We start from the raw sequence: 57370 nt of genomic DNA, 5'->3' as shown, positions 1-57370 counted from the left end.
GAGCATGGTTATCATGTAGTAAAGGGGGTGGATAAAATCATACCAGTCAATGTATATGTTCCGGGTTGCCCACCTCGGCCTGAAGCGCTCATTGGCGGAATAATCAAACTTCGAGAAAAAATTGAAAATGAAACTTTAGTTGCTCCGGAAGGCTTCAAAGAAATCTTAGACAAACAGAGTGCATCATGAGTGTAGAGGAACTGAAAGAATTAATCGATTCGAAAATGGCTACTGGAACCGTTTTAGCTATTGATGAAAATTCCACACCAAAAGCAATTGTAATTACTTCCGCTCAAATTGCCCCTGCTTGTGAGTTGCTTAGAGATAATGAGCAAAGCTACTTTGACTTGCTTTCCTGCCTGACCGCTATCGATAATGGACCAGACGTCAATACAATGGAAGTAATTTATAATCTTTATTCCATTCCTCTGGAGCATTCTCTAATGTTGAAAACCACAATTTCACGGGAAAAACCAGAATTGGAAACAGTGAGCCATATTTGGAAAACAGCCGATTGGCACGAACGAGAAGCTTATGATCTATTTGGTATTCACTTCAATAGCCATCCCGATTTAAGAAGAATTTTGATGCCAGCCGACTGGGAAGGACATCCTATGCGCAAAGATTACGAAGAACCACCAACCTATCGCGGAATGAAAACCATAAGAGAGGAGGAGGATCCGATATGAGCCAGTCCATAGAATATAAATATCGTTCCGAAAATCTTAACGAGTCTGCACCCAATGTGCATAGCGAAGATAATCTCTCTCGTGAAGAAATGGTCATCAACATTGGGCCGCAACATCCATCTACCCATGGTGTATTAAGGCTGGAAGTAGTAACGGATGGTGAAATCGTAGTTGATGTAGTACCGCATTTGGGATACCTACATCGGTGCTTCGAAAAGCATGCAGAGTCAGTAGCTATGAATGGCGTAATTCCCTTCGTCGACAGGATGGACTATGTGGGGGCCATGAACTCTGAACACGCTTATGCAATGGGGGTGGAACGCATGCTGGGTATCGAAGATAAAATCCCAAAGAGAGTAGAATACATACGAGTATTGGTAGCTGAACTCAATAGGATTGCGTCTCATTTTGTGGCAATTGGTACCTATGGGTTAGATATAGGTGCATTTACTCCTTTCTTGTGGGTAATGCGCGATCGCGAACATATTCTTCGTTTGCTTGAATGGGTCAGTGGTGCCCGTATGCTATACAATTATATTTGGATCGGTGGATTATTTTATGACCTACCGGTAGGCTTCGAGGAAAAATGTCTTGAATTTATCAATTACCTTAAACCCAAGCTGCAAGAACTCGACGATGTTCTTGTCAACAATAAGATTTTTATAGAACGGACAGCCAATATTGGTGTAATTCCTAGAAATCTTGCGATTAACTATGGCGTTACCGGACCAATTCTGAGAGGGTCAGGACTCCGGTTAGATTATCGAAAGGTAGATGGTTACTCTGTTTATCCGGAAATAGACTTTGAAGTACCTATAGGCACTGGAGCTATGGGGCAAACTGGAGACTGCTGGGATCGTACTTGGGTAAGGGTTGAGGAGGTGAAGCAATCAGTTAGAATTGTTGAACAATGTCTAACAAAATTGACCGGAGAACTTAAAAGAACTCGCGACTTTGATCCAAGAGAAATGGTCCCAAAGAAAATTAGGCCTAAAGCTCAGGATTTGTATGTCAGGGCAGAAAATCCAAAAGGGGAACTTGGCTTCTTCTTTAGAACAGACGGACGCTCAGACATCGCAGTTCGGTGTAAAGCTCGAGGCTGTAGCTTTTCAAATTTGTCAATCTTACCCGCCATATCTAAAGGATATATGGTCGCTGACTTAATCGCTATTGTAGGATCACTAGACTTTGTGATGGGAGAAGTTGATCGATAATAAAAACTTCCAATCCAAAATTCGTTAATTTTAGTAAGACAATGATTTTTGGATATGGATTTCAATTTATGCCTCAAGGTTCTGGATGCAGAACAAATACGCCAGGCTGATCAGTTTACCATTAAGAATGAGCCAATACACTCCATTGATTTGATGGAGAGAGCCTCTGAGGAATTCGTAAGTTGGTTTACCGAATGTTTCGACAGGGAATTTCCTGTGGTTGTTTTTTGTGGGACAGGAAATAACGGAGGCGATGGTTTAGTGATTTGCAGATTGCTAAGTGAAGCAGGATATACAGTCTCATTGTTTTGTATCGGTAATCCAGAGGCGGGTTCAAGAGACTTCAAAATTAACTTTGATTACATTCAGAATTACAATATCCCTCAGACCATAATTAATGAGGGAAATTTCCCTTCTTTGAGCAAAGACTCAGTAATCGTTGATGCCATATTTGGTTCGGGACTGAGCAGGCCAGTAACCGGACGTTACGCCGATTTGATTAATCATCTAAATGCTGAACCTTGTGAACATCGGGTAGCTGTGGATATTGCTTCAGGATTAGGTTGCGATCAAAATTTCGAGAATGGTGCTGTCATGAACGTAACACATACAGTGAGTTTTCAGGTGCCTAAGCTATCTCTTTTGTTGCCAGACAATGAATGTAATAGTGGAGAGCTAATCATACGAAGTATCGGACTGATAGAAGAATATATTCAGTCCTTACCATCCAATTATTACTATTCAACACCTGCTTTTATTCGTTCTTTTCTCAAGTCGAGAGGAAAGTTTATCCATAAAGGCAAGGTTGGAAAAAATCTGTTGGTAGCTGGGGCATTTGGAAAAATGGGAGCGGCTTTATTGGCAGGTAAGGCGTGCGTCAGAGCAGGAGCAGGGCTCCTGACCATTCATGCCCCTGGCTGTGGATCCCACATTTTGCAAACGGGCTTGCCAGAGGCAATAGTTTCAGCAGACCCTGAGAAGCAGTTAATCACTAGAGTAAATGAGTTGGATTCGTATGATGTCGTCGCGGTTGGGCCAGGTATTGGTAAAAATAAGTTGACAGCACAGGCTTTAAAATCTATCCTCCAGGGCTTTTCGAAACCCATGGTAATTGACGCCGATGCGCTAAATATTTTGGCGGAAAATCAAGATTGGCTAACGATGATTCCTGAAGATTCAGTACTGACTCCCCATCCGGGCGAATTCAAAAGATTAGTAGGAAATTGGGAAAACGATTATGAGAGACTGGAAAAGCAAATTGAGTTTTCAAAAAAGTATAAGGTTATAGTATTACTAAAAGGTGCCCACTCCAGCGTTTGCAATTCTCATGGAACAGTGCTGTTTAATTCGACCGGAAATCCCGGCATGGCAACCGGCGGAAGCGGTGACGTTCTTACAGGTGTTATTGCTGCGTTGTTAGGACAAGGGTATGGCGGGTTTGAGAGTGCAATTTTGGGTGCTTACCTACATGGTCTAGCCGGAGATCTTTTTGCAAGAAAAAAAGCAGAAGAATCCTTGATAGCCTCAGACTTAATTGACCGGTTACCAAAGGCTATTAGAAAAGTAATTCAAAATACAAGAGAAAAAAATGAAACGGAAAAAAGTCGGGATTAGACAAATTCGTCGAGAAATTCTCCAGTGCTTGTCGAAAAGTGAAAACATTCTGTCATCCTTAACGAAAAAATAATTATATTCATAGAAACTATAAGTCCGCTATTGGCGTATTTTGTAGAGCAGTGAATTGGGAGACAAAACCATATGCAGATATTAAAAGTCATAGGATCAATGATCTTGCTGCTTGCAGCAACATCAGCATGGGCTCAAGATAGCACCAGCATCTCGACTTTTACTGAAGAGTCTTTGGCTTTTGAAAATGTCTCTCTTGACCTTTCTAATCAAATAGAAGTTTACCCAAACCCATCGATTGATTACATTGTTGTCAACATCAAAAACTCAACATTAAGAGATACTTCTTTTGAATTACACAGTATCATTGGTAACACAATAAAGGTGGAAGCCGAAAATATTGGTAGTGACAAGTACCGTATCAATGTGAAAAGTTTCAATTCAGGCTATTACTTTGTAGTCGTTAAAGATGACTTTTCACAATTTAAAGAGGCTTATAAGTTTTTGAAAAAATAATAATAGAAGCAAGGAGCGAATAAATGAAACGGCTGCCAGATTAAAGTTTTCTAAATCTGACAGCCGCTTTCTTTTGTTGGTTTTACTGAACTATGTCGTAATGCTTCCTGAATAGGTCCTCGTATTTTTTTGCTAATTCAAGATTCTCTGTGCCTCTGAAAGTTCTTGCTAGCTCACTTAGTGAAATTAAGTTCTTTTGCAGTTCGAATCTATCCAAATTTCCAGTCTCGTACAGATAAGTGAGCATTTCATCCGAACGTTGAGAAATGAGTTCGGCCATTTCTTTGGCCTTGTCATCCTCACCTACGAGTATCAGGTATCCAATCTGCTGTACACTAAAATGGTCATAACGGATGACATGGTCTGGCATAAATTCCAAACACTTAAGAATTGCTTCACGCGCCTTTTCTTGCTTTCCTTCCGCCAGCAAGTTTTCAATCAATGTATTGAAACTTGCTCTATGATTGAGGACGAAATTTCTATAATCCTCGGAGTAATAAACTGTAGGATTGTCTAGCTCCCTCCAATGAAAATTGTTGATCATGTTGTTAAACATAATTTCCGTATCCACAAACATCTCACCCGAAGATGGGTTTTTGATCGGAAGCAACCTGAATGCATTCCCTTCTTGCACCATATAATCCTTCAAGTTAAAATTCACACTTGATGCGGACGTATTATTGAAATAAATAGGGCGCTCCCAATTATTATTTACTATCAAATCCAGAATAGCTAAGTCTTTTTTCTCTAAGCCGCGACCTTTCATGCTCCATGTCATTCTATCGGACAATAAACTTCGAAACTGTTCTGGAATGATTTCCATTTCTGCCACTTTAGCAGAATCAACTGGTAGATAGAATTTCTTTGCAGGAACAGAGTTATAACTGCTGATTGATGTTGGGACTGCAAGTGCTGGGTGCTCTTCTTTGATCAACTTGATAAATTGAGCAGCGTTCATTGTTCCTCCTTTTATATTCTGCCTTTCGACAAGTGGAAGGTAATCATTTAGCCCACCTTGCTTGTAATTGTCAAGGGTAAGACCAAAGGGTAATGGTTTGGACTCATAAGCGTCTCGCATCATTTGAGCGATGTACCAATCGGTATTGAAGTAACTCAAAACGATTACCCTTACATCTGTTCTGAAACCTTCTACCTCTTGTACATACCAAAGTGGGAAGGTGTCATTGTCCCCGCCGGTGAAGATTATGGCATTCGGTGCGCATGAGGCAAGAAAGTTCTTAGCCGAGTCCACGGAGAAGTACCTGTTGGAGCGATCATGATCATCCCAACCTTCCGAAGCCATAATGACTGGAGCACTGAGGCAAAGCACCAGTGCAATCGCTGCTGCCGGAATTCCTTTTTTCAATATCGCAAACAAACCGTTGAATATGGCCACAAAGCCAATCCCAATCCAAAACGCAAATGCATAGTAAGAGCCAGCATAAATATAGTCTCGTTCCCTCGGTTCGGTTGGAGGCGAATTGAGGTACAATACTATGGCTGCTCCCGTTAGAAAAAAAAGCATACCCACGAATGCAAAATTTCGAGGGTCTTTGTAATATTGAAAGGTGAGCCCAATGATACCGAGTAAAAGAGGAATCATGTAAAAAATATTTCTGCCTTTATTTTCTTCAAGCATTGGCGGTACTTTGTCGAATGCATCATTCAGTCCTACCCAATCTGCTCCTTGGATGTCAGAAGCACGACCAGCAAAATTCCACATAAAGTATCGGAAGTACATGGTACCAATCTGATGCTTGAACATATATTCAAGGTTGTCACCAAAGCTCGGTTTTTCGCCATTTTTTAATCCTAAAATTTCGCGATAGCGTTGCACATGACCAGGTTGATTACTGTACGCTCTTGGTAGAATGGTCGTATGATCTGGATCGTACACATATTCTAATTTGTAATCAGAGATTTCGTATTCTTCTTCACCCTTGGTATATACTGGAGCTCCTTTTTTTTGATCCACTATATCTGCGGTGAATAGCTGTCCATGTAAGAGAGGTCGACTACCATATTGCTCTCTTTTCAAATAGGAAACATAGCTCAATACATCTTCCGGATTATTTTCATCAATTGGAGGATTATAATTTGATCTAATCAATACAATAGAGTATGACGAATAGCCAATTACTATAAAAGCAAAACTTACCAATATGGTGTTCAGTGTCGCATTGCTTGTACGGATCGAGTAGTAAATGCCATAGATTAAACTGCCTAAAAACAGAGCTATAAAAAATACTATTCCAGAACCAAAAGGTAAACCAAGATTGTTGACAAAGAAAATTTCCATTTTTCCCGCAAAGCTTGGTAGTCCAGGGATAACCCCTTCCATTATGATCATTACGATTGCACCACTGGCAATCATAGTCGTAATAATTCCTCTAGTACTTACTTTTTCTCTTTTCTTAAAGTAGTAGATCAGAGCTAATGCTGGCACCGTTACTAAATTCAATAAGTGAACTCCGATAGATAAACCTACCATATATGCGATCAGGATCATCCATCTGTTCTCATCAGAAGGGTCCTTAATATTCTCCCATTTTAAGATTGCCCAAACTACAAAGGCTGTGAAAAAAGATGACATGCCGTATACCTCGGCTTCCACTGCAGAAAACCAAAATGAATCTGAAAAGGTATAGGCCAACGCACCGATTAGTCCACTTCCAATGACTACAAGGTTAGTATATTCAGTACCTGGAGCTACTAATTTTTTAGCAAGGTGTGTAATAGACCAAAACAGGAATAAAACAGTAAACCCACTACTGACCACACTGAGCATATTGATCCAATAGGCCACTTGCTCCACATCTCCCATCGCCAGAAAGGAGAATAAACGTCCAAGAAGCAGAAAGAAGGGTGCTCCTGGTGGGTGGGGTACTTCAAGTTTATATGATACGGCAATGAATTCACCGCAATCCCAAAAACTCGCAGTTGGCTCTACGGTCAGGGCATAGACTGTGGTGGCCAGAATAAAAATGATCCAACCGGTAATATTGTTTAATTTGTTATAGTCGCTCATGGAAAATGGAAATTTAACTGGCGAAAATAGTCATAATTGAGCAAACCAAAAGACTAATAAAGTTTATCTTGGGGCGCCAAAAATGAAAATATAAATTTGAAATGCTTTTTAATTTTTGGACGAATCGAATGATTAATCGTACAGCATGAATAATATCAAAACTCTTTCTTTAATTCTGGGGCTTCTAGTTTCATCTGGACTATCAGGTCATGCTCAGTCAAATCCTGCAGGAGCAGCGGTGTCCCGCGAATTAATGACCTATAAAGGATCTGAAGCTCGAACCTGGGACTTGTTACATACAGACTTAGCCCTGTCTTTTGATTGGAAAAAAAGATATCTGTATGGTCAGGCTACACTAGACCTCACACCATTCTTCTACGAACAAGAACTGCTGGTTCTGGACGCTAAAGGCATGGAAATCAAATCCATCGTGATAAAAGGTGAAACAGTAATGTACGATTATGACGGCTTGGAAATTAAGATACCATTCGATCAAGTATTTACTAGAAAAGACACCGTTCAGGTAGTGATAGCCTATACGGCTAAACCATACGAAAGAGATGTAAAAGGAAGTGAAGCTATCGAAGAAAACAGAGGTTTGTATTTTATAAACGCTGATGGCTTAGATCCCAATAAGCCACAACAGATTTGGACCCAAGGAGAGACTGAGGCAAGCTCAGGTTGGTTTCCAACTATCGACATACCCAATGAGCGTTCTACCCAGAAGATGAGAATCACGGTACAAAACCATTTTAAAACGCTTTCCAACGGGCTTCTAGTTGAGCAAGTTCAAGAAGCGGACGGTAGGAGAACAGATGTTTGGGTGATGGACCAGCCACACGCACCTTATTTATTTATGATGGCAGTTGGAGAATTTGAAGTTGTAAAGGACCAATGGAACAATGTGCCATTAGCTTATTGGATGGAAAAGGGCTATGGTCAATATGCGAAAAACATTTTTGGTCATACACCCGAAATGATGACTTTCTTTTCTGATTTATTGGATTACCGATACCCATGGAAAAAATACGATCAGATAGTGGTGAGAGACTATGTTTCTGGCGCAATGGAAAATACGTCTGCCTCACTATTCTATGAAGCACTTAATGTTACCGATCGATATTTAATAGATGAAAACTGGGACGATATCATAGCACATGAATTAATGCATCAGTGGTTTGGTGATTTGGTGACCTGTGAGTCTTGGTCAAATTTAACCTTGAATGAGGGCTTTGCGAGTTACTCTGAATATCTATGGAATCAGTATAAGTATGGCCAGGACAAGGCTGATTATGTATTTTTGATCGAACAAGAGGCCTATTTTTCAGAAGCTGCTGAAGAACAAAAAAACCTGATTCGTTACTTCTATAAAGATAAAGACGACATGTTCGATGCACACTCTTACAACAAAGGGGCAGCTGTGCTTCACATGTTACGAAATTATTTGGGTGATGAAGCTTTCTTCTCTGGATTAAGAAAATATTTACAAGATAACGCGTACAACTCAGTTGAGATAGCCCAGCTACGTCTGGCTTTTGAAAGTGTAACAGGAGAGGATCTCAATTGGTTTTTTGATCAGTGGTATTTCTTTGCGGGACATCCTGAATTGGAGGTGAGACACAAGTATGAAAATGACACGCTAACGCTCAATGTATCTCAAATTCAGACAGAGGATGAAGTACCAATCTTTCGCTTACCAGTGTTTATTGATATTTGGAAAGGAGACAAATTATTCAGTTATCCTGTAGTTATCAAAGATGCTTATGAGACCTATCAGTTTCCAATGAATGAAAAGCCAGATGCGGTCATTTTTGATAGCGGCCGACAATTACTAGCCGAAATTGATCACCCAAAATCAGAGCAGGAATATTATGCGCAGTTTGTAAAGGATAGGAGTTTGGTCAGTCGCATTGAAACCATGGATAGCTTGTATGCCTTTAAAGATAAAAAGTTGATCGATCAGGTATTGCTAAAAGCATTTCGGGACCCATTTGACATGGTTCGCCAATATGCGGTGGAGTACTTGATTAACGAAGAAGTTAAGCTAAAGAAATACGAACCCCATGTGATCGATCTATTGAAAGATTCTAGCTCTCATGTCAGAAGTTATGTAATTGCCTATTTGGGTAGGGACGGTTTTGAAAAGTATCGAAGCAATTTCGACAAAGCTCTCAACGACTCATCATACTTGGTAGTTTCTTCTGCCATTGCCCAATTCACGAGGAATGAGGAAGAGCTGCCTAATCAATTTTTGGATGATCAAAAATCTGAAACTGATTTAAACATTATTGTCACATTAGCCAATTACTACAATCAACAAGAAAGTGAAGAGTCGTATCAGTGGTTTAAGGACAGAATTGAAGGATTAGATGGCAATACATTATTCTTCTTCATTCAAGCATATGCAGAAAAACTACTTGAAGCTCCGACCAAATATAAAGTCTCGGCTGTGGGGCAGCTTGAGAATGTTGCCAGAAACCATTCAAATTATATGGCGCGATTCTCAGCATTTCAGGCTTTGGTATTAATGTCCGACTTGGCAGGTGTTGAGGATAAAATTGTCGATATCCGCAAAAATGAAAAAGATCAAAGATTAATAGATTTATACAATCGGATATAAAAAAAAGGCAGGCCAATAATTGACCTGACCGTCTTGATACTTGAGTATTATTTAATCTATTTCCTAGTTACATTTCAAGAAGAGCGTCAATAGAACTACTTGCTACGAAATGATAGTTAGGACGGGCCTTTTCGTAAATGGCTTTAGCCATTTCCTTCCCTTCAGGTGTTTTTACAAATTCCCTGTACAATGGCATAAGGAATTTTCTTCTTCCTGTATTGACAAGGAAAGACTCCAATTGCTCGTAACCTTCTTCGTATTGATTGGCGATAACGTGTATCGCCCAGGCGTCAAAAACTTCGCTGTTTCCAGTGGCGGTAAACCCAAATGCTTCATCTAGGTTACTCATTTGCGCCTTCGACAATGAATCAGGCAAGCCCCTCACAAACCTCAGCCATTCATGCGTGCTCCAGTTGTCACTACCATATGAGGCTGCCAACTCTTCTTTGCTCTGATTCGATATCCAGGTAGCTAAGGCTTTATCAACATTCTCAAATTTGTCGGATACTGGGACAGGACAGTTTTCAGGTAAATCCGGATTGTAAATCCAAGCTTCGTAGAACTCTGGTTTAATATCTAACTGATAAGCATCAAAAAGCTGGCTTTGCAGTATTTCGATAAATCCTTTAGTAGTCATTGTCTTAAAAGAGTTACTGGTAAAGTAGTCCTTTAGAAAGGCATCAAATTTGTCTCGACCCACAGTTTCTTCCAATAAACGTAAGAAGAAATACCCTTTGTCATAAGCGATTGATGTCATACCGTCATCAGGGTTTCTTCCAGCTAAATCCAGTTTCAAACTGGTATCTTTGAAATCACCCGCAGCCTTCATGTCAACAATCTCAGCCTTCAGATCCTGTAGAGACAAAAGTGCGAGCATTTCAGAATAATCTCTTCCATATACTGCTTCCATGATTCGATATTCGAAATAAACCGTAAACCCTTCGTTGAGCCAGAAGTCATTCCAATTGGCATTAGTCACCAGATTGCCAGACCAGGAATGAGCTAATTCATGAGCCACCAATGAAGTTAGAGATTTATCCCCTGCTAAAATTGTGGGCGTCGCAAAAGTCAACCGAGGATTTTCCATACCCCCGAAAGGAAAACTAGATGGCAATACAATGATGTCATATCTGTCCCATCTGTAAGGTCCATAAAGATATTCTGCAGCACCTATCATTTTCTCCAAATCTTCGAATTCAGCAGAAGCTTTTGCCAGAACCGAAGGCTCTGCATATACGCCACTTCGATCTCCCAAAGTGCTGAATTGAATATCGCCAACGGAAAGAGCCATCAAATAAGCAGGAATTGCCTGTTTCATAGCAAACTCATATACACCTGTGTTATTCTTTTCCAAAGGATTAGAAGCACTCATTAGTGCTAGAAGATCAGAAGGAACCTGCACTTTTGCATTATAAGTAAATCGAATCCCCGGTGAATCTTGGATCGGAATCCATGAACGTGCCAGGATAGCCTGGGATTGAGTAAACAAGAATGGATATGCTTTATCTGTCGTTTGACTTGGTTCCAGCCATTGGAGGGCCTCAGCTTTTTCTGAAGTTTCATAGGTAATTACCACATTTTTTGTTTGGGGAGTTATCGATATAGTTAATGGTGACCCTACAAAAGGTAGATCTTCGCCCAAATCGAACTCAAGAACTTCATTATTACCATTCATTACTGATGCTATGGCCAAATCTTTTGTGTCCAATACCAGTTGTTTGGCTTCTGAGGATGTTCGAATCGTAAGTGAGGCAATGGCCTGAATTTTTTTTAATTTAAAATTAACTTTCGCATCCCAATTAAGATGTGTAACAACTGCCTCATCGGGCCGCGCAAATGAATGTTGGTCTTCTTCCTTCATTTTTTCGTCATAAGCTTTAGAAGTTTCCTGATTAGAGGTGCAGTTGAATAATATCACTCCGCTGCACGCAACTAGCAAGAGCTGGTCAATTATCTTTTTCATCATTGGTGTTCTGTTGTTTTTACTTGGTAAATCTAATGATGTTGTGAAGTAATAAAATTTAAGTTTGATTTTCGATGAAAAACGAGGTTTTAACGGCCATAAATGACCACCAATTAAAAAAAAGAAATAATGCCAAAAATAAGTTTGCAAAAATTTGAATAAGAATCAAAAGCATATAATTTTGCACTTCCTTAAGAAAAACGGCGGTGAAAATTGCTTTAATTTCATTGGGGAATGTTCTCAATTTTATTGAACACGGGGGGATACCAAAGCGGCCAACTGGGACGGACTGTAACTCCGTTGACTTATGTCTTCGCAGGTTCGAATCCTGCTCCCCCCACATTGGCCTGATTTAATACGTATTAAATCAGTGAAAGGATTAAGCGGGAGTAGCTCAGTTGGTAGAGCGACAGCCTTCCAAGCTGTAGGTCGCGGGTTCGAGCCTCGTCTCCCGCTCTTAATTTTTCAAGCCGATGTAGCTCAGGGGTAGAGTGCTTCCTTGGTAAGGAAGAGGTCACGGGTTCAAATCCCGTCATTGGCTCATCATCTCTGAAAGCCTTTTTTGTTTAAAAAGGCGAATATTGGTTTGAGTAATTGTGCTATATATTTATGTGTAGCCTTTTTTTATATTTAATTTAATATTTAACTAAAATAGGAATTTTCAGACATGGCTAAAGAAACCTTTGACCGTTCGAAACCTCACGTGAATATTGGTACAATTGGTCACGTGGATCACGGAAAGACAACTTTGACTGCTGCGATCTCTTCAGTTCTTGCGAACAAGGGTCTGGCAGAGCAAAAAGACTTCTCTTCTATTGACAACGCTCCAGAAGAAAAGGAAAGAGGTATTACAATCAATACTTCTCACATCGAATACCAAACAGAAAACAGACACTACGCTCACGTGGATTGTCCTGGTCACGCCGATTATGTGAAAAACATGATTACTGGTGCTGCTCAAATGGACGGCGCCATCATCGTGGTTGCTGCTACTGATGGGCCAATGCCACAAACAAGAGAGCACATCTTGCTTTCTCGTCAGGTAGGTGTTCCTGCTTTGGTTGTATTTATGAACAAAGTAGATTTAGTAGACGATGCTGAATTGCTGGAACTAGTTGAAATGGAAGTAAGAGAGTTGCTTTCTGAGTATGACTTCCCTGGTGATGACATTCCAGTAATCGCTGGTTCTGCACTTGGTGCATTGAATGGTGAAGCTGAATGGGTAGCCAAAGTTGAAGAATTGATGACTGCTGTGGATGAGTATATTCCTCTTCCAGAAAGAGCTGTCGATAAAGATTTCTTAATGCCTGTTGAAGATGTATTCTCTATTACTGGTAGAGGTACTGTTGCAACTGGTAGAATCGAGAGAGGTGTAACCAACACAGGTGACGCTGTTGATATTATCGGTATGGGTGCTGAAGACATGAAGTCTACAGTAACCGGAGTTGAGATGTTTAGAAAAATATTGGACAGAGGTGAAGCTGGCGACAACGTTGGTATATTGCTAAGAGGTATCGAAAAAGCTGATATCAAAAGAGGAATGATTATCTGTAAGCCAGGTTCTGTTACTCCTCACCAAAAATTCAAAGCTGAAGTTTATGTGTTGTCAAAAGAAGAAGGTGGACGTCATACTCCATTCTTTAACAAATACAGACCTCAGTTCTACGTAAGAACAACTGACGTTACTGGTGAAATCATGCTTCCTGATGGAGTAGAAATGGTTATGCCTGGTGATAACGTAACTATCGAAGTAACTTTGATCAACAAAATCGCAATGGAAAAAGGATTGAGATTTGCGATCAGAGAAGGCGGTAGAACAGTTGGATCTGGTCAGGTAACTGAAATCCTAGACTAAAAGTCTAATTCAGATATAATAAGATTATCAAATGCGTTTCATTATTTAATGAAGCGCATTTGTTTATAATCAAAAATAATTCTAATTTTGCAGTCCTTTTGGGCTGAAGGTTTTACGGGTGTAGCTCAATTGGTAGAGTAGCGGTCTCCAAAACCGTTGGCTGGGAGTTCGAGTCTCTCCACCCGTGCAAATGTGTAAAGCAAAGATTTGAGTAATGACAAAATTGATTGACTTTTTTAAAGAATCTTATGATGAGATGGTCCATAAAGTTACATGGTCTAAATACAGTGAGCTTCAGAGTAGTTCAATTTTGGTATTGGTCGCTTCCCTGATTTTTGCAATATTCATTGGAATAATAGATTTCGGTTTCGACAATCTATTGAAATGGTTTTATAATCTATAAATAGTCAAAAAGTCCCGCTATTATGAGTGAGCTTAAGTGGTACGTAGTTCGTGCGGTCAGTGGACAAGAGAAAAAGGTGAAAACCTACTTGGAAACTGAGATAGCAAGAATGGGTCTTGAAGAATACATTCCTCAAGTCATGATACCTGCAGAAAAGGTATATGAAATGAGAAATGGGAAAAAGCGGGTGAGAGAAAGAAATTTCTTTCCTGGCTATATCCTTATTTCTGCAGATCTAAAATACGGCGAAGTACAACACACCATCACTAAAATACCAGGAGTTATTGGCTTTTTAGGTGCCGACGATGGCGGCCCTTCCAAAACACCAGTTCCTTTGAGACAAAATGAGGTTAACCGAATTTTGGGCAAAGTAGAAGAAGTGGACGAGTTCGAAGAAAAACTCGATACACCTTTTATAGTAGGAGAAACAGTGAAAGTAATGGATGGTCCGTTCAGTGGATTTACAGGTACAGTAGAAGAGGTATTCGAAGAAAGAAAGAAGCTAAATGTAATGGTGAAAATCTTCGGACGAAACACGCCTGTAGAACTTAATTATATACAAGTAGAAAAAACAGAGTAAAAATGGCTAAGGAAATTAGTGGTTACTTAAAATTACAGATAAAGGGTGGCGCAGCCAATCCTTCTCCTCCTGTAGGACCTGCACTAGGTAGTAAAGGTCTTAACATTATGGACTTCTGTAAGCAATTTAATGCCAGAACCCAGGAAAAAGCTGGACAGGTATTACCTGTGCTTGTTACGATATATACCGATAAGTCGTTTGATTTTGTTATAAAGACCCCTCCAGCGGCAGTGTTGTTGATGAATGCGGCAAAACTGAAGAAGGCTTCTTCGGAGCCTAACCGTGACAAAGTGGGTAGTGTATCTTGGAATCAAGTGAAAGAAATTGCGGAAACTAAAATGCCGGATTTGAACGCATTTACGATAGAGTCAGCAATGAAACAAGTAGCTGGTACAGCTAGAAGTATGGGTATAAAAGTAAGTGGTCAAGCCCCTTGGGCCTAATTAATTTTAAATTAAAATGGCGAAATTAACGAAAAATCAAAAGCTAGCTGCTGAGAAGTATGACAAGTCTAAGGCGTACAGCATAGGCGAAGCATCGCAGATAGTGAAGGACATCACTACAACTAAATTCGACGCCTCAGTGGACGTCGATATTAGGCTAGGAGTTGATCCAAGAAAGGCAGATCAGATGGTAAGAGGTGTTGCGACACTTCCACATGGTACCGGTAAAGAAGTAAGAGTTCTTGTACTGTGTACTCCAGATAAAGAGCAAGAAGCTAAAGATGCTGGAGCTGACCACGTGGGGTTGGACGATTATATCAAAAAAATCGAAGGCGGTTGGACAGATATAGACGTGATCGTGACTATGCCAACAGTAATGGCTAAAGTAGGTAGAATTGGTAGAGTATTAGGCCCAAGAGGATTGATGCCTAACCCAAAGTCTGGTACTGTGACATTAGATGTGGCTAAAGCCGTACAAGAAGTGAAATCTGGTAAGATTGATTTCAAAGTGGATAAATTTGGTATTATTCATGCAAGTGTTGCGAAAGCTTCGTTCACAGCTGAACAAATCAAAGACAACGCAATGGAATTAATTTCTGTGGTAAACAAATTGAAACCTTCAAGTGCAAAGGGTACATACATGAAAAGCATTAGCCTTTCAAGTACCATGAGTTCGGGAATTTCAATTGATCAAGCCTCAGCTGGAATTTAAAAGATCTTTTATAATCAATGTCGTTTGCGACAAGATTCTAAATAAAGAACAAAATGACTAGAGCAGAAAAAGCCGTTGTTATTCAAGAATTGTCTGAAAAATTTAAAGAAACTAGTAATTTCTATTTTACCGATGCATCTGGATTGACAGTTGCCGAGATAAATGATTTCAGACAGAAATGTTTTGATAATGGCGTAGAGTACAGAGTGGTGAAAAACACACTCATCAGAAAAGCTCTGGAAACAGTCGATGCAGATTTTTCTTCGTTGAACGATGAAGTATTGACTGGGTTTTCAGGGGTGATGTTCACAGGAGAAAATGCTAATCTCCCTGCTAAGATCATCAAAGAATTTAAGAATGCTGACAGTGACGATAGACCTAAATTAAAGGGAGCTTCCATCGAATACGATCTCTTTATTGGTGAGAAACATCTCGGTATGCTTGCTAAACTTAAGTCCAAACAAGAACTTATTGGCGAGGTTATCGGATTGTTGCAATCTCCTGCGAAGAATGTTGTTTCCGCTCTTCAGAGTGGTGGACAAACACTTTCAGGGTTGGTCAAAACGTTGTCAGAACGTTAAAATTGGTTTCAAATTATTAAATATTAAATACTAAAATAAAATGGCAGATTTAAAGGCATTCGCTGATCAGTTGGTTGGACTAACTGTAAAGGAAGTAAATGAATTAGCTGAAATTTTGAAAGAAGAGCATGGCATCGAGCCTGCTGCTGCAGCTGCACCAGTAATGGTAGCTGGAGGTGGCGGAGAAGGCGAAGCTGCTGCTGAAAAAGATTCTTTCGACGTTATCTTGAAAGCTCCAGGAGGAGCTAAATTGGCTATCGTTAAGTTGGTTAAAGAATTGACTGGACTTGGATTGAAAGAAGCTAAAGAACTAGTTGACGGAGCACCTAAAGCTGTAAAAGAAGGTGTTGCCAAAGACGAAGCTGAAGGGCTGAAAAAGCAGCTTGAAGAAGCTGGAGCTGAAGTAGAGCTAAAGTAAAATTTGACTGTTTTTAGTTTTAAAAACGTCTAAAACATTAGGCCTGTCCCGATACTGACTTGTGTCAGTATCGGGATCAGGTCTTTTCCTGTTTCTGTAAAAAAGAAACAATTACTTACATTATTATCACATAAAATTGTACGGCCTTGGCTAGTAAAAATAAATCCGAAAGAATTAATTTTTCTTCGATAAAATCAGTGATTGATTATCCTGATTTTTTGAAAGTTCAATTACAATCTTTTGAAGATTTTTTTCAGTTGGAAACGCCCGCTGAAAAAAGAATTCAGGAAGGACTTTTTAAGGTTTTCTCAGAAAACTTCCCGATTTCTGATTCGAGAGAAAATTTTGTACTTGAATTTATCGATTACTTGGTAGACCCACCTAAATACAACGTGGATGAGTGCATCGATAGAGGGTTGACATATTCTGTTCCTTTGAAGGCAAAGTTGAAATTATCATGTAATGATGAGGACAACGATGATTTTGAAACTATTGAGCAAGAAGTGTTTTTGGGAAATATCCCATACATGACTGGTAAAGGGTCATTTGTGATCAATGGCGCAGAGCGAGTAATTGTTTCTCAGTTACACAGATCTCCCGGTGTATTTTTTGCTCAAAGTAAGCATACAAATGGAACAAAACTATATTCAGCCAGGATCATCCCATTCAAAGGATCATGGATAGAATTTGCTACAGACGTAAACAACGTCATGTACGCGTACATCGACCGGAAGAAAAAATTCCCAGTAACAACCCTATTGAGATCTATTGGATACGGGTCTGATAAGGATATTCTGGATTTGTTTGGGCTGTCCGAAGAGATTCCGGCAAATGCCAAAGAGCTTAAAAAAGTAGTTGGAAGAAAACTAGCTGCCAGAGTGCTAAGAACCTGGACAGAGGACTTCGTAGATGAGGATACGGGAGAAGTAGTATCTATTGACAGAAACGAAGTTGTTCTTGAAAGAGATTCTCTTATCAATGAAGAAGATATTGAGACCATCATGGACTCGGGCTCTAAATCAATTATCCTTCACAAAAAGGATGTAAATATTACGGACTACTCTATTATTTACAATACACTTCAAAAAGATAACTCAAACTCTGAAAAAGAAGCGGTAGAGCAAATCTATAGACAATTAAGAAACACTGAAGCACCTGATGAGCAGACCGCACGGGACATCATCAATAACCTGTTTTTCAGTGACAAGAGATATGACTTAGGAGAGGTTGGTCGTTACAGAATCAACCGTAAACTTCAATTGGACCTAAGTAATGATTCAAGAGTATTAACGACTGAGGACATCATCTTAATCGTAAAATACCTGATTGGTTTGATCAATTCTAAAGCGGTTGTCGATGATATCGATCACTTGAGTAATAGAAGGGTAAGAACAGTAGGAGAGCAATTGTATGCTCAGTTTGGTGTTGGACTTTCGAGAATGGCTCGTACCATTAAAGAAAGGATGAACGTCCGTGACAACGAGGAGTTCAAGCCAATTGATTTGATTAATGCTAGAACGCTCTCTTCAGTGATCAACTCGTTCTTCGGAACAAATCAGCTATCGCAGTTTATGGATCAGACGAATCCATTAGCTGAAGTGACGCACAAAAGAAGAATGTCCGCACTAGGGCCAGGTGGTCTTTCAAGAGAAAGAGCAGGATTTGAGGTTCGAGATGTTCACTATACACATTATGGGCGTCTTTGTACCATCGAGACTCCTGAAGGTCCAAACATTGGTTTGATTTCTTCATTATGCGTGCATGCTAAAGTAAATAGCATGGGCTTCATTGAAACACCATATCGAGAAGTTGAGAATGGTGTAGTAAATATGACGAGCAATGTTAAATATCTTACTGCTGAAGAGGAAGACACATACAACATAGCTCAAGCAAACGCTCCATTAGAAGATAATGGAAATTTTGTCAACGATACGGTAAAGGCAAGATTTGAAGGTGACTTCCCAGTGGTAGGACCTAAGGATCTTAAATATATGGATGTAGCGCCAAATCAGATTGTATCTGTGGCAGCGTCTATGATTCCCTTCTTAGAGCATGATGATGCGAACAGAGCCTTGATGGGATCCAACATGCAGCGCCAAGCGGTGCCATTGTTGAAACCGCAAGCTCCTATCGTAGGAACAGGTTTGGAGAAAAGAGTAGCATTGGATTCTCGTTCATTGATTCTTGCTAGAGGAAAAGGTGAAGTAGTAGAAGTAGATGCTAACAAGATTGTTGTGAAATATGATGTTTCTGATGATGAAAGACTGGTTTCATTTGATGAAGAGCATATTACATACGATCTGATTAAATTCAGAAGAACAAACCAGGATACTTGCATCAATTTGAAGCCTATTGTATTCAAGGGTGACAAGGTTGTAGAAGGTCAGGCACTTTGCGAAGGGTTTGCTACAGAGGATGGAGAGCTGGCACTTGGTAGAAACCTCACAGTGGCTTTTATGCCATGGCAAGGATATAACTTTGAGGATGCTATTGTGATTTCTGAGAATGTGGTAAGAAATGATGTATTTACATCTATTCACATTGATGAATTTGAACTGGAAGTTAGAGATACTAAAAGAGGAGAAGAAGAGTTGACTTCTGAGATTCCTAACGTAAGTGAGGAAGCTGTGAAGAATCTTGATGAAAATGGTATCATCAGAATTGGAGCTGAAATCAAAGAAGGCGATATTCTAATCGGTAAGATTACTCCAAAAGGAGAAACAGATCCTACACCTGAAGAGAAATTGCTTAGAGCGATCTTTGGGGACAAGGCTGGGGATGTTAAAGATGCCTCACTGAAAGCTTCTCCATCTTTGAGAGGAGTTGTAATCGATACCAAATTATTCTCAAGACCTAAGAAAGACAAAGATCTTCGTGCCAAAACCAAAAGGGAGGTAGAGATATTGAAAAACAGCTACTCTCAGGAATTACAAGAATTGAGAGGTGTAATGATTTCAAAACTGGTTGAGCTTCTGGGAGGTAAAACCAGTCAGGGAGTGAGACATAAATTTGGTGATGAAATCATGTCTAAAGGCGTGAAATTCAATGCTAAAAACATAGAAGAAAATCTTTTCCCAGAAAAGAACATATACAGAGATGAAAGCAATTACAATGTTCAAGCTGAAGTGAACCTAATAGGCGATCTACTCTTGGATAATTGGACTTCTGACGAAAAGGTGAATAAGATGGTTTTTGAATTGGTCAAAAACTTCGGAAAGAAAAGACACGACATTGGGGGTATTTTCAAAAGAGAAAAGTTCACTTTAGAAGTCGGAGATGAATTACCTGCAGGCATTGTTCAACTGGCGAAAGTTTATGTAGCAAAGAAACGTAAACTGAAGGTTGGAGATAAGATGGCTGGTCGTCATGGTAACAAAGGGGTTGTAGCCAAAATAGTAAGAGAGGAAGATATGCCTTTCTTAGAAGATGGAACTCCGGTTGATATTTGTCTAAACCCATTGGGGGTACCGTCTAGGATGAACATAGGTCAGATTTATGAAACTGTTCTAGGATGGGCCGGTTTGAAATTGGGAAGAAAATACGCTACTCCGATTTTTGATGGAGCAAGTATGGATCAAGTGGCTTCAGAATTGAAAGAAGCAGGTTTGCCAGAGTATGGTAGGACATATTTATATGATGGCTTATCAGGCAACAGGTTCGATCAGCCGGTTACAGTAGGTGTGATTTATATGCTGAAACTGGGCCACTTGGTAGATGACAAGATGCACGCAAGGTCAATTGGGCCATACTCGCTTATTACTCAGCAACCGCTTGGTGGTAAGGCACAGTTTGGTGGACAACGTTTTGGAGAGATGGAAGTGTGGGCATTGGAGGCATTTGGCGCAGCCAACGTCTTGCAAGAAATCTTGACCATCAAATCTGATGACGTCATCGGAAGAGCGAAAGCATATGAAGCCATTGTAAAAGGCGAAAATATGAACAAACCTAATATTCCAGAGTCGTTTAACGTACTCGTTCACGAATTGAGAGGTTTGGCTCTTGAAATCACTTTAGACTAATTTATTGATCATAAGGCCTTCGGGCCATTAACATATAAGATTGTAATTATGGCATTCAGAAAAAGCAAAAAGCTAAGCAGCAACTTTTCGAGAGTTACGGTAAGTTTGGCTTCTCCCGAATCTATTCTGGAAAGCTCACATGGTGAGGTTACACAGCCTGAAACTATCAATTATAGAACATACAAACCTGAAATGGGTGGATTGTTCTGTGAGAGAATTTTCGGTCCAGTAAAAGATTGGGAATGTCATTGTGGAAAATATAAGAGAATCAGATACAAGGGAATTATCTGTGATCGATGTGGTGTGGAAGTTACTGAGAAAAAGGTAAGACGCGAGCGCATGGGACACATCGAATTGGTAGTTCCTGTAGCACACATTTGGTACTTCAAATCATTGCCAAATAAGATTGGTTACCTCCTGGGAATTCCTACTAAAAAGTTGGATCAAATCATTTACTACGAACGTTACTTGGTTATTCAACCAGGAGCGAAAGAAGAAGATGGTATTGCTCGTCACGACTTCTTGACTGAAGATGAATACCTGGACATCCTGGACAAATTGCCAAGAGAGAACCAATTGTTGGATGATGATGATCCAAACAAATTCATCGCTAAGATGGGAGCTGAGGCATTAGAAATGTCTTTGTCAAGAATAAAACTTGATGAATTATCATATGAACTAAGACACCAGGCAGCTACTGATACTTCTCAGCAGAGAAAAGCAGAAGCTTTGAAAAGGTTGAAAGTAGTCGAAGCTTTTAGAGATGCTAAGACACGAATCGAGAATAAGCCAGAGTGGATGATCATCAAAATGGTACCAGTCATTCCTCCGGAATTGAGGCCATTGGTACCTTTGGATGGTGGCAGATTCGCTACTTCCGATTTGAATGATTTGTATAGAAGAGTCATTATCAGAAATAATCGTCTCAAGAGGTTGATCGATATCAAAGCACCAGAAGTAATTCTTAGAAATGAGAAACGTATGCTTCAGGAAGCGGTTGATTCACTTTTCGATAATTCAAGAAAGGTAAATGCCGTAAGATCTGATGGAAATAGAGCATTGAAATCTTTGAGTGATATGCTTAAAGGTAAGCAAGGTCGATTCCGTCAAAACCTATTGGGTAAGAGAGTTGACTACTCTGGTCGTTCAGTAATTGTGGTAGGACCAGAATTGAAAATGCACGAATGCGGCCTTCCTAAAGGAATGGCGGCCGAACTTTTCAAGCCTTTTATTATTAGAAAATTAATAGAAAGAGGAATAGTTAAGACGGTGAAGTCAGCAAAGAAAATCGTTGACCGTAAGGATCCTGTGATTTGGGACATTTTGGAAAATGTATTGAAAGGACACCCTGTTCTACTAAACAGAGCTCCTACGCTCCACAGATTGGGTATCCAGGCTTTCCAGCCTAAGATGATTGAAGGTAAAGCGATTCAATTACACCCATTAGCATGTACAGCATTCAACGCAGATTTTGATGGAGACCAAATGGCCGTACATGTTCCATTAGGGCATGAGGCGATTTTGGAAGCTTCAGTATTGATGTTAGCTTCACATAATATTCTGAACCCTGCAAACGGAGCACCGATTACGGTGCCTTCTCAGGACATGGTTTTGGGCCTTTATTATGTAACAAAAGGCAAGCGAAGTACTGACAAAGAAGTATTAGCTGGAGAGGGTATGACTTTCTACAGTGCAGAGGAGGTTGAGATTGCTATCAATGAAGAAAGATTGTCTAAGCATGCCTTTATCAAGGTAAGAACTAAGGTTCGTACAGCTGAGGGAGAGTTGGAATCTAAGATTATCGAAACTGTTGCAGGAAGAGTGATCTTCAATCAGCTGGTTCCAGAAGAAGTAGGATTTGTTGATGAATTGCTTTCTAAGAAGAAATTGCAACAAATTATTTCTAATGTATTCAAAATCTCAGGAATGGCTAGAACAGCTCAGTTCCTTGATGATATCAAGCACCTTGGATTCCAATCGGCGTACAAGGGAGGCTTGTCTATGGGATTGGGAGATATCAACATTCCTGCAGAAAAAGATAAATTGGTGACTCAGGCTAAGGAGGAAGTGGATGCTGTGTGGCAAAACTACCAAATGGGTCTAATTACTGATAATGAGCGATACAATCAGGTGATTGACATCTGGACTAGAATCAACTCAATGTTGACTGGTACATTGATGAAACAACTTGAAGAAGAAGACCAGGGATTCAACTCGATCTACATGATGATGCACTCAGGTGCTAGGGGTTCTAGAGAGCAGATTCGTCAGCTTGGTGGAATGAGAGGATTGATGGCTAAGCCGCAAAAGAACCTGCAAGGTTCTGTTGGTGAAATTATTGAAAACCCAATTCTTTCAAACTTTAAAGAAGGACTAGATGTAATCGAGTACTTTATTTCAACTCATGGTGCTCGTAAAGGTTTGGCCGATACGGCATTGAAAACTGCGGATGCGGGTTATTTGACTAGACGTTTGGTGGACGTATCTCAGGATGTGGTAGTGAATGAAGATGATTGTGGTAGTTTGAGGGGTCTGGATGTATCCGCCTTGAAAGATAACGAAGATATTGTTGAACCACTATCGGAAAGAATTTTGGGTAGAGTATCAGTACATGATGTCTATGACCCAATTTCAGAAGAGTTATTGATTCCTGCAGGAATTGAGATAACTGAAGAATTAGCTGATAAAGTTGATGAAACAGCGATTGAGACTGTAGAGATAAGATCAGTATTGACCTGTGAGTCTAAAAAAGGTGTTTGTGCAAAATGTTACGGACGTAACTTGGCAACTGGAGCGATGGCCCAAAGCGGCGAAGCTGTAGGTGTTATTGCCGCACAGTCTATTGGTGAACCGGGTACACAGTTGACCTTGAGAACTTTCCACGTTGGGGGTACCGCATCTAACATTGCTGTTGATGCAACTATTCCTGCCAAATTTGACGGTGTTGTTGAAATGGAAGGTTTGAGGGCCATCAAAACTGACAATGCAGATGGAGATACCGTAGAAGTAGTAATGGGTAGAACTGGAGAGATTAGAATAGTTGATCCTGAATCAGGAAAAACTCTAATCACCAACCATGTTCCTTATGGAGCTTTCTTGGATGTGAAAAACAAGAAGAAAGTGAAGAAAGGAGACAAACTTTGTCATTGGGATCCTTATAACGCTGTGATTCTTTCTGCTGCCGATGGACAAGTTCAATTTGATTCTATTGTTGAGGGTATTACTTACAAAGAAGAGTCTGATGAGCAAACTGGTCACAGAGAGAAAGTTATTATCGATACTAAGGATAAAACTAAGAACCCTGCCATTATCGTTGAAGCAAAGGATGAAGAATACACATTCAACATTCCCGTTGGAGCTCACTTAGCAGTTGAAGAAGGAGATAAAATTAAGGCCGGTCAGATCTTGGTGAAAATCCCAAGAACTATGGGTAAATCTAGAGATATTACCGGGGGTCTGCCGAGAGTAACAGAATTATTTGAAGCAAGAAACCCTTCGAACCCAGCGGTTGTTTCTGAGATAGACGGTGTGGTGACATATGGTGGGATCAAAAGAGGTAACAGAGAAATTTTCATTGAATCAAAAGATGGTGTGAAGAAAAGATACCTGGTGTCACTTTCTAAGCACATCCTGGTTCAGGACAATGACTTTGTTAAAGCTGGATATGCACTTTCTGATGGAGCAATTACTCCTGCCGATATTTTGGCTATTAAAGGCCCTACTGCGGTACAAGAGTATTTGGTGAATGAAATTCAAGAAGTTTACCGTTTGCAGGGTGTGAAAATCAATGATAAACACATTGAGACAATCGTAAGACAAATGATGCAGAAGGTCAATATCCTGGATGCAGGAGATACCACCTTTTTACCAGGTCAGATTGTTGATAAACTAATTTTCATGGAAGAAAATGATTCTATTCTTGATATGAAAGTAGTAATAGACTGTGGAGACTCGGCTAATTTGAAGCAAGGGCAGATCATTACCTCAAGACAGTTGAGAGATGAAAATTCTAGCTTGAAACGTAAGGATATGAAAGTGGTACAGGTAAGAACTGCCGAACCTGCTGTGTCCAAGCCAACTCTTCAAGGTATAACGCAAGCTTCTTTGGGTACGCAAAGTTTCATATCTGCTGCATCGTTCCAGGAAACTACTAAAGTGCTGAGCGAGGCTTCTATTAGAGGAAAGCGCGACACATTGAATGGGTTGAAAGAAAACGTAATTGTTGGACACTTGATACCAGCTGGTACAGGTCAAAGACAATTCCAAGACTTGATAGTTGGATCTCAAGAAGAGTATGATTCTTTAGTTTCTTCTAAAGAGGAATTCGAAAGATCAAAAGAATACCAAACAGATGAGCAGTAAGAAAGACGAAGAAAATCAGGATAAAACTCAGCAAGGCAATCAAATAAACATTGAATTGTCTGAGGAAATAGCAGAAGGTGTTTATGCCAATTTGGCCATGATTGCTCACTCTAATTCCGAGTTTGTGATTGATTTTATTCGATTGATGCCAGGAGTCCCTAAGGCTAAAGTGAAATCCAGAGTTGTAGTAACTCCGGAACATGCGAAAAGGCTTTTTTCAGCACTTCAGGATAATATCAATAAGTATGAACAAACATTTGGACCTATAAAGCACGTAGATGACTCACCGAAATTTCCAATGAATTTTGGAGGAGCTGTAGGCGAGGCTTAGTGGACCGGATTAAATAATAGAATAATTAGGGGTTAGGATATTTTGTTGAGAAATACTTAATCCCTATTTTTGCGTTCCGAAATTTCGGAAGGAATTGAAATATATAAATTTTAAGTAAATGCCTACTATACAACAATTAGTAAGAAAAGGCAGAAAGACATTGGTATCAAAATCAAAGTCTCCTGCATTGGATTCTTGCCCGCAAAGACGAGGTGTATGTACCAGGGTATATACAACCACGCCTAAGAAACCGAACTCTGCGATGAGAAAAGTTGCTAGGGTAAGGTTAACCAATGGCAAGGAAGTGAATGCTTACATTCCAGGTGAAGGTCATAACCTTCAAGAACACTCGATTGTATTGATCAGAGGTGGAAGGGTAAAAGATTTACCAGGTGTAAGATATCACATCATTAGAGGAGCTTTAGACACTGCCGGTGTTAGTGGCCGACTTCAGAGAAGATCTAAGTATGGAGCCAAGAAGCCAAAAGACAAAAAATAATAATTTAAAAGAAAGATGAGAAAATCGAAACCAAAGAAGAGATATATTCTTCCGGATCCGAAATTTCAAGATACGCTAGTATCTAAATTCGTGAACTACTTGATGGTAGACGGAAAGAAGAGTATTGCTTATTCGATCTTTTACGATGCGGTAGCATTAGTAGAAGAAAGAACCAGTGAGAATGGTCTTGAAACTTGGAAAAAAGCGCTTAACAACATCATGCCTTCAGTAGAGGTGAAAAGTAGACGTGTAGGTGGTGCAACTTTTCAGGTTCCTATAGAAGTAAGACCGAACAGGAAAACTTCCCTAGGAATCAAGTGGATGATTTCATACTCAAGAGCCAGAGGCGAAAAGACAATGAAGGAAAGATTGGCTGGTGAAATCATTGCTGCTGCTAAAGGTGAAGGAGCTGCTGTGAAGAAGAAGGATGACGTTCACAGAATGGCTGAAGCGAATAAGGCATTTTCACATTTTAGATTTTAATAGCAGGAAATAATGGCAAGAGATCTTACATTGACTCGTAATATTGGGATTGCAGCACACATTGATGCTGGCAAGACTACTACTACTGAGCGTATCCTGTATTATACAGGTGTGAGTCATAAAATAGGAGAGGTTCATGATGGAGCCGCTACTATGGACTGGATGGAGCAGGAGCAGGAAAGAGGTATTACTATTACTTCGGCTGCTACTACTGTGTTTTGGCCATATAAAGAAAAAGAATATCACATCAATATCATTGATACTCCTGGTCACGTGGATTTCACCGTAGAGGTAAACAGATCATTGAGAGTATTAGATGGTTTGGTTTTCTTATTTAGTGCGGTTGATGGTGTTGAACCTCAGTCCGAAACTAACTGGAGACTAGCTGATAACTATAATGTTGCGCGTTTAGGCTTTGTCAACAAAATGGACAGAGCTGGAGCTGATTTCTTAATGGTATGTAACCAGGTAAAAGAAAGACTTGGAACCAAGTCGGTTCCATTCCAATTGCCAATCGGTGCGGAAGAAGGTTTCAAAGGAGTAGTTGATCTTGTGGAAAGAAAAGCTATGGTTTGGAACGAAGAGGACATGGGAATGACTTTCGAGGAAATCGAAATTCCAGCTGATATGGTTGAGGAAGTTGATCAATACAGAGAAGAGTTGTTGGAAGCAGTAGCTGAATATGATGAAACTTTGATGGAGAAATATTTCGAAGATCCAAATTCAATTACAAAGGACGAAATTATTGCTGCTTCAAGACAAGCAACAATCAACATGGACTTTGTTCCAATGTTTTGTGGTTCTGCCTTTAAGAACAAAGGCGTTCAAACCATGTTGGACTACGTGATGGAGTTACTCCCATCGCCAATGGACAGAGAAGGTATTGAGGGAACTAATCCTGATACTGAAGAGGCTACAGTAAGAAAACCATCGGCAGATGAGCCTTTCGCAGCCTTGGCATTTAAAATTGCAACTGACCCATTCGTAGGTCGTTTGTGCTTTGCTAGATCATATTCAGGTACTTTGGATTCCGGATCCTATGTGTTCAACACAAGAACAATGAAGAAGGAACGAATTTCCAGAATCTTCCAAATGCATGCGAATAAGCAAAATCAAATTGATCAATTCCATGCAGGCGACATAGCTGCGGTAGTTGGATTTAAGGATATCAAAACTGGAGATACGCTTTGTGATGAAAAACACAAAATCGTTCTTGAGTCAATGGATTTTCCTGATCCGGTGATTGGATACGCTATTGAGCCTAAAACTCAAGCTGACGTGGACAAGCTAGGAATGGCAATTGCTAAGTTGGTGGAAGAAGATCCTACATTGGTAGTTAATACTGATCACGAAACTGGTCAGACTATCTTGAGAGGTATGGGTGAGCTTCACTTAGATATCATCATCGATCGTTTGAAGAGAGAATTCAAAGTTGAAATCAACCAGGGTGCTCCGGAAGTAGCTTATAAAGAGGCTATCCAGACATTGGTAGATCATAAAGAAGTATACAAAAAGCAGTCAGGTGGTAAGGGTAAATTTGCCGATATCTTATTTGAATTATCCCCTGTAGATGAGGATTTTGATAAGACTGGATTACAGTTTGTAAACAAAATTGTAGGTGGTGCGATCCCCAAAGAATTCATTCCGGCAATTGAGAAAGGATTTAAAAATGCAATGGACAACGGCCCATTAGCAGGATATCCTTTGGATAGCATGAAAGTAAAACTGTATCACGGTTCCTTTCACGACGTAGATTCGGATGCATTGTCATTTGAATTGGCAGCAAAAATCGGATTCAAAGAAGCTGCTAAAAAAGCAAGTCCAGTATTGTTGGAGCCAGTTATGGGAGTCGAAGTTGTAACTCCAGATGAGTATACAGGTAACGTAACTGGAGATTTGAACAGGCGTAGAGGTCTGATGAAGGGAATGGACGTAAAAGGAAATTCTCAGGTAGTAAAAGCTGATGTCCCATTGTCAGAGTTGTTCGGTTATATTACTGACCTCAGAACAATGACTTCGGGTAGAGCTACTGCATCATTGACATTCTCTCACTACGATCCGGTTCCAAAGAACATCGCAGAAGGAGTTATTAAAAAGGTAAAAGGAGAAGTCGTTTAACGCATATTGATTATGAATCAGAAAATTAGAATTAAACTAAAATCTTACGACCACAATTTGGTAGACAAGTCTTCTGAGAAGATCGTAAGAGCGGTAAAATCTACTGGTGCTGTAGTAAGCGGACCTATCCCACTTCCCACAGTGAAAGAAAAATTTACTGTATTGAAGTCGCCCCACGTAAACAAGAAAGCAAGAGAGCAGTTCCAGCTTTGTACTTACAAGAGATTAGTAGACATTTTCTCTAACAGTGCAAAAACTGTAGATGCACTCATGAAGCTTGAATTGCCAAGTGGTGTAGATGTAGAGATTAAAGTCTAATTATTAGGCTTATAAAATATTAGAACCACGTGTAAGCGTGGTTCTTTTTTTGTGCCTTACGGAATTGTTACTTTTTTGTTTAGGAATTGTTTGACTGCAATTTTATAATTGCTATCTTTGCACTCCTTTTCCGAATAAGTGGACGAAAAGGCGAAAATTATTAAAGAAATTTAATACTGAAATGTCAGGTATAATAGGAAAAAAAATTGGGATGACTAGCATCTTTGGTGCCGATGGACGAAACGTCGCATGCACATTGATAGAAGCTGGTCCTTGCGTTGTAACGCAAGTTAAGAACGAAGACACTGACGGGTATACAGCAGTACAGCTTGGTTACGGAGAGCGTAAAGAAAAGCGTACAACTAAAGCCCTAAAAGGTCATTTTGCGAAAGCGAAAACCACTCCTAAGCAACACTTAGTTGAATTTAGAAATTTCCGTGTGGAGTTTGAAGGAGGTGTAGAATTGGGACAGCAACTAAGCATAGCAGATATTTTCCAAGAGGAGGATTTTGTAGATGTAATTGCCAACTCCAAAGGTAAAGGTTTTCAAGGCGTAGTAAAGAGACACAACTTCGGTGGTGTTGGACAAGCTACTCACGGTCAGCACAACAGACTGAGAGCACCTGGATCTATTGGTGGGGCATCTTATCCAGCAAGAGTATTCAAGGGTATGAGGATGGCTGGACAAACTGGCAACGAGAGAATTAAGGTGACTAACCTTCAAGTATTGAAGATTATCCCTGAAAAGAATCTCATTTTAGTTAGTGGGTCTGTGCCAGGACCTAAAAATGGAACTGTAATTCTAGAGAAATAGTCATGAAAGTATCCGTAGTAAATAAAAACGGTGAGGATACCGGGAGAAAAGTTGATTTGGCTAAGGACATATTTGGCATCGAGCCAAATGATCATGCTATCTATTTAGATGTAAAGCAATTCTTAGCTAATCAGAGGCAAGGTACTCACAAGTCGAAAGAAAGAGCAGAGATTGCTGGATCGACAAGAAAAATAAAGAAACAAAAAGGTACTGGTACCGCACGAGCGGGTAGTATCAAATCGCCTTTGTTCAGAGGTGGGGGAAGAGTATTTGGGCCAGAGCCTAGAGACTATTCTTTCAAGCTTAATAAGAAATTAAAATCTTTGGCTAGAAAATCAGCTTTGTCTTACAAGGCAACTGATAAGAGTATTTCAGTTTTGGAAGATTTTAGCTTTGAGGTACCAAAGACTAAGGAATACAAAAACTTATTGACTAGTCTTGCCCTAAACGGTAAGAAGACACTCCTTATATTAGGAGAAGACAATGAGAACATTGTGTTGTCGTCTAACAACCTTCAGAAAACCAAAGTAACTACTGCAGAGCAGATCAATACTTATGATCTATTGAACGCAGACAACTTGATACTTTGCGAAGGTTCTATTGAAAAGATTCAGAACTTATTAAAGAAATAAGAAGATGAGTATACTAAGAAAACCACTAGTTACCGAGAAAGTATCTGCGCTTAATGAAAGTGGAAAATATGGCTTTATAGTAGATAAAGATGCTAATAAAGTTGAAATCAAAAAAGCAGTAGAGAAAACTTACGGAGTAACGGTTGAGCGAGTAAACACAATGGTTTACCAAGGCAACGCAAAATCTAAGTACACTAAATCGAAAGTTGTGACAGGAAGAACTAGTTCTTTCAAGAAAGCAATCGTGCAAGTGGCCGAAGGAGATATAATTGATTTTTACGGAGGAGTATAAATAGTTAGAAAATGGCTGTAAGAAAATTAAAACCGATGACGCCGGGTACCAGATATAGGGTCGCACCTGTATTTGATGAGATCACTAGCTCTACTCCGGAGAAATCTTTAACCAAAGCAGTTCACAGAAATGGTGGACGAAACAATACTGGTAAGATGACTATCAGAAATGTAGGCGGCGGACATAAAAGAAAATATAGAGAGATAGACTTCAAAAGAAACAAGTTCGGAATTCCGGCTGTTGTGAAAACTATCGAATATGATCCAATGAGAACGGCAAGAATTGCCTTGTTATTCTATGCGGACGGTGAAAAGAGATACATCATTGCTCCTGAAGGAGTAAAAGTCGGACAAACATTATTGTCTGGCCCTGGTGTTGCACCTGAAGTAGGAAACACATTACTGTTATCCGAAATTCCACTAGGCACGATCATCCACAATGTGGAATTAAAGCCTGGAAAAGGAGCTTCAATGGCAAGAAGTGCTGGAGCATATGTGCAATTAATGGCAAGAGAAGGTAAGTACGCAACTGTGAAATTACCTTCAGGCGAAATGAGACTAGTACTTGTTACTTGTTTGGCTACTATAGGAACCGTTTCAAACGGAGACCACATGAATGTAAGATTAGGTAAAGCTGGTCGGAATAGATGGTTGGGCAGAAGGCCGAGAGTAAGAGGTGTAGCAATGAATCCAGTAGATCACCCAATGGGCGGAGGTGAAGGTAAATCTTCAGGTGGCCACCCGAGATCTCGTACCGGTGTATTTGCTAAAGGTCAAAAGACCAGGACGCCTAAGAAATATTCTAACAAGTTGATCATTGGTAAAAAGAAGAAATAAGCAATGGGAAGATCTTTAAAAAAAGGACCTTATATAGATTTCAGACTTGACAATAAAGTCGTTGCTATGAACGATTCAGGCAAGAAATCAGTGATCAAAACTTGGTCAAGAAGGTCGATGATATCTCCGGATTTCGTAGGACACACATTTGCAGTACACAACGGAAACAAGTTTATCCCGGTGTTTGTTACTGAAAATATGGTTGGGCACAAGCTTGGCGAATTCTCTCCTACGAGAAACTTCAGAGGTCATATTAACAAAAAAGATAAAAGAAAATAATTAGCTGAACTATGGAAGCTGTAGCAAAACTAAAAAACGTACCTACCTCTCCTCGAAAGATGAGAGTGGTTGCTGATTTGGTAAGAGGCCAAAGGGTAAACCATGCACTAAACGTACTGAAGTTTGAGGCAAAGCAAGGTGCTGCTAGACTAGATAAATTATTATTATCTGCCATCTCTAATTGGGAAGCTAAGAACGAAGACGTGAAGCTGGAAGAAGCGGATCTATTTGTAAAAGAAATTTTTGTAGATAGTGCAAGAATTTTGAAAAGGCTAAGACCTGCTCCGCAAGGAAGAGCACACAGAATTAGAAAAAGATCTAATCATGTGACTTTAGTTGTGGATAGCCACAACGCAGAGAGTGCAGAAAAGAATACTGAAACTTCAGAAAACAAATAACAATGGGACAGAAGGTAAACCCTACGGGACTAAGATTAGGAATTGTTAAAGGTTGGGATTCCAACTGGTACGGTGGCAAGACCTTTCCTGACAAATTGGTAGAAGACACCAAAATCAGAAAGTATATCAGAGCCAGAATTCCTAAAGGAGGTATTTCTAAAATTGTTGTAGAAAGAACGATTAAAAGAATCACTTTGACCATTCACACTGCCAGACCTGGTGTTGTAATTGGAAAAGGAGGATCTGAAGTTGATAAGATAAAAGAAGAGTTGAAGGCATTTACTGGAAAGGATTTGCAAATCAACATTTTTGAAATAAAAAGGCCTGAATTGGATGCTGCATTAGTTGGTGAGTCTATCGCTCAGCAATTGAAAGCTAGAATCTCTTACAGAAGAGCAATGAAGCAAGCCATCGCTTCTTCAATGCGAGTAGGAGCACAAGGAATCAAAATTAAAGTTGCTGGCCGATTGGGCGGTGCTGAAATGGCGAGAACTGAGCAATACAAAGAGGGTAGAATTCCTTTACATACTTTGAGAGCTGACATCGATTATGCGATTTCTGAAGCGCATACTATCTATGGTAAGATCGGTATCAAAGTGTGGATTTTCAAAGGCGAGGTTTATGGAAAGAGGGATCTTTCTCCAAACATTGGAATGGGCAACCAAGGTGCAGGCGGTGGAAACCGCGGGCCAAGAGGTGGCAATGAAGGTCCTAGAAGAAAAAGAAGACAATAATCCCTCAGTTTAGAGGTACAAAATATTTAAGAGATGTTACAGCCGAAAAGAACAAAGTTCAGGAAAAAACAGAAGGGCAGAGTAAAAGGAATTGCTCAACGAGGTCATACATTGGCCTTCGGTACTTTTGGAATCAAATCCCTAGAGCCAGGTTGGATTACTAGTCGTCAGATAGAGGCTGCCAGGATTGCAATGACCAGAGCTATGAAAAGGGAAGGTCAAGTTTGGATAAGAATATTTCCAGACAAACCAATCACCAAAAAGCCTGCAGAAGTAAGGATGGGTAAGGGTAAAGGTGCTCCAGAATATTGGGTAGCAGTAGTGAGACCAGGTACTATCTTATTCGAAGCAGCTGGAGTGAGCAAAGAGTTAGCTCAGGAAGCTTTGAGATTAGCGCAACAGAAGTTGCCGCAAAGAACGAAGTTCGTTGTTAGAAGAGATTTTCAAGCACAAGGGTAATCCCTTTAAATAGAGGAAATTATGAAAAATTCTGAAATCAAAGGCCTATCGCTTGACGAATTGAAAAGCAAGCTAGTCGCTGAGAAAGAAAATTGTGCAAAATTGAAATTTGCACACGCTATCACGCCTATCGAAAATCCAATGAGATTGAGAGAAGCTAAGAAATTAGTAGCAAGATTAAGTACTGAAATCAGGGCTAAACAAATCGCCCAACAATAAGTTAGTTCGAGATGGAAGCCAGAAATTTAAGAAAAGAACGTATCGGAAAAGTGGTAAGTGACAAAATGTCAAAAACTATCACTGTTGAGGTGTCACGGAAGGTGAAACACCCGATGTACGGAAAGTTCATGAGCAAGACGAAAAAGTTTGCAGCTCACGATGAAAACAATGATTGCGGTGTAGGTGATACAGTAAAAATCATGGAAACAAGACCTTTGTCTAAAAACAAAAGGTGGAGATTGGTTGAAATAATAGAAAGAGCTAAATAAGAGATGGTACAGCAAGAATCAAGACTGAGTGTAGCGGATAACAGTGGTGCTAAAGAAGTACTTTGTATTCGTGTATTGGGAGGTACCGGTAAAAGGTATGCTTCTGTTGGAGACAAAATTGTTGTTAGTGTCAAATCAGCTATTTCTTCTAGTAGTCTAAAAAAAGGTACTGTTTCTAAGGCAGTGGTGGTAAGGACTAAGAAAGAAGTCAGGAGAAAAGATGGTTCATACATTAGATTTGAGGATAACGCTGCTGTGTTGTTATCAGAAAGTGGGGAGCCTAGAGGAACGCGTATCTTCGGACCCGTGGCTAGAGAGCTTAGAGAAAAGCAATTCATGAAAATTGTTTCATTGGCTCCAGAGGTGCTGTAATTTATCATAGCGTAGAAAAAGATTAGATCATGAAATTTCACATCAAAAAAGGAGATACTGTAAAAATTCTTTCGGGCAACTCGAAAGGAAAGACAGGAGCGGTTCTTGAAATATTTCCTAGTAAATATAGAGCGATCGTTGAAGGCCTAAATATGGTAACTAAACACACCAAGCCGTCGGCTGAAAGTCCGGAAGGCGGGATCAAAAAGGTAGAGGCTTCTATTCACATGAGCAATTTGATGCTCGTAGATGCTGCGACTGGTGAGGCTACTCGAGTAGGTAGAAAACTAGACGAAAATGGCAAATTGCAAAGATTTTCAAAGAAAACAGGGGAGGTAATCAAAAATGGCTAATCCAAGACTAAAAGATTTTTATGAGAAGGACGTAGTCCCAGCTCTAAAAGAAAAGTTCCAGTATAAATCAGTAATGATGGTACCGAAAATAGAGAAAATCTCTGTTAATAAAGGTATTGGAGCGGCCGTATCTGATAAGAAATTGGTAGATGCAGGTGTGGAAGAGTTGACTCAAATCACAGGGCAAAAGGCAGTAGCCACTTTGGCTAAAACTTCTATTTCGAATTTTAAATTGAGAGAAGGAATGCCTATTGGAGCAAGAGTAACGCTCAGAGGAGACAAGATGTATGAATTCTTGGATCGTTTGATGACTGTTGCACTTCCCAGGGTCAGAGATTTCAGAGGTATCAAAGACAAGGGATTTGATGGACGCGGAAATTACACACTAGGTGTAAAGGAGCAGATTATCTTTCCTGAAATCAGCATAGATAAAGTCAATAAAATTTCTGGAATGGATATCACCTTTGTGACATCTGCTCAGACCGATGAAGAAAGTTATGAACTACTTAAGGCGTTCGGAATGCCTTTCGTAAAGAAAAATAATAATTGATATGGCAAGAGAAGCAATAAAAGCCAGAGAAAGAAAAAGAGAAAGGTTAGTAGCCAAGTATGCCACTAAGAGAGCTGAATTGAAAGCTGCTGGTGATTACGAAGGTTTAGACAAACTTCCTCGAAACTCTTCAAAAGTTAGACTTCACAATAGATGTAAGCTTACAGGAAGACCAAAAGGATACATGAGAAAATTTGGTATTTCAAGGGTTACATTCAGAGAAATGGCTAGCGATGGAAAAATTCCAGGTGTGACTAAAGCAAGCTGGTAAAAAGAGTTTTTAAAATATAAAATATTAACTAACTTTGCACCCCCGTAAAGAAATGGGGGTTAAAAGTATACTGTAATGACAGATCCGATAGCAGATTATTTAACAAGATTGAGGAATGCCATCAAGGCAAATCATCGAATCGTAGAAGTACCTGCCTCTAACATGAAGAAGGAGCTTACTAAGGTACTGAAAGACAAGGGGTTCATAAAGAATTTCAAGTTTGATGAAGATGGCGTCCAGGGGAAAATCAGAATTGCATTAAAGTACAATCCGGAGACTAAACAGTCTGCGATTGTAAGCTTAGAGCGCATTAGTAAGCCAGGTCTAAGAAAATATGCAAAATCTGACGCATTACCCAGAGTATTGAACGGTCTTGGAGTAGCCATTTTGTCTACTTCAAAGGGTGTAATTACTGACAAAGAAGCCAGACAACACAATGTGGGCGGCGAAGTATTGTGTTACGTTTATTAATTAGAAGAAGATGTCAAGAATAGGAAAAAAGCCCATTACTATACCATCAGGCGTTGAAGTAACTATCAACGGTGGAGCGGTAACAGTAAAAGGAGCAAAAGGAACTTTGGCTAGGGAAATTGATACAGATTTTACTCTTGCTATCGAGGATGGTGTACTGACCGTACAGAGACCAACCGAACAAAAAAGACATAAAGCGCTGCATGGTCTGTATCGTTCTTTATTGAACAATATGGTAGAGGGCGTGAGTGACGGATATAAAAGAGAACTAGAACTTGTAGGAGTTGGATATAAAGCCTCGGTACAGGGTCAGGTTCTTGAGTTGAACTTAGGTTACTCACACAACATCTTTATGGAAATTCCAGGTGAGGTGAAAGCGAGTGCTGAAACACAAAAAGGTAAAAACCCAATCATCTCTTTGGAGTCTTCGGATAAGGAATTGATCGGTGAGGTTTGCGCCAAAATCAGATCCCTGAGAAAAATTGAGCCTTACAAAGGAAAAGGTATCAAGTTTGTTGGTGAAATTATTAGAAGAAAAGCTGGTAAAACTGCTGCTAAATAATACGAGACATGGCAATTACTAAAGAACAAAGAAGGCTGAGAATCAGAAAGGGCATCAGGAATAAAATTACTGGTACGGCCGAAAGACCAAGATTGTCTGTCTTTAAAAGTAACAAGGACATATATGTTCAATTGATTGATGATGTAAATGGGCACACGTTGGCTGCTACTTCATCTGCAGAACTTGGAAAAAAGGCGAATATCAATATCGAAATTTCTAAGGAAGTAGGTAAGAAGTTGGCTGAGAAGGCTACCGGTACTGGCATCTCATCTGTAGTTTTTGATAGAGGTGGATACCCCTATCATGGTAAAGTAAAAGCTTTAGCAGAAGGTGCTAGAGAAGGAGGCCTTAAATTTTAATTGAATTATGTCTAAGCAAAATATAAGAGCAATCAAAGCAAGCGAAATCGAACTTCAAGAGAAAGTAGTTGCTATCAAAAGAGTTGCTAAAGTGGTAAAGGGTGGTAGAAGATTTAGTTTCTCTGCTATCGTAGTTGTGGGTGACGGAAATGGTGTTGTTGGATATGGGTTGGGTAAAGCTAATGAAGTAACCGACTCAATCACTAAAGGAATTGATGATGCCAAGAAGAATTTGGTAAGAGTCCCTGTATTTAAAGGAACTGTACCTCACGATGCTATTGGCAAATTTGGAGGAGGACATGTATTGTTAAAGCCAGCGGCTACCGGTACTGGCGTTATTGCTGGTGGTGCAATGCGTGCAGTATTAGAGAGTGCTGGAGTACACGATGTATTGGCAAAGTCTAAGGGATCTTCAAATCCTCACAACGTGGTAAAGGCAACCTTTGATGCGTTGAGTCAAATGAGAGATCCATACGCTGTTGCTCGCCAAAGAGGTGTTGAATTGTCAAAAGTATTTAACGGATAAGAAGATGGCCAAGGTAGTTATTACACAAAGAAGAAGCGTCATAAACAGACCTAACAATCAGAAGCTTACAATTAAGGCTTTAGGCTTGGGAAGGATCAACAGATCTGTTGAAAAAGAATTGACACCACAGATAGAAGGTATGATCAGAAAGGTCAATCACTTGGTATCTGTTGAGAAAAAATAATTTTAGAACTATTCTGAAATCATAGAAAGATGAAATTAAATACATTACAGCCTGCAGAAGGATCAACTAGATCTGACAAAAGAATTGGTAGAGGTCAGGGATCTGGAAGGGGAGGAACATCTACAAGAGGACACAATGGCGCTAAATCTAGGTCCGGATACTCAAGAAAACAGGGGTTTGAAGGCGGTCAAATGCCGTTGTATAGAAGAGTGCCTAAGTTTGGATTTACTAGCCCTAACAGAGTAGAGACAAAGCCTATCAATTTAGATACTCTTCAGGCACTTGCTGAAAAGACGAAAGCATCTGCTATCACAGTAGACACTTTGATTGAGAATGGATTGGCAGGTAAAAATGATATTGTTAAAGTATTGGGTAGAGGAGAGCTAAAGGCTAAATTGGATGTTACTGTCCATTACTTCTCTAAAACAGCTATCGCTGCAATTGAAAAAGCAGGGGGCAAAGCTACAGCATTGTAATCTATGAAGAAGTTTTTTAGTACCATTCGGAACATATTTACTATTGAAGATCTAAGGGTCAGAATCCTGAACACAGTTGGTTTTTTAATCATCTTTAGACTGGGTTCGTTTGTTGTTCTTCCTGGTATCGATCCTTCTAAATTAGACGACAACGTAGCTGGAATTTTGGGTATATTGGATACTATGCTTGGAGGCGCATTTAGTAATGCGTCTATCTTTGGATTAGGTATCATGCCTTATATTTCTGCTTCTATTGTTATTCAGCTATTAACCATGGCTGTTCCTTATTTCCAAAAATTGCAGAAAGAGGGAGACAGCGGTAGAAAGAAAATAAATCAAATTACAAGGGTACTGACTATCGCCATCACGTTTGCACAAGGAAGTGCTTATTTGGCCGGAGCTATTCCAGCTGATGCGATTGTTTTAGAAAATAAATTTTTGTTTACCCTGTCTTCCTTAACCATTTTGACAGCGGGAACAATATTCTGTATGTGGTTGGGTGAAAGAATAACTGATAAAGGGATTGGAAACGGTATCTCCATGTTGATCATGATTGGTATCATCTCTAGATTTCCTGGTAGTTTGATGCAAGAAGCAGTAACTAGAGGAATGAGCGAAGCTCTTTTCTTCTTATTAGAAATACTGGCCTTGTTCTTTGTGGTAATGGCGGTTGTATTGCTGACACAGGCAGTTAGAAGAATTCCGGTGCAGTACGCCAAACAAGTGGTTGGCAACAAAGTATATGGAGGCCAAAGACAATACATTCCTTTGAAAGTGAATTCGGCTGGTGTAATGCCAATCATCTTTGCGCAATCATTAATGTTCCTTCCGTCCATGGTCGGCGGGTACTTTGCAGAGTCAAGTGATGTAGCACAATATATTGCTACAACGTTTTCGAATTTCCAGTCTTGGGAGTACAACTTGACATTTGCAATTATGATCATGCTGTTTACTTTCTTCTACACGGCTATCTCAGTTAATCCAAATCAGATTGCTGATGACATGAAAAGAAATGGAGGTTTCATACCTGGTGTTAAACCTGGTAAGGCCACGTCCGAATTTATAGATACAGTATTGACTCGCGTCACCTTTCCAGGATCTTTATTCCTAGCATTTGTAGCAATTATGCCTGCATTTGCTCAGATGGCTGGAGTAAATACAAATTTTGCTCAATTTTTTGGAGGTACCTCTTTACTGATTATGGTAGGAGTCATACTAGATACACTTCAGCAAATTGAGAGCTATTTACTTATGAGACACTATGAGGGAATGATGAAGTCTGGCAAGTTGAAAGGTAGGTCTCAAAATATCGCAGTAGCATAATTTTAATTAAGAATGGCAAAACAGGCTTCAATAGAGCAAGATGGTACAATTAAAGAAGCATTGTCTAATGCAATGTTTCGGGTAGAATTGGAAAATGGGCACGAAGTAATTGCGCATATCTCCGGTAAGATGAGAATGCATTACATTAAAATTTTACCAGGGGACAAAGTGAAAATGGAAATGTCACCATACGACTTATCTAAAGGAAGAATAGTTTATCGCTATAAATAAAAATCGCTGATATGTGGAATCGTTGGTAACGGTTCTATGTGTAGGTTTAAAATTAATAAGAAATGAAAGTTAAAGCATCCGTAAAGAAGAGAAGCGCAGACTGTAAGGTCATTCGCCGAAACGGTAAAGTTTACGTAATCAACAAGAAGAACCCTAGGTTCAAGCAAAGACAAGGATAATTATGGCTAGAATTGCAGGAGTAGATATTCCAGGAAACAAAAGAGGTGAGATTGCACTTACCTATATTTTTGGTTTGGGCCGTAGTTCGGCTCAAAAGATATTGTCTGAAGCAGGCATAGATTGGAGCAAGAAAGTTGACGATTGGAGTGATGATGAGGCGGGTGCTGTAAGAACGCTAATCAGTGAAAACTTCAAGGTAGAAGGTGTATTGAAGTCAGAAGTTCAATTGAACATAAAGCGATTGCTTGACATAGGATGCTACAGAGGTTTGAGACATAGGAAAGGTCTTCCCGTTAGAGGTCAGCATACTAAAAACAATGCGAGAACTAGAAAAGGTAAAAGAAAGACTGTTGCCAACAAAAAGAAGGCTACTAAATAATAATTGACGATGGCACAAAAAAGAAAAGATAAAGGAAGAAAAAGAGTAGTTGTAGTTGAGCCAATTGGCCAGGTACACATCAAAGCTTCGTTTAACAACATCATTATTTCCATGACCAATCTTACTGGTCAGGTCGTGTCTTGGGCATCTGCAGGTAAAATGGGATTCAAAGGTTCAAAAAAGAATACCCCATATGCAGCTCAGGTAGCAGCTCAGGATTGTGCGCAAGCCGCTTATGATCAAGGCTTGAGAAAAGTAGAGGTTTTTGTAAAAGGACCTGGTGCGGGTAGAGAGTCTGCCATTAGAACTATCCAAAATGTGGGAATCGAAGTAACAATGATCAAAGATGTTACTCCATTACCTCACAATGGATGTAGACCACCTAAGAGAAGAAGAGTTTAATAATATTTTTGAATTAATATAAAATGGCAAGATATACCGGACCCAAGACGAAAATAGCTAGAAGGTTTAACGACCCTATCTTCGGCCCAGACAAGACTTTGCAGAAAAAGGCATATCCTCCGGGACAGCATGGACGTGGTAGAAGAAGAAAGCCTTCTGAATATGCCATCCAGTTAGCAGAAAAGCAGAAAGCCAAGTATACTTATGGGTTGCTGGAGAAGCAATTCTCTAACTTATTTGTAAAGGCATCTAAGAAAGGTGGTATTACTGGTGAAGTTTTACTTCAGTTATTAGAAGCAAGGTTGGATAATGTGGTGTTTAGATTAGGTTTAGCGCCTACAAGAAGTGCTGCTAGGCAACTTGTGCTGCATAAGCACGTACTGGTCAACGGTGAGTTGGTAAACATACCATCTTACTCTTTGAAAACAGGAGATTTGGTTGCTGTAAGAGAGAAATCAAAATCACTTCAAGTGGTAACTGAAAGTTTGTCAAGAGGAGTAGTAAGCAAATATCCATGGTTGGAATGGGATTCTAGCCAATTGACGGGAAAATTGGCTGTTTTACCATCTAGGGATGAAATTCCTGAGACTATAAAAGAGCAGTTGATCGTTGAATTATACTCTAAATAATAAATTTCCATAAATTTTATATTAAAGAATTAACTATGTCAATACTAGCATTTCAAATGCCTGAAAAGGTGGTGATGGAGAAGGCTGATGACTTTCATGGCTTATTTACTTTCAAACCATTGGAGCAAGGCTACGGAGTTACTGTCGGTAATGCATTGAGAAGAATTTTATTGTCTTCCTTAGAGGGGTATGCCATTACAGGTATCAAAGTCCCAGGAGTATTGCATGAGTTTTCTACAATGGAAGGTATTGTAGAAGATTTGTCAGAGATCATTTTGAACCTCAAAATGGTAAGATTCAAAAAGATTGCTGATGTAGCTGAAAGCAAAATTGTCGTAAGCATATCAGGGCAAAAAGAGTTCAAGGGTAGTGATATTGGTGGAGCTACTTCAGCATTTGAAGTATTGAATCCAGATCATGTAATTGCCAACCTTGATGAAAAGGTGAAGTTTGAAATTGAATTGACAATTGAAAAGGGTAGAGGGTATGTGACCGCTGAGGACAACAAACCGACAGAGCAAATCTTCGGGTTTATTCCGATCGACGCCATCTTTACTCCAATCAAGAACGTAAAATATTCAGTGGAGAATACCAGGGTAGAGCAAAAGACAGACTATGAGCAATTGATATTGGACATAGAAACTGATGGATCTATCCACCCAGAGAATGCTTTGAAAGGTGCAGCTAACATTTTGATACAGCACTTTATGTTGTTCTCAGATCAGACGATGATTCTCGATACCCATGATGCGGGCGAGCCAGAGGCTGTAGATGAAGAACTACTACATATGAGGAAATTGCTTAAGACTAATCTTAATGATCTGGATTTGTCGGTACGAGCGTACAACTGCTTGAAAGCTGCTGATGTAAGATCACTGGGAGACTTGGTGAGATTGGAGATTTCAGACATGATGAAGTTTAGAAACTTTGGCAAGAAGTCCTTGGCGGAATTGGAGCAATTAGTAGCAGATAAGAACCTTACTTTTGGCATGGATTTGTCAAAGTATAAATTAGACGAAGAGTAAAAATGAGACACGGGAAGAAATTTAATCATTTGAGCAGAACAGCATCGCATAGAAGTGCAATGTTGTCCAATATGGCTTCTTCTTTGATTTTGCACAAAAGAATTACTACTACTGTAGCTAAAGCAAAAGCGTTGAGAAAATATGTTGAACCTTTGATTACTAGAGCAAAGGACGATACAACACACTCAAGAAGAGTAGCTTTCTCTTATTTGCAAAACAAAGATTCTGTAACTACACTTTTCGGTGAAGTAGCGGAAAAAGTAGCTAACAGACCTGGAGGATATACTAGAATACTGAAAACTGGTGCAAGATTAGGTGACAATGCCGAAATGTGCATCATGGAATTGGTAGACTATAACGAATTGATGTTGAAGGATGCTGCTCCGGCTAAAGCCAAGACCAGAAGAAGTAGAAGAGGTAAGGGCGGAAGCGGTGCTGAAGCCGCTCCAGCAGTAGAAGCTACTGAGGCAGTTGTTGAAGCAGAGGTAGTGGAAGAAGCTCCTGCGGCAGAGGAAACTCCTGTAGCTGAAGAAGCTGTAGAGGAAGTGAAAGCTGAAGCAGCAGAAGAGGCTCCTGAGGCAGATGCAAATGAAGAATCTGCAGAAGATTCAGACAAAGAAGAGAAGGAATAAGTTGATAACGATTCCTAAGAAATATGAGCCATCTCGATTAGTATCGAGATGGCTTTTTTTATGTCTAAAAATTCATAAAATTTGCGCTGATTTTAGCCCAGAGTTTGTACCAGACAAAATATGAAAATACAAGAAAAGAAGAAAGCTTATTTACTGCTGGAAGATGGTCAGTGGTTCGAAGGTATATCAATTGGTAGTGAGGGCACAAGTGGTGGAGAAATATGCTTCAACACGGGTATGACTGGTTATCAGGAAATTTATACCGATCCGTCATATTTTGGTCAGATAGTTGTTAACACTAATTCTCACATTGGCAATTATGGAACACTAGATGCTGACCAAGAGTCTGATAGTCCTAAAATCAAAGGTCTTGTTATCAATGACTTTTCAGAAATGCATAGCAGGTTTGGAGCTGACAGCTCGTTAGATGATTATTTGAAGAAACACAAAATTGTCGGTATAGCTGATCTGGATACTCGAAAGCTGGTGAAAAGTATAAGAAGCCAGGGAGCGATGAATGCTATTATTTCTTCTGAGATTTCAGAAGTTGAGAAGCTCAAGAACGAATTAGGCCTTGTTCCAAACATGGACCATTTGGAATTGGCTACGAAGGTGACTACTAAGAAACCATATGTGCTCGCAACTCAGAATGCCAAATATAAAGTGGCTGTTCTTGATATTGGAGTAAAAAAGTCTATCCTGACCAATTTCACCTCAAGAGGATGTGAATGCAAGGTTTTCCCCGCGGAAACACCGTTTGAGGAACTGAAGGCCTACAATCCTGATGGGTACTTTTTGTCTAACGGCCCTGGAGACCCATCTGAGATGGGTTATGCAATCGAGACGGTAAAACAAATAATGAAAGAAGATACCCCGCTTTTTGGAATTTGTTTAGGACATCAGGTCATAGCCCTTGCCAATGGAGCCACCACTTTTAAAATGCATCACGGGCATAGAGGATTAAACCATCCTGTAAAGAACCTGGTTACCGGTTTGAGTGAAGTAACCTCACAAAACCATGGATTTGCAGTAGACAGAGATTCTGTTGAGCAGTCTGAAACTTTAGAATTGACACACATTAACTTGAATGATAATACAGTAGCTGGAATACGCATTAAAGGCAAACCGGCCTTTTCTGTACAGCATCATCCGGAGGCTTCTCCGGGGCCGCATGATTCCAGGTACCTGTTCGATGACTTCATTCAATTAATTAATAAACACAAGAAAAAATGAGTTTGATAGAAAGTGTATTTGCTAGACAAATACTTGATTCAAGAGGAAACCCAACCATTGAGGTAGATGTAGTTACTGAAAGTGGCGTATTGGGTAGAGCGGCGGTTCCATCAGGAGCTTCTACTGGTGTAAACGAAGCTGTAGAATTAAGAGACGGCGACAAAGGCAAATACTTAGGGAAAGGAGTATTAAAAGCGGTAGACAACGTAAACGACATCATTCAGGAAGAATTGATCGGGTTGTCTGTTTTTGATCAAAAATACATTGATCAGTTGATGATTCAATTAGACGGGACGGAGACCAAATCAAAATTAGGTGCTAATGCTATCCTTGGTGTCTCTTTGGCAGTGGCAAGAGCAGCAGCGGAAGAGCTAGGGTTACCATTATTCAGATATATCGGAGGTACAAACGCACATACATTACCTGTACCTATGATGAATATCATCAACGGTGGATCTCACTCTGATGCTACTATTGCGTTCCAGGAATTTATGATTCGTCCGGTCGGCGCTGAGACTTTCTCTGAGGCTATGAGAATGGGAGCGGAGACTTTCCACGCGTTGAAGAAAATTTTACATGACAAAGGTTTGAGTACTGCGGTAGGTGATGAAGGAGGATTTGCTCCTGCATTTACAGGCGGTACCGAAGAGGCTTTGGAGAGTGTATTGAGTGCGGTGAAAGCTGCAGGATACGAGCCAGGTAAAGATATCACCATTGCTTTGGATTGTGCTTCTTCTGAGTTCTTTGTAGACGGCAAGTACGACTACTCTAAATTCGAAGGACCTAACGGTAAGAAGAGAAATGCTGAAGAGCAAGTGGCCTACTTAGCTGAGTTGGTGGACAAATATCCAATCGATTCTATCGAGGATGGTTGTGCTGAAGAGGATTGGTCTACTTGGGCGCTGTTAACAGAGAAGATCGGTGACAAGTGTCAGCTGGTAGGTGATGACCTTTTCGTGACTAACGTGAAGTTCTTGCAAAGAGGGATCAATGAAAAATCAGCAAATTCTATCCTGATCAAAGTAAACCAAATCGGTACTTTGTCTGAGACTTTGGATGCGATCGAATTGGCGCACAAAGCAGGTTTCACTGCAGTAATATCTCACAGATCGGGTGAGACTGAAGATGCAACTATCGCAGACATTGCAGTGGCTACTAACGCTGGACAGATCAAAACTGGATCATTGTCTAGATCAGATAGAATGGCGAAGTACAATCAGCTATTGAGAATTGAAGAGGAGTTAGGAGAGACTGCTAAGTTTCCAAAGGCTTAAAAAGCAAAAGAATAACTCGATCTGATCTAGCGATCTTGTTAGGAATTAAAACCGCTTGGATTATCCTTGCGGTTTTTTTGTGCCCCTACCTTTCCGTTTAAACAGCTGCTTTCCCTTCACGAATAAGGATGACCTGCCGGCCGAAAGAAAATCACTGACAACCTGAGCGACTTCTCTGGTTCTCAGGTAACCAAATGATTTGTGTGCATTTTCAGTTTGCCAGTATTTGTAATTGTTTTCAACCAGCTTACCAATGGGCTTCACACCTAACGTATTTGGTTGGTAAAAGTCAGCAAGATTATAAAATGCTCCTATATTATCATCTCTATCACTATAACTGTACCAGCTTTCAAGTCCTTCTGGTGTAGGAGGTGATGGCTCATCATCAAATGGAAGTGCATGATCTTTCATTATGTTTTCTCGAATAAGTGGCAATCCCATCGGGGATCCCATGGCAATAAAACCCTTAATTTCTATTTCTTTTTGAAGTTGAAGAAGTACATCATAAGCAATAATAGAACCCATCGAATGCGCTATGATAAGAATATCCTTTTTCCTATTTTTCCTGAGTATTTTGGTTACTTTCTTTCTAACCTGTTCCTTAAAAGTGGCATGAAACATTTGCTCATTTTTAGGAATCTCTTCATTGTAATAAGTGTCCAGATCCTTGAAACCAATTTTCACAATCATATTGAACGGTCTTCGGAATTTGTTTAGACCCAGACGGCTAAGAAATATGATCTCCTTAAGATATTGGAGTAGGTTTTTTACTTTTTGTAGGAATCCCTTATAGACTGTTTTTTTTAGATTCTTCTCAGAAATGTAAGGCTCATCAATGTATAATGGATGATCTGGGTCGGTCATATCTTGCCTTAGGGGTTCTTTGTATAGCAAATCAGCCCAATACACCATTTTAAAATCAAACTTCGTAGGACTTCGATCGATCTTGGCCAAGCCTTCCTCTAAGGAACGGCGCCACCAGCTGGTGAGCAACTTTTTTGGGGGTTTGTTACTAAGCCCATGAATACCCAAAATGAGCGTTCTGTTTTTTCGAAAATTGAATAGTTTTTTGAGCAGGGCCATTCTGGCGGGCTTGTTTATTTTTTGCTGTTGCTAAATGAAACGTTTATAATAAACGCTAAAATAAAATTTCTATTGATCATTCTTAGTAAGTTTTTTTCAATAAAAAAAGCCAGTCACTCACTTGGTACTGGCTTCTATATTTTTGATCAAAATTATTAACTAACCTGCGCTTTCAATCCACCCTTGAACGTCTTCTAGCGCTGGGTTCTTAACATCCTTCAATTTTAACTTCTTACGGGTTCCACATACATCGTTGAATAGTTTACTATCCTTAGCATCTGCAAATTGTTCTTTAGTGACCATGCCAAGTTTTTGAAGAATAGGAATTAACTCTCGAGCGACTCCGATTTCTTCATACTGAGCTTCCGTAAGTGCCTGGATTTTTTTCTCAGGCTTCATTTGTGGGAAGAACAATACATCCTGGATTGAATTAGAATTAGTCATCATCATGGATAGACGGTCTATCCCAACACCCAGTCCTGCCGTAGGGGGCATGCCATACTCCAGTGCTCTTAGGAAGTCTTCATCCAAAACCATGGCCTCGTCGTCTCCTCTTTTGCCTAATTCAAGCTGCTCCTCAAATCTTTTTCTTTGATCTATCGGGTCGTTTAATTCTGAGAAGGCATTGCAAATTTCTTTACCGTTGGCGATCGCTTCAAATCTTTCTACCAGTCCTGGCTTACTTTTATGTTTTTTAGCCAGAGGAGACATTTCTACCGGATAGTCAGTTATAAATGTAGGTTGGATCAGCTGCCCTTCACATTTTTCTCCGAATATCTCGTCAATCAGTTTGCCTTTACCCATCGAATCGTCCGTTTCGATATTCAATTTTTTTGCTGTGACTCTTAGTTCAGCTTCATTCATTTCAGAGATATCGATACCCGTGAAGTGCTCAATAGCTTCAAACATCGTATATCTTTTCCACGGGCGCTGGAAGTTTATCACATTTTCACCTACCTGAACCTCAGTTGCACCATGTAGATCCATAGCTACTTTCTCGACCATGGCTTCGGTCAACTCCATCATCCATTCGTAGTCTTTGTACGCTACATAAAGCTCCACTTGCGTAAATTCAGGATTGTGGAAACGAGACATACCTTCGTTTCTAAAATCCTTAGAGAATTCAAAAACACCATCATACCCACCTACTATTAGTCTTTTTAGATAGAGCTCATTTGCAATACGTAGATAGAGAGTCATATCCAGTGTATTGTGATGTGTTTTGAACGGTCTTGCTGCAGCTCCACCGTACAAAGGTTGTAGGATAGGTGTTTCTACTTCCAAATAACCTTTTTCAGCCAGGAAGTTCCTCATAGAGTTGACCAACTGTGTACGTTTAGCGAAAGTGTCACGTACTTCAGGGTTAACGATCAAGTCTACATATCGCTGACGATATCTCAATTCAGGATCGGTGAAAGCATCATAAATTTTCATGTTGCCTTCTTCGTCCTTAGCTTCCTTCACAATTGGTAGCGGTTTCAAAGATTTGGTTAACAACTTTAACTCAGTAACATGTATTGAAATTTCTCCTACTTCGGTGGTGAAAACATAGCCTTTGAGTCCAATGATATCACCAATATCCATCATCTTCTTGAAGACGGTATTGTAATGACTTTTATCTTCTCCAGGGCAAATGTCATCTCGTCTTAAATAGATTTGAATTCTACCTGTCGAATCTTGTATTTCCGCAAAAGATGCTGATCCCATGATTCTTCTACTCATTAGTCGGCCAGCAATAGAAATCGCCTTATAGTCCGTCTTTCGTTTTTCGTAATTTTCGTGAATGCCTTTGGCAGTCACGTTCACCTCGAAAGTGTCAGATGGATAAGGGTCGATGCCAGTTTTGATCAATTCTTCTCTGATCTGGCGTCTGATAATTTCCTGTTCGCTTAGAATCATTTTGTATTTTTTTAGAAGCCGCAAAATTAAGGCAAAATCCACGATTGGTGAAAGATTGAGCAGGGATGTTTTATTTGGTCAAACAATAGTTGAGAAATGTGTTGACATTCTCAGGATTTTGCTATTTAAGAATAAACTATTTTAGCGACCTTCTATTCAAGAATAATTATTTTGAACGGGAGATTTTAGTTCTCCAAAAATTATAATATCAAAATATCACCACAATGAAATCTATTAATCAATCTAAAAAGCTATTCCAAGTAATGGCAATCCTGATTTATATACTCACTGTCCCTGTCGTTGTTGCTCAAGAAGTGCCCTGTGGAGAAAGGCGGCTGTTTAAAGATGGCACTGAGTTGACTTCAATTTATGATGCTACTTATCATTATTTGGAGACAGGCTCAGTTTCTCTAAAACCCGGCTTTGTGGGCAAAGATGGCTTCAGTCTCAAACCAAGCTTGAATTGTAGCCAGACCCGCCCCGCCTTGGAAGAATTGGCTACGAAGTATGCTCCTAAAATTTATCATAGTACAAGGGAAAATTACCACATGAGTTCTGTAGAGTGGTACTTAGATAGATCCCAAATTGGGACATTGATAGAAGAAGAAAAGTGGTGTTATGATTGTACATTTGGAACACTAATCACCGATGAGTATTGTTGGGATATTAAGCTAACACCTGAAATACAGGCATCGTCGGACTGTGAAAATGAGAGATTTACGCAGACTTTTTATCCAGAGACTTATTGGCATGCTCCATTACCTGCTGAATATGTCGCAAGTCAGCTTCATTTGCCTTACTACAATGGCACGCCTTACTCTTTGTTTCGAATAGATCAGGCTGATCGTGCTGGTAACCTGGATGGTGCAAAAGCCTATATACATATAAGAAGAACTCATTTTCAGGATGCTCCTTATTTGAATGATGACATAGAAATTCAGTACCATTATTTTTATCCATGGAATGGTGATCAAGGAGGAGGAAGGCTCTCGGCGCACGAAGGAGATTGGGAGACGGTTAGAGTAATGCTGGACAGTAATGGAGAATTTCTTCGAATTTTTGCCTCTACGCATGGAGATTGGAATGAATACACGTATGAGGATTTAGCTTGGGAAGAGGGCCACCCTGTGATTTATTCAGCGAATGAATCGCATGCTATGTATAATGACGGAGGTTATAACCATCCCGTACTTCCAGTTTTGGACTATTGCGACCGAGGCCCAATCTTCAGGACGTGGGAAGATGGTAAATATGAAATAGTAGAAGTAAGTCCTGAATTCAAAAACACGGCATTAGAAGCAACTAACCCAAGTTGGTTGGGATTTACAGGACGATGGGGAACTAACCCCGAAGGCCCCGTAGGACCTAAGACAAACTGGAATGTGTGGAATGCTCAAGCGTCCAGACCTGGGCCTAACAATTCCAGATATACAATAGGTTCTCCTCTGCCTCAGTTAATTTCCGGAGCGGCCAACGTTTGTGATGAAGAAACTACCTATCAAATAACCACTGTCAGACCCAAAGAGGTTACCTGGAATACTCAAGGTTCCTTTACTGCTTCAATTGCGGCAAATGGTTCCTTAACTGTAGATAGAAACTCAAATACAGGTGCAGCGACTATTGCTGCTACGGTGAGAGTACAATATCCAGGTTATGATATTGATTATAGTATACCTTTAAAAAATATTTGGCTGGGTTCTCCAAATGCAAATGTTGCAACTCTTACTTTTAACAGAGAAGGGCAATGTCGCGGAAAGGCCGAACTGGACTTTGACCCCTCTTTTCTGCAATCTTTGACTTCTGTAGATTGGAGTGTTACAGGTAATTCAATAACTATTGAATATGGCTCAACACCTTATGCTAATCTTGTAGGAACAGAAGGGGGAGGTGGAGGCCATCTCACAGCTAAAATTAATAATAGTTGTGGATTTTTTGATAAAACGAGATTTGTTAGCATTCCTTGTGAACCAGTTAACGCAAGATCTTTACCTGATTCTTTAAGCACAAAAGAAGTTCCAGAACCCATTCTTCTCACCGATTACCAACTCTATCCTAACCCGACCACCGGAGAAGTAAAAATAGGGTTGGTTGCCAACGAGAAGAGCAGCAGCTTTACTAACATACGAGCAGAAGTCTTTAACTATTCCGGACGAATAATTGAAAATTTCCGGATCGAACAAATGGATGGACCTTATTTTGACCTCGACCTTTCCAGACACGAAAAAGGGCTCTATCTGATTCGAGTATTTCAGGGAGGCGTTCCGGTCTTTGAAAGTAAAGTCTTGAAACAATAATATTAACCTAAATCAGAAATCGTGAAAACTTCAATTATTCTTTCATTTCTCTTTGTCTTTCCTTTCACATTTGCATTTGCTCAATGGAGTACAAATTCAAATGGTGCCATGCACTACGATGGAGGAGACGTGGCCATTGGTCTAACCAACCCTTCGGCTTTGCTACATGTTGGTGTGGGTATAGAGTCAGTTATCAGGTTGGGCTCTAATCCTCAATTGATGATAGCTAAAAATGACGATAAATTCAGATTCCAGATTGCAGGTTCAGGATACTCGGGTATTCCCATGCAACTGGGGCGAGATGATGGGAAAAATGCCATTTACATTCCCGGCAAGCTCGGAATTGGTGTACAGAATCCGTTAGAAAAATTGGAAATTGATGGCAATGCCGTGATATCAGGATACGGTCGATTCCGACAAATCGGAGGTACGGACAATGTGACCTCAGAGCATTTGATTACTGGTCATGGCAAAGGGGCAGGATGGATGATCAACGCACAATATACGGGGAGCGGAGACCCTCAGGGTAATGCAGTATATTCTGCAAACAATACTTCAACTTATATTCCCGGAGCAGGATATTTGGACTTTGACGGCAACGGAAAGCGGTGGACTATATTCATATCGAGTCCTTCGACTGGAGTTGGTAATCCTGTAAGTTTTACTGCAAGAGGTCTAATCGCAACGGATAGAATTTGGTTTAGCCCTTCAGGGGATGATGCACATTTCAATATCAAATCGAATGGGAAAGTGGGTATAGGAACCAATAACCCCGACTCCAAACTCACTGTAGCTGGTACAATCCATTCACAGGAAGTAAAAGTTACTGTTGATGCAGGAGCGGATTTTGTATTCGAAGAAGATTATGATCTCACTTCTCTCGAAGAACTGGATCAATATGTAAAAGAAAACAAGCACCTCCCTGAAATTGCTCCTGCCAAAGAAATGGAATCAGATGGAATCCATCTGGCCGAAATGAACATTAAGCTGTTGCAGAAGATCGAAGAGTTGACTTTGCACATGATTGACCAGAATCGAAGAATTGAAGATCAAAATGTAAGAATGCTTTCACAGCAGCAGCGTATAGAAGCTTTAGAAAAGGACGTCTCAAACAAATAATAAAATGAAAAAAAAAGTATCAATTCTAATCTTGTCAATATTTACATATCTGACCGTTTACTCCCAGCATGTTCTGGATGAAACGGGAAATGCGCTCTTGAGGAACACTTCTGTCACAAGTGGATGGTCGGGAACCACATCATTGACCTTTTCAGCAACTGCTGCTCAAAACTCTGGATTTAGATTGTCATATGAAGCTGATTCCAATCCTCGAGTAGGTCGACTTAGCCTAAATAACAACTGGGCAGGCGTACATGGTGATTTTGCAATAAGTCTAAGGAACGCCTCAGGTACATTTGAAAGGTTCAGAATAAAACATGATGGCAATGTCGGTATTGGAACCGGTAACCCAAGTCAAAAGTTACATATCAATGCGGGATACAATGGCCTGTTGGTAAATGGAGTTCAAGGAGGAAATAACTTTACCGATCATCAGGTAGAGTTTACATTTACAGACGCAGGTGTGTCAGAAAGCGGAGTGAAGTTCAATAAAAAGAATGACGGACTCAATTTCGATTTAATGAATGCTTATTATAATGGGAATGAACTTTTTGTGATTCACAACTCGGGCAATCTCGGAGTAGGTGTTTCAAACCCAAGCCAGAAGTTGCACATCAACGCCGGTTACAATGGCTTGCTGGTTAGCGGGCCACAGTCTGGAAATAACTTTACTGATCATCAGGTGGAGTTTACGTTTACAGACGCAGGTGTGTCAGAAAGTGGTGTTAAGTTTAATCAGAAGAATGGTGGGCACAACTTTGATTTAATGAATGCCTACTACAATGGGAATGAACTTTTCGTAATTAGGAATAGCGGAAACGTAGGTATCGGTACTACCACTCCAGACTCCAAACTCACCGTAGCTGGTACAATCCACTCGCAAGAAGTAAAAGTGACCGTAAATGCCGGAGCGGATTTTGTATTCGAAGAAGATTATGATCTCACTTCTCTCGAGGAACTGGATCAATATGTAAAAGAAAATAAACACCTGCCGGAAATTGCCTCAGCAAAAGAAATGAAATCTGAAGGTATTCACCTGGCTGAGATGAATATCAAGCTGTTGCAAAAGATTGAAGAGTTGACGCTGCATATGATTGATATGAAAAAGGAAATAGAAAAACTAAAATCAAAAATAAAATGAGTTTTAAATACCTAACCGGATGCATCATATTCCTCTGGAGTACAAATGCTTTAGCACAGTCGTTCAATCCATCACCCGCTGGAAATGGCGCTATTTATTATGATGGAGGTAATGTTGGCATTGGTTCCAGTGGGCCGGGTTACAGGCTTGATGTGCATCAAGTTATGAATTCGGATAATGGTTATGAATCTGTTTTAAGAATCGTCGGAAAAAGAGGAGGTAGCAATCATCAACATCCCATGTTGACTTTCGGAACTGAGAAAGCGAGCAATGGTGTCTTAGAACTGGGAGCGATTACGTCATTTTATCAATGGGGAGGAGAAGGAGGGCTTCAATTTCTGACTAAACAGGCTGACCAGGATTTGATGCCTCGTATGACCATTGATAGGTATGGTAATGTTGGAATTGGGACCAACGAACCAGGCAACCAGCTTGAGGTGCATCAGGTTCTGAATTCGGATAATGGTTATGAATCTGTTTTAAGAATCGTCGGAAAAAGAGGAGGCAGCAACCATCAACATCCCATGTTGACTTTTGGAACTGAGAAAGCAAGCAATGGTGTCTTAGAACTGGGAGCGATTACGTCATTTTATCAATGGGGAGGAGAAGGAGGACTTCAATTTCTGACTAAACAGGCTGACCATGATCTGACACCCCGTATGACCATTGATAGGTACGGCAACGTAGGTATCGGTACCACCACCCCAGACTCCAAACTCACTGTAGCTGGCAAAATCCATTCGCAAGAAGTACAAGTTACGGTGAATGCCGGAGCGGATTTTGTATTCGAAGAAGATTATGATCTCACCTCTCTTGAGGAATTGGATCAATATGTAAAAGAAAACAAACATCTTCCTGAAATTGCCTCGGCCAAAGAGATGGAGTCTGAAGGTATTCATTTGGCAGAGTTGAATATTAAGTTGTTGCAGAAGATTGAAGAGTTGACGTTGCACCTAATTGAACAGAATCGAAGAATTGAAGAATTAGAGAAAAAAGTAACTAATTAAAACAATGAGAAAACTCATCATTTGCCTAATAATTGTTCTAATATGCGTTGAGGTAAAGGCGCAAACTATGAATAAAGTACCATCTTACACTTCTCAGGCCAATTTTGAGAGAGGTAATGGCTGGGACGGAGCCGCCAGCATTGGTTTCTACGGAGTCACTACAGGCTCTGAAGAAAATAAGAACTTCGCACAAATAGTTAATTCTGGTGGAGGGTACTTTACTTTTCACACAAATAATAACGGAAGTGTCGAAGAAAGACTAAAGTTAGCGAATAATGGGTTTGTCGGAATAGGCATCTCTGCTCCAGCTTACCAACTAGACGTAAATGGAAATTTGGCAATTGGTCGACAAGGGAACGCTGGAGTAATTAATTTCAGAAGAGGTACTGATGGTTGGGTAGAGGCTGCCAAAATTGGATTCAATGGGGCTGACGAAGGTCATGATTTTGCTTTCAAACTATCAAGTGGTTCGGGAGCGTTCACATTTCATACAAACAATAATGGAAGTGTAGATGAAAGACTGCGAATTACTTCGTTTGGTAATATTGGTATTGGAACCACCACCCCAGACTCCAAACTTACTGTCGCTGGAAAAATCCATTCGCGGGAAGTACAAGTATCTGTTGATGCAGGAGCCGATTTCGTGTTTGAAGAGGACTATGAGTTGACCTCATTGGAAGAGCTTGATCAATACGTAAAAGAAAACAAGCACCTGCCGGAAATTGCCTCAGCAAAAGAAATGGAATCTGAAGGCATTCACCTGGCTGAGATGAATATCAAGCTGTTGCAAAAGATTGAAGAGTTGACACTACATATGATTGAGCAAAATAATCAGCTACATGAACAAAAAAGTGAAATAAGCAAGATGAAAGCTCAGATCAAAACCTTGATGCAAGAATAAAACTGATGTCATTTCGAATCGTGTGGTTTAGCTCTATTCGAAATGATAAAACACATTTATCTTTCTTATGGAGTCAAATGATCAGGTAAAAAATAGTTAATATTATAGGCTAAATAAACATTAGACCTATGAGAAAAATAGACCAGCTCCTTTCAGAATACGGTGAAAGTCATCAAAATCCGACCAACAAATTGATTCACTGGATATGTGTCCCACTGATTTTTTGGAGTATAGTCGGACTATTTTGGTCAATTCCGACGGATATTCTAATCTCTGCTTTTCCGAATGTGGTGAACCCATTTCTCAACTGGGCTACTATTATTCTTGTGGTTGTACTTCTTTACTATTTTACTTTGTCTTTCTGGTTGTTTGCTGGTATGGCAGTTGCAGTGCTGGGTTTTTTATATCTCACATTATTCATAGATCAGTTGGGATTTGCACCAGTATGGCTAGTAAGTATAGTCGTATTTGTCGTGGCTTGGATTGGCCAGTTTTACGGACACAACGTAGAAGGTAAGAAGCCGTCATTCTTAAAAGACGTTCAGTTTTTGCTGATAGGACCTGCCTGGTTGATGCACTTCATTTATAAGAAATTAGGAATACCCTATTAATAAAAAACCCTTGAATATCTAGTATTCAAGGATTTTGGTTTTATCTGCTGATTCGTTCCATTAGTTACTACCGCTCCAGGGAGGGGTAATGCCATTCACTCGCGTGTAGGCGATTAACTGCCCCTTGTGTTCATAGCTATGCGTAGCGATGATCATAATCAAAGAGCGCTTAGTGAAGGTGCCGAAAGGTAACTCGACCATATCGTTCATTTGCTCGTCTTTGACATCAGCTACTGCCGCAGTAGCAAAGGCATAAGCATCATTGACATATTTCAAAATTTCATCCTTGTTAGTAGTGGATTTTTCTAATGTTTGAGGATTTAGTCCATCAGGCAGAGCTTTGCCCAATGAACTTGCCAATCCATAGGTAGAACCAGCTATGTGCAAGATCACCTCAGATACGCTTCTGACGCTGTCGCCAGGTCTCCAAGTAAATTTCTCCTGAGGAATAGCACCTATGAGTTTAACGATTTGACCCTGACTGTAGCTCATACTACCTGCAAATTCTTGCTGGTAGGTGGTCACTTGGGCGGTTTCCTGTGCGGTAGCCAGGAAAGGCATAATTAGTAAAATGTAAAGTAAGTTTTTCATAAGTTTATTTGTTTGTTGATTGTTGAATGGAAACCTCATAACAAAATTATCCTCACGAATACAGAATAAGATGGCAAGTTGGTTTCACGGTTTGTTTTTTAGTTCAGCTCTTGAAACGGTTGAAAAAGTCTAGAGTTAGTAATCTACGATATTTTTTCACATTTTATTAATGGCAGAATAAGTACGCCTGTAGCTAATCATTTGTCTGAACGGCTGAAGGCTATTGTGAAGTATGAAATATCTAAGCTGTGTTAAGTGAGTCGCCGAAGCGTAAGACAATTAGGGTGATGACTATTTGCTAAACCCAACTGACCAAAGCAATCTCTGCATGAATTCCCCATTCATCAAATCTTTCAAGCCAAAACAACTGTTTTTCCGAAAGGTGGTCATTAGGAGATTTTACTTCGTAAAAAGAATATTCCTTTTCCTTCCAGACGAATAAATCTGGAAACCCAGTTGATCTGTTTTTTGGATCAATGGCCATCTCCGCAAGCAAGGACTTGATTTGTTTAAGTTTGACGTAGGATAAAAACTTCCACATGCCCTCTATCATATCATCATCCCAATGAACGAAAGGATTGGAAATATTTGTGAAGGATTGGACACTCTTTTTCAATACATTCACCAATTGATTTTTGTTTTTTGTAAGCTCTAGTTTTTGCTTGATGGCCTCCTTACGCTTTTTATAGAAGTCTTTCTCATAGATGTCCGATGGGCTGCGTTGCAAGGGTTGATGCAGGCTATTGTGTTTTGGATCAAATATTTCATCCCAAAAGAAAAGACCAAATACATTTCGGCATATTGAGTTTTCAGAATGATAGCCTCGAAAACCTAAAGATTCAAAGTAAGCCAGGGCTCCATCTTCAACTTGATGTAAATAGGAGTGTTTTACTGGAATTACCATTCCTTCCTTCTGGCGGATTGTGGTGGTTTTTAACTTCTTGTCAAGCTTGTTGATAACGTCCTGAGCGATATAATATTCTTTGTTGTCATTAGGACTATCCAGGATATGATGAGCGAGTTCCAGAGACTTCTTGAATTCTTTTTGCTTATTGTATATCCTAATTCTTCGTTCTCTTAATGGTGAAGAGGAGGAAAGATGGTACACTTCAAGGGCTTCATCATAGTGCTTATTCCTTTCCAAATGGTAGCCTACCTTATAAAGCAATTTTTCGGCTCTGCTTTTTGCTTTATCCAGACTAAGAAAATAGCCAATTTCAATCTGACTGAACCAATCGTAGATACTTAATGGAGATAAGGTTTCTTCTAAGAGATAGTATTCCTTATTGAGTTGTGATAGCTGCATAACGGCTTCGGCTTCCTCTCTGGATTCGAACGATGTACCCAGCTGAGATTCATCAATTTCCATAAACCGTGCATGTCCGATGTCGCGAATTACAAAATCTGACATGTCTCCGTGATTATGGCCAAAGAAAAATAACTTTACCATGTTCAGTTCCTCCTTTACCGCTTGGGTAATAATGGATTCATTGTAAAACGTTTCCAGTAGGTCAATGGAATCTACAGTTTCCAATAAGCTCAAAATCAGCTCATCCTTTTTTAAGGATTTATCTACTTCATA

General features: G+C 39.9%; 62 protein-coding genes and 4 tRNA genes (2 of these 66 only partly in view). 60 read left to right on the top strand and 6 right to left on the bottom strand.

Annotation, left to right across the window (positions count from 1 at the left end; genetic code table 11):
* The 5 genes from nuoB to ABJD64_RS24150 all read left to right on the top strand — a co-directional run.
* Nucleotides 1-189 carry the end of an NADH-quinone oxidoreductase subunit NuoB gene (gene nuoB, locus ABJD64_RS24170; RefSeq protein WP_348181423.1) on the top strand. The gene continues 339 nt to the left of window position 1, outside the view, so only the last 189 of its 528 coding nucleotides appear in the window; the start codon falls outside the window, past its left edge; the stop codon is at nt 187-189.
* Nucleotides 186-689 carry an NADH-quinone oxidoreductase subunit C gene (locus ABJD64_RS24165; RefSeq protein ID WP_348181422.1) on the top strand — a complete coding sequence of 168 codons (504 nt, stop codon included), beginning with the start codon at nt 186-188 and terminating at the stop codon, nt 687-689. The genes nuoB and ABJD64_RS24165 overlap by 4 nt, the downstream gene beginning before the upstream one ends.
* Complete coding sequence (locus ABJD64_RS24160) at nt 686-1903, top strand: NADH-quinone oxidoreductase subunit D (protein WP_348181421.1); 1218 nt, start codon at nt 686-688, stop codon at nt 1901-1903. Before ABJD64_RS24165 ends, ABJD64_RS24160 begins: the two co-directional genes overlap by 4 nt.
* 54 nt (nt 1904-1957) lie before the next feature.
* Complete coding sequence (locus tag ABJD64_RS24155; RefSeq protein WP_348181420.1) at nt 1958-3517, top strand: NAD(P)H-hydrate dehydratase; 1560 nt, start codon at nt 1958-1960, stop codon at nt 3515-3517.
* 144 nt (nt 3518-3661) lie between these two features.
* The gene (locus ABJD64_RS24150; RefSeq protein WP_348181419.1) at nt 3662-4045 is read left to right on the top strand and encodes a T9SS type A sorting domain-containing protein; all 384 of its coding nucleotides are present in this window, start codon (nt 3662-3664) and stop codon (nt 4043-4045) included.
* 82 nt (nt 4046-4127) lie between these two features.
* Here ABJD64_RS24150 and ABJD64_RS24145 read toward each other — a convergent pair whose 3' ends face one another.
* The gene (locus ABJD64_RS24145) at nt 4128-7073 is read right to left on the bottom strand and encodes a DUF2723 domain-containing protein (RefSeq protein ID WP_348181418.1); all 2946 of its coding nucleotides are present in this window, start codon (nt 7071-7073) and stop codon (nt 4128-4130) included.
* Between the two features lie 145 nt (nt 7074-7218).
* Between ABJD64_RS24145 and ABJD64_RS24140 the strand changes: the two genes are divergently transcribed.
* Nucleotides 7219-9693, top strand: coding sequence for a M1 family metallopeptidase (locus ABJD64_RS24140; protein ID WP_348181417.1), 2475 nt, complete (start codon nt 7219-7221; stop codon nt 9691-9693).
* Nucleotides 9694-9760: 67 nt separating this feature from the next.
* Here ABJD64_RS24140 and ABJD64_RS24135 read toward each other — a convergent pair whose 3' ends face one another.
* Nucleotides 9761-11659 (bottom strand): M1 family metallopeptidase, encoded by a 1899-nt coding sequence (locus ABJD64_RS24135; protein ID WP_348181416.1) that lies wholly within the window; start codon nt 11657-11659, stop codon nt 9761-9763.
* 254 nt (nt 11660-11913) lie between these two features.
* Between ABJD64_RS24135 and ABJD64_RS24130 the strand changes: the two genes are divergently transcribed.
* The 48 genes from ABJD64_RS24130 to eno all read left to right on the top strand — a co-directional run bounded on the left by ABJD64_RS24130 (nt 11914) and on the right by eno (nt 45142).
* Nucleotides 11914-11996, top strand: a tRNA-Tyr gene (locus ABJD64_RS24130).
* Nucleotides 11997-12039: 43 nt separating this feature from the next.
* Nucleotides 12040-12112, top strand: a tRNA-Gly gene (locus tag ABJD64_RS24125).
* 13 nt (nt 12113-12125) lie between these two features.
* Nucleotides 12126-12197: transfer RNA gene (locus tag ABJD64_RS24120), tRNA-Thr, on the top strand.
* A gap of 126 nt (nt 12198-12323) precedes the next feature.
* Nucleotides 12324-13511 (top strand): elongation factor Tu, encoded by a 1188-nt coding sequence (gene tuf / locus ABJD64_RS24115; protein ID WP_348181415.1) that lies wholly within the window; start codon nt 12324-12326, stop codon nt 13509-13511.
* Between the two features lie 114 nt (nt 13512-13625).
* A tRNA-Trp gene (locus tag ABJD64_RS24110) sits at nt 13626-13698 on the top strand.
* Nucleotides 13699-13725: 27 nt separating this feature from the next.
* Nucleotides 13726-13914 carry a preprotein translocase subunit SecE gene (gene secE, locus ABJD64_RS24105; protein WP_348181414.1) on the top strand — a complete coding sequence of 63 codons (189 nt, stop codon included), beginning with the start codon at nt 13726-13728 and terminating at the stop codon, nt 13912-13914.
* A 22-nt stretch (nt 13915-13936) separates the two neighbouring features.
* Nucleotides 13937-14494, top strand: coding sequence for a transcription termination/antitermination protein NusG (gene nusG / locus ABJD64_RS24100; RefSeq protein WP_348121451.1), 558 nt, complete (start codon nt 13937-13939; stop codon nt 14492-14494).
* A 2-nt stretch (nt 14495-14496) separates the two neighbouring features.
* Nucleotides 14497-14937, top strand: a complete 441-nt coding sequence (gene rplK, locus ABJD64_RS24095; RefSeq protein WP_348181413.1) for a 50S ribosomal protein L11 — start codon at nt 14497-14499, stop codon at nt 14935-14937.
* A 16-nt stretch (nt 14938-14953) separates the two neighbouring features.
* Nucleotides 14954-15649 (top strand): 50S ribosomal protein L1, encoded by a 696-nt coding sequence (rplA, locus tag ABJD64_RS24090; protein WP_348181412.1) that lies wholly within the window; start codon nt 14954-14956, stop codon nt 15647-15649.
* Nucleotides 15650-15702: 53 nt separating this feature from the next.
* On the top strand, nt 15703-16230 hold the full coding sequence (gene rplJ / locus ABJD64_RS24085) for a 50S ribosomal protein L10 (RefSeq protein ID WP_348181411.1): 528 nt from the start codon (nt 15703-15705) through the stop codon (nt 16228-16230).
* Between the two features lie 40 nt (nt 16231-16270).
* A complete protein-coding gene (rplL, locus tag ABJD64_RS24080) occupies nt 16271-16648 on the top strand; it encodes a 50S ribosomal protein L7/L12 (RefSeq protein ID WP_348181410.1) in 378 nt (125 codons plus the stop codon).
* Between the two features lie 146 nt (nt 16649-16794).
* Nucleotides 16795-20667 (top strand): DNA-directed RNA polymerase subunit beta, encoded by a 3873-nt coding sequence (rpoB, locus tag ABJD64_RS24075; protein WP_348181409.1) that lies wholly within the window; start codon nt 16795-16797, stop codon nt 20665-20667.
* Nucleotides 20668-20715: 48 nt separating this feature from the next.
* The gene (gene rpoC, locus ABJD64_RS24070) at nt 20716-25029 is read left to right on the top strand and encodes a DNA-directed RNA polymerase subunit beta' (RefSeq protein WP_348181408.1); all 4314 of its coding nucleotides are present in this window, start codon (nt 20716-20718) and stop codon (nt 25027-25029) included.
* Entirely contained in the window at nt 25019-25360 is a 342-nt protein-coding gene (locus tag ABJD64_RS24065; RefSeq protein WP_348181407.1) for a DUF3467 domain-containing protein, read from the top strand. The genes rpoC and ABJD64_RS24065 overlap by 11 nt, the downstream gene beginning before the upstream one ends.
* Nucleotides 25361-25478: 118 nt before the next feature.
* A complete protein-coding gene (rpsL, locus tag ABJD64_RS24060; RefSeq protein ID WP_084373612.1) occupies nt 25479-25859 on the top strand; it encodes a 30S ribosomal protein S12 in 381 nt (126 codons plus the stop codon).
* A 15-nt stretch (nt 25860-25874) separates the two neighbouring features.
* Nucleotides 25875-26342, top strand: a complete 468-nt coding sequence (gene rpsG / locus ABJD64_RS24055) for a 30S ribosomal protein S7 (RefSeq protein ID WP_348181406.1) — start codon at nt 25875-25877, stop codon at nt 26340-26342.
* 12 nt (nt 26343-26354) lie between these two features.
* Entirely contained in the window at nt 26355-28460 is a 2106-nt protein-coding gene (fusA, locus tag ABJD64_RS24050; RefSeq protein ID WP_348181405.1) for an elongation factor G, read from the top strand.
* A 12-nt stretch (nt 28461-28472) separates the two neighbouring features.
* Nucleotides 28473-28778 (top strand): 30S ribosomal protein S10, encoded by a 306-nt coding sequence (gene rpsJ, locus ABJD64_RS24045; protein WP_084373615.1) that lies wholly within the window; start codon nt 28473-28475, stop codon nt 28776-28778.
* Between the two features lie 181 nt (nt 28779-28959).
* On the top strand, nt 28960-29592 hold the full coding sequence (gene rplC / locus ABJD64_RS24040) for a 50S ribosomal protein L3 (RefSeq protein ID WP_348181404.1): 633 nt from the start codon (nt 28960-28962) through the stop codon (nt 29590-29592).
* A gap of 2 nt (nt 29593-29594) precedes the next feature.
* Nucleotides 29595-30224, top strand: coding sequence for a 50S ribosomal protein L4 (rplD, locus tag ABJD64_RS24035; RefSeq protein WP_348181403.1), 630 nt, complete (start codon nt 29595-29597; stop codon nt 30222-30224).
* Between the two features lie 4 nt (nt 30225-30228).
* Nucleotides 30229-30516, top strand: a complete 288-nt coding sequence (rplW, locus tag ABJD64_RS24030) for a 50S ribosomal protein L23 (RefSeq protein ID WP_348181402.1) — start codon at nt 30229-30231, stop codon at nt 30514-30516.
* An 11-nt stretch (nt 30517-30527) separates the two neighbouring features.
* Nucleotides 30528-31352, top strand: coding sequence for a 50S ribosomal protein L2 (gene rplB / locus ABJD64_RS24025; RefSeq protein ID WP_348181401.1), 825 nt, complete (start codon nt 30528-30530; stop codon nt 31350-31352).
* A gap of 3 nt (nt 31353-31355) precedes the next feature.
* Nucleotides 31356-31631, top strand: coding sequence for a 30S ribosomal protein S19 (gene rpsS / locus ABJD64_RS24020; RefSeq protein ID WP_263052885.1), 276 nt, complete (start codon nt 31356-31358; stop codon nt 31629-31631).
* 11 nt (nt 31632-31642) lie between these two features.
* Nucleotides 31643-32029 carry a 50S ribosomal protein L22 gene (gene rplV, locus ABJD64_RS24015; protein WP_348181400.1) on the top strand — a complete coding sequence of 129 codons (387 nt, stop codon included), beginning with the start codon at nt 31643-31645 and terminating at the stop codon, nt 32027-32029.
* 2 nt (nt 32030-32031) lie between these two features.
* On the top strand, nt 32032-32763 hold the full coding sequence (gene rpsC / locus ABJD64_RS24010; RefSeq protein WP_348181399.1) for a 30S ribosomal protein S3: 732 nt from the start codon (nt 32032-32034) through the stop codon (nt 32761-32763).
* Between the two features lie 33 nt (nt 32764-32796).
* Entirely contained in the window at nt 32797-33222 is a 426-nt protein-coding gene (gene rplP, locus ABJD64_RS24005; protein WP_348181398.1) for a 50S ribosomal protein L16, read from the top strand.
* A 21-nt stretch (nt 33223-33243) separates the two neighbouring features.
* Nucleotides 33244-33441, top strand: a complete 198-nt coding sequence (rpmC, locus tag ABJD64_RS24000) for a 50S ribosomal protein L29 (protein WP_348181397.1) — start codon at nt 33244-33246, stop codon at nt 33439-33441.
* Between the two features lie 11 nt (nt 33442-33452).
* Nucleotides 33453-33710, top strand: a complete 258-nt coding sequence (gene rpsQ, locus ABJD64_RS23995) for a 30S ribosomal protein S17 (RefSeq protein WP_348181396.1) — start codon at nt 33453-33455, stop codon at nt 33708-33710.
* Nucleotides 33711-33713: 3 nt separating this feature from the next.
* A complete protein-coding gene (gene rplN / locus ABJD64_RS23990) occupies nt 33714-34082 on the top strand; it encodes a 50S ribosomal protein L14 (protein WP_348181395.1) in 369 nt (122 codons plus the stop codon).
* A gap of 29 nt (nt 34083-34111) precedes the next feature.
* On the top strand, nt 34112-34435 hold the full coding sequence (gene rplX, locus ABJD64_RS23985) for a 50S ribosomal protein L24 (RefSeq protein ID WP_348181394.1): 324 nt from the start codon (nt 34112-34114) through the stop codon (nt 34433-34435).
* Nucleotides 34428-34985, top strand: coding sequence for a 50S ribosomal protein L5 (gene rplE / locus ABJD64_RS23980; RefSeq protein ID WP_348181393.1), 558 nt, complete (start codon nt 34428-34430; stop codon nt 34983-34985). Before rplX ends, rplE begins: the two co-directional genes overlap by 8 nt.
* 1 nt (nt 34986) lies before the next feature.
* Nucleotides 34987-35256 (top strand): 30S ribosomal protein S14, encoded by a 270-nt coding sequence (gene rpsN, locus ABJD64_RS23975; RefSeq protein WP_348181392.1) that lies wholly within the window; start codon nt 34987-34989, stop codon nt 35254-35256.
* Nucleotides 35257-35331: 75 nt separating this feature from the next.
* The gene (gene rpsH, locus ABJD64_RS23970; RefSeq protein ID WP_348181391.1) at nt 35332-35727 is read left to right on the top strand and encodes a 30S ribosomal protein S8; all 396 of its coding nucleotides are present in this window, start codon (nt 35332-35334) and stop codon (nt 35725-35727) included.
* 10 nt (nt 35728-35737) lie between these two features.
* A complete protein-coding gene (gene rplF / locus ABJD64_RS23965; protein WP_348181390.1) occupies nt 35738-36289 on the top strand; it encodes a 50S ribosomal protein L6 in 552 nt (183 codons plus the stop codon).
* 8 nt (nt 36290-36297) lie between these two features.
* A complete protein-coding gene (gene rplR / locus ABJD64_RS23960; protein WP_348181389.1) occupies nt 36298-36648 on the top strand; it encodes a 50S ribosomal protein L18 in 351 nt (116 codons plus the stop codon).
* A gap of 7 nt (nt 36649-36655) precedes the next feature.
* Entirely contained in the window at nt 36656-37174 is a 519-nt protein-coding gene (rpsE, locus tag ABJD64_RS23955) for a 30S ribosomal protein S5 (RefSeq protein ID WP_084373632.1), read from the top strand.
* A 4-nt stretch (nt 37175-37178) separates the two neighbouring features.
* On the top strand, nt 37179-37358 hold the full coding sequence (gene rpmD / locus ABJD64_RS23950; protein WP_348181388.1) for a 50S ribosomal protein L30: 180 nt from the start codon (nt 37179-37181) through the stop codon (nt 37356-37358).
* A 29-nt stretch (nt 37359-37387) separates the two neighbouring features.
* A complete protein-coding gene (gene rplO, locus ABJD64_RS23945) occupies nt 37388-37834 on the top strand; it encodes a 50S ribosomal protein L15 (RefSeq protein ID WP_348181387.1) in 447 nt (148 codons plus the stop codon).
* Between the two features lie 3 nt (nt 37835-37837).
* The gene (gene secY / locus ABJD64_RS23940; RefSeq protein WP_348181386.1) at nt 37838-39157 is read left to right on the top strand and encodes a preprotein translocase subunit SecY; all 1320 of its coding nucleotides are present in this window, start codon (nt 37838-37840) and stop codon (nt 39155-39157) included.
* Between the two features lie 12 nt (nt 39158-39169).
* Nucleotides 39170-39388 carry a translation initiation factor IF-1 gene (gene infA, locus ABJD64_RS23935; protein ID WP_073122829.1) on the top strand — a complete coding sequence of 73 codons (219 nt, stop codon included), beginning with the start codon at nt 39170-39172 and terminating at the stop codon, nt 39386-39388.
* Nucleotides 39389-39450: 62 nt separating this feature from the next.
* Nucleotides 39451-39567, top strand: coding sequence for a type B 50S ribosomal protein L36 (gene ykgO, locus ABJD64_RS23930; protein WP_073122828.1), 117 nt, complete (start codon nt 39451-39453; stop codon nt 39565-39567).
* Nucleotides 39568-39569: 2 nt separating this feature from the next.
* Nucleotides 39570-39947 carry a 30S ribosomal protein S13 gene (gene rpsM, locus ABJD64_RS23925; RefSeq protein ID WP_348181385.1) on the top strand — a complete coding sequence of 126 codons (378 nt, stop codon included), beginning with the start codon at nt 39570-39572 and terminating at the stop codon, nt 39945-39947.
* Between the two features lie 9 nt (nt 39948-39956).
* Nucleotides 39957-40349, top strand: coding sequence for a 30S ribosomal protein S11 (gene rpsK / locus ABJD64_RS23920; RefSeq protein WP_263052902.1), 393 nt, complete (start codon nt 39957-39959; stop codon nt 40347-40349).
* 23 nt (nt 40350-40372) lie between these two features.
* Nucleotides 40373-40978 carry a 30S ribosomal protein S4 gene (gene rpsD, locus ABJD64_RS23915; protein ID WP_348181384.1) on the top strand — a complete coding sequence of 202 codons (606 nt, stop codon included), beginning with the start codon at nt 40373-40375 and terminating at the stop codon, nt 40976-40978.
* 35 nt (nt 40979-41013) lie between these two features.
* The gene (locus ABJD64_RS23910; protein WP_348181383.1) at nt 41014-42003 is read left to right on the top strand and encodes a DNA-directed RNA polymerase subunit alpha; all 990 of its coding nucleotides are present in this window, start codon (nt 41014-41016) and stop codon (nt 42001-42003) included.
* A 2-nt stretch (nt 42004-42005) separates the two neighbouring features.
* Entirely contained in the window at nt 42006-42635 is a 630-nt protein-coding gene (gene rplQ, locus ABJD64_RS23905) for a 50S ribosomal protein L17 (protein WP_348181382.1), read from the top strand.
* Nucleotides 42636-42755: 120 nt separating this feature from the next.
* The gene (gene carA, locus ABJD64_RS23900) at nt 42756-43868 is read left to right on the top strand and encodes a glutamine-hydrolyzing carbamoyl-phosphate synthase small subunit (protein ID WP_348181381.1); all 1113 of its coding nucleotides are present in this window, start codon (nt 42756-42758) and stop codon (nt 43866-43868) included.
* The gene (eno, locus tag ABJD64_RS23895; RefSeq protein ID WP_348181380.1) at nt 43865-45142 is read left to right on the top strand and encodes a phosphopyruvate hydratase; all 1278 of its coding nucleotides are present in this window, start codon (nt 43865-43867) and stop codon (nt 45140-45142) included. Before carA ends, eno begins: the two co-directional genes overlap by 4 nt.
* Before the next feature lie 60 nt (nt 45143-45202).
* Here the strand turns inward: eno and ABJD64_RS23890 are convergent, their stop codons facing one another.
* Together ABJD64_RS23890 and lysS are read right to left on the bottom strand one after the other, a co-directional pair.
* Nucleotides 45203-46225, bottom strand: coding sequence for an alpha/beta hydrolase (locus ABJD64_RS23890; protein WP_348181379.1), 1023 nt, complete (start codon nt 46223-46225; stop codon nt 45203-45205).
* 159 nt (nt 46226-46384) lie between these two features.
* Nucleotides 46385-48124 (bottom strand): lysine--tRNA ligase, encoded by a 1740-nt coding sequence (gene lysS, locus ABJD64_RS23885; protein WP_348181378.1) that lies wholly within the window; start codon nt 48122-48124, stop codon nt 46385-46387.
* Between the two features lie 224 nt (nt 48125-48348).
* Between lysS and ABJD64_RS23880 the strand changes: the two genes are divergently transcribed.
* The 6 genes from ABJD64_RS23880 (at nt 48349) to ABJD64_RS23855 (ending at nt 55197) form a co-directional block, all read left to right on the top strand.
* Nucleotides 48349-50418, top strand: coding sequence for a Vps62-related protein (locus tag ABJD64_RS23880; RefSeq protein ID WP_348181377.1), 2070 nt, complete (start codon nt 48349-48351; stop codon nt 50416-50418).
* 21 nt (nt 50419-50439) lie between these two features.
* Nucleotides 50440-51537 (top strand): hypothetical protein, encoded by a 1098-nt coding sequence (locus ABJD64_RS23875; protein ID WP_348181376.1) that lies wholly within the window; start codon nt 50440-50442, stop codon nt 51535-51537.
* Between the two features lie 4 nt (nt 51538-51541).
* On the top strand, nt 51542-52678 hold the full coding sequence (locus ABJD64_RS23870) for a hypothetical protein (protein ID WP_348181375.1): 1137 nt from the start codon (nt 51542-51544) through the stop codon (nt 52676-52678).
* On the top strand, nt 52675-53685 hold the full coding sequence (locus ABJD64_RS23865; protein ID WP_348181374.1) for a hypothetical protein: 1011 nt from the start codon (nt 52675-52677) through the stop codon (nt 53683-53685). The genes ABJD64_RS23870 and ABJD64_RS23865 overlap by 4 nt, the downstream gene beginning before the upstream one ends.
* Nucleotides 53686-53752: 67 nt before the next feature.
* Nucleotides 53753-54586 (top strand): hypothetical protein, encoded by an 834-nt coding sequence (locus tag ABJD64_RS23860; protein WP_348181373.1) that lies wholly within the window; start codon nt 53753-53755, stop codon nt 54584-54586.
* Nucleotides 54587-54714: 128 nt separating this feature from the next.
* Nucleotides 54715-55197 (top strand): Mpo1-like protein, encoded by a 483-nt coding sequence (locus ABJD64_RS23855; RefSeq protein ID WP_348181372.1) that lies wholly within the window; start codon nt 54715-54717, stop codon nt 55195-55197.
* Nucleotides 55198-55257: 60 nt separating this feature from the next.
* On the opposite strand, the gene ABJD64_RS23850 is transcribed toward ABJD64_RS23855, so the two are convergent.
* Nucleotides 55258-55788, bottom strand: coding sequence for a DinB family protein (locus ABJD64_RS23850; RefSeq protein ID WP_348181371.1), 531 nt, complete (start codon nt 55786-55788; stop codon nt 55258-55260).
* A gap of 298 nt (nt 55789-56086) precedes the next feature.
* Nucleotides 56087-57370 carry the 3' portion of a VRR-NUC domain-containing protein gene (locus ABJD64_RS23845; protein ID WP_348181370.1) on the bottom strand. Its footprint extends 369 nt past the window's final position, so only the last 1284 of its 1653 coding nucleotides appear in the window; the start codon falls outside the window, past its right edge; it ends in the stop codon at nt 56087-56089.

Source organism: Reichenbachiella sp. (genome assembly GCF_039944555.1).
Taxonomy (GTDB): domain Bacteria; phylum Bacteroidota; class Bacteroidia; order Cytophagales; family Cyclobacteriaceae; genus Reichenbachiella.
This window is presented reverse-complemented; position numbering and strand designations above follow the sequence as displayed.

Bases quoted from the DNA above. Each gene is read 5' to 3' on its own strand.
- ABJD64_RS24140 (WP_348181417.1), top strand. From the start codon at position 7,219: ATGAATAATATCAAAACTCTTTCTTTAATTCTGGGGCTTCTAGTTTCA.
- ykgO (WP_073122828.1), top strand. From the start codon at position 39,451: ATGAAAGTTAAAGCATCCGTAAAGAAGAGAAGCGCAGACTGTAAGGTC.
- ABJD64_RS24145 (WP_348181418.1), bottom strand. From the start codon at position 7,073: ATGAGCGACTATAACAAATTAAACAATATTACCGGTTGGATCATTTTT.
- eno (WP_348181380.1), top strand. From the start codon at position 43,865: ATGAGTTTGATAGAAAGTGTATTTGCTAGACAAATACTTGATTCAAGA.
- rpmD (WP_348181388.1), top strand. From the start codon at position 37,179: ATGGCCAAGGTAGTTATTACACAAAGAAGAAGCGTCATAAACAGACCT.
- ABJD64_RS23855 (WP_348181372.1), top strand. From the start codon at position 54,715: ATGAGAAAAATAGACCAGCTCCTTTCAGAATACGGTGAAAGTCATCAA.
- ABJD64_RS24155 (WP_348181420.1), top strand. From the start codon at position 1,958: ATGGATTTCAATTTATGCCTCAAGGTTCTGGATGCAGAACAAATACGC.
- rplV (WP_348181400.1), top strand. From the start codon at position 31,643: ATGGAAGCTGTAGCAAAACTAAAAAACGTACCTACCTCTCCTCGAAAG.
- rplK (WP_348181413.1), top strand. From the start codon at position 14,497: ATGGCTAAGGAAATTAGTGGTTACTTAAAATTACAGATAAAGGGTGGC.
- rplQ (WP_348181382.1), top strand. From the start codon at position 42,006: ATGAGACACGGGAAGAAATTTAATCATTTGAGCAGAACAGCATCGCAT.
- rpoC (WP_348181408.1), top strand. From the start codon at position 20,716: ATGGCATTCAGAAAAAGCAAAAAGCTAAGCAGCAACTTTTCGAGAGTT.
- rplO (WP_348181387.1), top strand. From the start codon at position 37,388: ATGAAATTAAATACATTACAGCCTGCAGAAGGATCAACTAGATCTGAC.
- ABJD64_RS24160 (WP_348181421.1), top strand. From the start codon at position 686: ATGAGCCAGTCCATAGAATATAAATATCGTTCCGAAAATCTTAACGAG.
- rplN (WP_348181395.1), top strand. From the start codon at position 33,714: ATGGTACAGCAAGAATCAAGACTGAGTGTAGCGGATAACAGTGGTGCT.
- fusA (WP_348181405.1), top strand. From the start codon at position 26,355: ATGGCAAGAGATCTTACATTGACTCGTAATATTGGGATTGCAGCACAC.
- rpsE (WP_084373632.1), top strand. From the start codon at position 36,656: ATGTCTAAGCAAAATATAAGAGCAATCAAAGCAAGCGAAATCGAACTT.
- rpsJ (WP_084373615.1), top strand. From the start codon at position 28,473: ATGAATCAGAAAATTAGAATTAAACTAAAATCTTACGACCACAATTTG.
- rplC (WP_348181404.1), top strand. From the start codon at position 28,960: ATGTCAGGTATAATAGGAAAAAAAATTGGGATGACTAGCATCTTTGGT.
- rplW (WP_348181402.1), top strand. From the start codon at position 30,229: ATGAGTATACTAAGAAAACCACTAGTTACCGAGAAAGTATCTGCGCTT.
- rplX (WP_348181394.1), top strand. From the start codon at position 34,112: ATGAAATTTCACATCAAAAAAGGAGATACTGTAAAAATTCTTTCGGGC.
- lysS (WP_348181378.1), bottom strand. From the start codon at position 48,124: ATGATTCTAAGCGAACAGGAAATTATCAGACGCCAGATCAGAGAAGAA.
- nusG (WP_348121451.1), top strand. From the start codon at position 13,937: ATGAGTGAGCTTAAGTGGTACGTAGTTCGTGCGGTCAGTGGACAAGAG.
- rpsL (WP_084373612.1), top strand. From the start codon at position 25,479: ATGCCTACTATACAACAATTAGTAAGAAAAGGCAGAAAGACATTGGTA.
- carA (WP_348181381.1), top strand. From the start codon at position 42,756: ATGAAAATACAAGAAAAGAAGAAAGCTTATTTACTGCTGGAAGATGGT.
- rpmC (WP_348181397.1), top strand. From the start codon at position 33,244: ATGAAAAATTCTGAAATCAAAGGCCTATCGCTTGACGAATTGAAAAGC.
- ABJD64_RS23870 (WP_348181375.1), top strand. From the start codon at position 51,542: ATGAAAAAAAAAGTATCAATTCTAATCTTGTCAATATTTACATATCTG.
- tuf (WP_348181415.1), top strand. From the start codon at position 12,324: ATGGCTAAAGAAACCTTTGACCGTTCGAAACCTCACGTGAATATTGGT.
- rpsS (WP_263052885.1), top strand. From the start codon at position 31,356: ATGGGAAGATCTTTAAAAAAAGGACCTTATATAGATTTCAGACTTGAC.
- rpsQ (WP_348181396.1), top strand. From the start codon at position 33,453: ATGGAAGCCAGAAATTTAAGAAAAGAACGTATCGGAAAAGTGGTAAGT.
- rpsH (WP_348181391.1), top strand. From the start codon at position 35,332: ATGACAGATCCGATAGCAGATTATTTAACAAGATTGAGGAATGCCATC.
- rpsD (WP_348181384.1), top strand. From the start codon at position 40,373: ATGGCAAGATATACCGGACCCAAGACGAAAATAGCTAGAAGGTTTAAC.
- ABJD64_RS23890 (WP_348181379.1), bottom strand. From the start codon at position 46,225: ATGGCCCTGCTCAAAAAACTATTCAATTTTCGAAAAAACAGAACGCTC.
- ABJD64_RS23850 (WP_348181371.1), bottom strand. From the start codon at position 55,788: ATGAAAAACTTACTTTACATTTTACTAATTATGCCTTTCCTGGCTACC.
- ABJD64_RS24135 (WP_348181416.1), bottom strand. From the start codon at position 11,659: ATGATGAAAAAGATAATTGACCAGCTCTTGCTAGTTGCGTGCAGCGGA.
- ABJD64_RS23860 (WP_348181373.1), top strand. From the start codon at position 53,753: ATGAATAAAGTACCATCTTACACTTCTCAGGCCAATTTTGAGAGAGGT.
- ABJD64_RS23910 (WP_348181383.1), top strand. From the start codon at position 41,014: ATGTCAATACTAGCATTTCAAATGCCTGAAAAGGTGGTGATGGAGAAG.
- rpsK (WP_263052902.1), top strand. From the start codon at position 39,957: ATGGCACAAAAAAGAAAAGATAAAGGAAGAAAAAGAGTAGTTGTAGTT.
- rpsC (WP_348181399.1), top strand. From the start codon at position 32,032: ATGGGACAGAAGGTAAACCCTACGGGACTAAGATTAGGAATTGTTAAA.
- rplB (WP_348181401.1), top strand. From the start codon at position 30,528: ATGGCTGTAAGAAAATTAAAACCGATGACGCCGGGTACCAGATATAGG.
- secE (WP_348181414.1), top strand. From the start codon at position 13,726: ATGACAAAATTGATTGACTTTTTTAAAGAATCTTATGATGAGATGGTC.
- ABJD64_RS23880 (WP_348181377.1), top strand. From the start codon at position 48,349: ATGAAATCTATTAATCAATCTAAAAAGCTATTCCAAGTAATGGCAATC.
- rplP (WP_348181398.1), top strand. From the start codon at position 32,797: ATGTTACAGCCGAAAAGAACAAAGTTCAGGAAAAAACAGAAGGGCAGA.
- rpsN (WP_348181392.1), top strand. From the start codon at position 34,987: ATGGCAAGAGAAGCAATAAAAGCCAGAGAAAGAAAAAGAGAAAGGTTA.
- rplL (WP_348181410.1), top strand. From the start codon at position 16,271: ATGGCAGATTTAAAGGCATTCGCTGATCAGTTGGTTGGACTAACTGTA.
- rplF (WP_348181390.1), top strand. From the start codon at position 35,738: ATGTCAAGAATAGGAAAAAAGCCCATTACTATACCATCAGGCGTTGAA.
- infA (WP_073122829.1), top strand. From the start codon at position 39,170: ATGGCAAAACAGGCTTCAATAGAGCAAGATGGTACAATTAAAGAAGCA.
- rpsM (WP_348181385.1), top strand. From the start codon at position 39,570: ATGGCTAGAATTGCAGGAGTAGATATTCCAGGAAACAAAAGAGGTGAG.
- rplJ (WP_348181411.1), top strand. From the start codon at position 15,703: ATGACTAGAGCAGAAAAAGCCGTTGTTATTCAAGAATTGTCTGAAAAA.
- rpsG (WP_348181406.1), top strand. From the start codon at position 25,875: ATGAGAAAATCGAAACCAAAGAAGAGATATATTCTTCCGGATCCGAAA.
- rplA (WP_348181412.1), top strand. From the start codon at position 14,954: ATGGCGAAATTAACGAAAAATCAAAAGCTAGCTGCTGAGAAGTATGAC.
- rplE (WP_348181393.1), top strand. From the start codon at position 34,428: ATGGCTAATCCAAGACTAAAAGATTTTTATGAGAAGGACGTAGTCCCA.
- ABJD64_RS24165 (WP_348181422.1), top strand. From the start codon at position 186: ATGAGTGTAGAGGAACTGAAAGAATTAATCGATTCGAAAATGGCTACT.
- secY (WP_348181386.1), top strand. From the start codon at position 37,838: ATGAAGAAGTTTTTTAGTACCATTCGGAACATATTTACTATTGAAGAT.
- rplR (WP_348181389.1), top strand. From the start codon at position 36,298: ATGGCAATTACTAAAGAACAAAGAAGGCTGAGAATCAGAAAGGGCATC.
- ABJD64_RS24065 (WP_348181407.1), top strand. From the start codon at position 25,019: ATGAGCAGTAAGAAAGACGAAGAAAATCAGGATAAAACTCAGCAAGGC.
- ABJD64_RS24150 (WP_348181419.1), top strand. From the start codon at position 3,662: ATGCAGATATTAAAAGTCATAGGATCAATGATCTTGCTGCTTGCAGCA.
- ABJD64_RS23865 (WP_348181374.1), top strand. From the start codon at position 52,675: ATGAGTTTTAAATACCTAACCGGATGCATCATATTCCTCTGGAGTACA.
- rplD (WP_348181403.1), top strand. From the start codon at position 29,595: ATGAAAGTATCCGTAGTAAATAAAAACGGTGAGGATACCGGGAGAAAA.